Origin of the sequence: Streptomyces nogalater (assembly GCF_039532885.1) — a bacterium.
Classification (GTDB): Bacteria; Actinomycetota; Actinomycetes; order Streptomycetales; family Streptomycetaceae; genus Streptomyces; species Streptomyces nogalater.
Genome location: NZ_BAAASM010000003.1, coordinates 1 through 57,671, shown reverse-complemented (window position 1 = coordinate 57,671; position 57,671 = coordinate 1). Strand labels below are relative to the sequence as shown.

Below are 57,671 nucleotides of genomic sequence, written 5' to 3'. Positions count from 1 at the left end.
GCCGAACGGCGCCGCGAGTTCGCGCTGCTGCGCCTGGTCGGCGCGCACCGGTGGCAGCTGATGCGCATGCTGACCGCGGAGGCGGCGCTGACCACGGCGGTGGGCGTCCTGCTCGGCGCGGCGGTCGCGGGAGCCGCGTCGGCGGCGTTCAGCACGGCGACGACCGGCTCGGTGGTGCGTCCGTCCCGGTGGCCGCCTCCTGGTACATCGTCGCGGGCGCGACGGCGCTGACCGTCCTGGCCGTCCTGGCCACCGGCCTGCGAGCGGTTCGGGGTCCGGCGGCGGAACTGGTGAGCGGTGACCGTGACTGAACGCGGCGACGAGCCGGCCGCCGAGGGCACGTCCCGCCCGCGGGCGCGCACCCGCACGGTCCTCGGAGCCTGGCGGGCACGCCGCCCGTCGGCCCGGCGCAGTCACCCGACCGGGGCGGAGCGACCGAGATGCCCCGCGTCGGAGGTGGTCGAGCAGCGGCGATACCTGTCCGCCCGGGGCGGCGAATGGGCCTTCGCGATCGTCGGGCTGCCGTGCGCACTCCTCGGCGGCGGCTACGCACTGGCCGCCCTGTACGCGGGAGCGCTGCTCTCGCTCACCGTGGTCGGCCTGCCGTTCGTGGTCGTCGCGCTGCTGGGCGCGCGTCGTCTGGGCGCGCTGCACCGGTGGCTGGTCGGCCGGTTGCTCGGCGAGTACGTCGAGGCGCCGGCCAGGCTGCCCCGCCCGGCGGGCGTGTACGCCCGTGGCCGTGTCGTGCTGACCGATCCCGTCGCCTGGCGGGCGCTGCTCTATCTGGTGCTGCGCTTGCCGCTCGGCGTGCTCGGCTTCGCCATCGCCGTGGCGCTTCCCCTCGGCTGCGGCTGGCTGGCCAGCTTTCCGCTCTGGATCCGCCTGGGGGGCGGCGCGCGGCCGGCCACCTGGCTGGACGCGGTGTCCGTCGTGCTGGGCCTGGTGGTGCTGTCCGCGGTGCCCGGCGCGATCAGGGCGCTGAACGGAGCGAACCGCCGGCTCGCCCGGCTGCTGCTCGGCCCGGCCCGTGCCCAGCAGCGTGTCCGGGAGCTGGAGACGGCCCGCGCCACCCTGCTCGCGGACAACACCGACCAGCTCCGCCGCCTGGAGCGTGACCTGCACGACGGCACCCAGGCCCGGCTGGTCGCCCTGGCCATCACCCTCTCGCTGGCCGAAGACGCGCTCGCGCCCCCCTCCGGTCCGGACCTCGGGCGGCTGCGCACCCTGATGAACCGCGCCCGCGGCCAGACCGACGACGCGATCACCGAACTGCGGCGGCTGACCCGGGGGATCCACCCGGTGGCACTGGACGGCGGCCTCGGCGAGGCGTTGCCGGGCCTCACCGCCACCTCGCCGGTGCCGGTCACCATCCGCCTGGACCTGGCAGAACGCCCGCACCAAGTGGTCGAACGGGTCGTCTACTTCTGCGCCGCCGAGCTCCTCACCAACATCGCCAAGCACAGCGGTGCCCGCTCGGCCGAACTCACCGTGAGCGCGGCGGACGACCGGGTGCGCCTCAGCGTGCGCGACGACGGCCGCGGCGGTGCGGCGCTCGGCGCCGGTACCGGCCTGACAGGCCTGGCCGAACGGCTCGCGGCGGTGGACGGCGTCCTGCGGGTCGACAGCCCGCCCGGCGGACCCACCATGGTCGTCGCCGAGCTGCCCGCACGTCTGCGATGAGCGTCAACTTACCGTTTCGGCCAGGTAGTTGAGGACAGCCTTCACTCGACGGTTGTCGGCGTCGCTCGCCCGCAGGCCGAACTTGGTGAAGACGGCGGCGACGTGCTTCTCCACCGCCCGCTCCGACACCACCAGCAGTGCGGCGATGGAGCGGTTGGAGTGGCCTTGTGCCATCAGCTCCAGCACGTCGCGCTCGCGCGGGGTCAGGGTGTCCACCCGCCTGCGCCGGCCGCCCCGCATCAGCTGCGTGACCACTTCCGGATCGAGCACCGTGCCTCCGTCGGCGACACGGTGCAGAGCGTCGACGAACTCGCTGGTGCGGGCGACACGTTCCTTCAGCAGGTACCCGATGCCCGCCGCTCCGTCCGCCAGCAGCCGGGAGGCCCAGGCCGCCTCCACGTGCTGCGAGAAGACGAGGATGCCGACCCCGGCGGTCCTCGCACGGATCTCGACGGCGGCGCGAATGCCTTCGTCGGTGTGCGTGGGCGGCATGCGGATGTCCACCACCGCTACGTCGGGCCGGTGCTCGGCCACCGCGGCGAGCAGCTCCGGCGCCGTCCCGGCGGTGGCCACGACCTCGCATCCGCGGGCGCCGAGCAACTCGACCATCCCGTCCCGCAGAACGACGGAGTCCTCGGCCAGTACCACGCGCAGGTGCCCATTGATCACAACCACGATTATCGGGTGAGCCGATCCGATGTCCCGGGCGGCGACCGGGACGGCAGACCGTCCGCCTCCACTCGTCGGCGAGCGCCGGGCGGTCACGGCGCGCTTCTCCGGCGCGCGGACGGCGCCTGACCTGCTCCAGCCGAGACCCGGGAGGACTGCCGCGGGTCGGTCCGAGACCGGTGGGGAGCGCTTCGCGGGCACCCGGGGTACAGTGCCGGGACCAGCAGAACCCCACCGTGAGGCCCCGTAGTGTTGACCCAGACCACCACCCGGGTCCTGGAACCGAATGACCTGGACGCGGCGCTCGCCGTGCTCGACCGTGAGCCGGTTGCCAACGCCTTCGTGACGTCCAGGGTCCGGGTCGCCGGCCTGGACCCCTGGCGGCTCGGCGGCGAGATGTGGGGCTGGTACGAGGACGGCATGCTCACGTCCCTGTGCTACGCGGGCGCGAACCTCGTCCCCGTCTGCGCCACCCCGCGCGCCGTGCGCGCCTTCGCCGACCGCGCCCGCCGGGCCGGGCGCCGCTGCTCCTCCATCGTCGGGCCCGCCGACGCCACCGCCGGACTGTGGCGGCTGCTGGAGCCGCACTGGGGTCCGGCCCGGGAGGTCCGCGCCCACCAGCCGCTGATGGTCACCGACCGCATGCCCGACGACATCGCCCCCGATCCGTACGTCCGCCGCGTCCGCAAGGACGAGATGGAGACGATCATGCCGGCGTGCGTGGCGATGTTCACCGAGGAGGTCGGCGTCTCCCCGCTGTCCGGCGACGGCGGGCTGCTCTACCAGGCCCGGGTCGCCGAACTCGTCGGCTCCGGCCGCTCCTTCGCCCGCGTGGACGAGCAGGGCCGGGTGGTGTTCAAGGCGGAGATCGGCGCCGCCACCCCCCAGGCCTGCCAGATCCAGGGCGTGTGGGTGGCCCCCGAGTACCGGGGCAGGGGCCTGGCGGTCCCCGGCATGGCCGCCGTGCTGCGCTACGCCCTCGCGGACTTCGCCCCCGTGGCGAGCCTCTACGTCAACGACTTCAACACGGCGGCGAGAAGGACGTACCGGCGCGTGGGCTTCGAAGAGGTGGGCGCCTTCATGAGTGTGCTCTTCTGACGCCCCTGTACGCTCCCCGCATGGACCCAGTGATCGGCCCCCTGGACCTCACCGCCCACGTCGACGAGGCGTTGGCCGTCCAAGCCCTCGCCTTCGGTCTGGGACCGGAGGAGGTCGCCGTACGCCGGCAGATCGTCCAGCGCCACATGCAGTACCAGGGCGCGAGAGCCTACGGCGCGACCTCCCGCGGCCGGCTCGTCGGCTTCGTGTACGGCATGCCCAACAGCCGTACCCACTGGTGGTCCACCGTCGTGGAGCCCTATCTGCGCGCGGGCGGCAACGACTTCTGGCTGGACGACTCCTTCGTCATCACCGAACTGCACGTTCACCCCGACCACCAGAACCGGGGCATCGGCCGGAAGCTGATCACGACCATCACCGACACCGCCGACGAGCCCCGCTCGATCCTGTCCGCGATCGACATCGACAGCCCCGCCCGCGGCCTGTACCACTCCCTCGGCTACACCGACCTCGCCCGGCAGGTGCACTTCCCGAGCGCACCCCGTCCCTACGCCGTGATGGGCGCCCCGCTGCCGCTGCGCAGGCGCTAACCGATTTCCACCGGCACGGGCGGCCCGGATAACCTCCTTGCCACCACCTTTATCCGGCAGGAGTACGAGAACCATGGCCAAGGCACCGGTCCAGCGCATGTCCCAGTTGATGGCGAAGACGCTGCGCGACGACCCGGCGGACGCCGAGGTCCTCAGCCACAAGCTCCTCGTCCGCGCCGGCTACGTCCGCCGCACGGCGGCCGGCATCTGGAGCTGGCTGCCCCTGGGCAAGAAGGTCCTCGCGAACGTCGAACGCGTCGTCCGCGAGGAGATGGACGCCATCGGCGCCCAGGAGGTCACCCTGCCCGCCCTGCTGCCCCGCGAGCCCTACGAGGCGACCGGCCGCTGGGACGAGTACGGCCAGGAGCTGTTCCGGCTCAAGGACCGCAAGGGCGGCGACTACCTCCTCGGCCCCACCCACGAGGAGATCTTCACCCTCCTGGTCAAGGACCAGTGCACGTCCTACAAGGACCTGCCGGTGATCCTCTACCAGATCCAGACCAAGTTCCGCGACGAGGCCCGCCCCCGCGCCGGCATCCTGCGCGGCCGCGAGTTCCTGATGAAGGACTCGTACTCCTTCGACCTGGACGACGACGGCCTCGGCGCCTCCTACGCCCTGCACCGCGAGGCCTACCAGCGGATCTTCGCCCGCCTCGGCCTCGACTACCGCATCTGCGCGGCCACCGCCGGCGCCATGGGCGGCTCCAAGTCCGAGGAGTTCCTCGCCCCGGCGGAGGCCGGCGAGGACACCTTCGCGGACTGCCCGAACTGCGACTTCGCCGCCAACACCGAGGCGATCACCTACCAGCTCACGCCGGTGGACGGCTCCGCCGTACCCGCGCTGGAGGAGATCCCCACCCCCGACACCCCGACCATCGAGACGCTGGCCGCCTCGCTCGGCGTCCCCGCCTCCGCCACGCTGAAGAACCTGCTGGTCAAGGTGGACGGCGAGATCGTCGCCGTGGGCGTGCCCGGGGACCGCGAGGTGGACCTGGACAAGGTCGAGGCGCACTTCGCCCCGGCCGCCGTGGAGATGGTCACCGAGACCGACTTCGCCGCCCACCCCGAGCTGGTCCGCGGCTACGTCGGCCCGCAGGGCCTGGGCGAGAAGGTCAAGTACATCGCCGACCCGCGCGTGGCCCCCGGCACCGCCTGGATCACCGGCGCCAACAAGGAGCACACGCACGCGAAGAACGTCGTCGCCGGCCGTGACTTCGAGGTCGACGAGTACGTGGACGTCGTGGTGGTCCAGGACGGCGACCCCTGCCCGCAGTGCGGCACCGGCCTGAAGCTGGACCGCGCCATCGAGATCGGCCACATCTTCCAGCTGGGCCGCAAGTACACCGACGCCCTCAAGCTGGACGTCCTCGGTCAGAACGGCAAGCCGGTCCGCGTCACCATGGGCTCCTACGGCATCGGCGTCTCCCGCGCCGTCGCCGCGCTCGCCGAGCAGACCGCCGACGACAAGGGCCTGGTGTGGCCCAAGGAGATCGCCCCGGCCGACGTGCACGTGGTCGCCGCCGGCAAGGCGCTCCAGACCGAGCTGGCGCTGGATGTCGCCGGGAAGCTCGCCGACGCGGGCGTCCGCGTCCTGGTGGACGACCGGGCCGGGGTCTCCCCGGGCGTGAAGTTCACCGACTCCGAGCTGATCGGCGTGCCCCAGATCCTGGTGGCCGGCCGCCGCGCCGCCGAGGGCGTGCTGGAGCTGAAGGACCGCAAGACCGGCGAGCGCGAGGAACTGACGGTCGAGGAAGCGATCACCCGCCTGACGGCCTGACGGCCTGACGGCCTGACGGCCTGACGGCCTGACGGCCTGACGGCCTGACGGCCTGACGGCCTGACGGCCTGACGGCCTGACGGCCTGACGGCCTGACGGCCTGACGGCCTGACCCCTGGCCCACCGGATCGCCTGACCTGCCGACGCCGCCCCCGGGGACTTTCCCCCGGGGGCGGCGCCACAGCCGGCCGCCGATCCAGGCAGACGTCACCACAGCCCCCTCCTCCCCGGCCGGTCGTCGCAGCCGGCCGCCGCCACGGCGCGTCGCCACTCCGGGCAGCAAGCGCAGCGGCCAGTCGCCCCAGGGCCGGCCGTTTGACCAGGCAGCAGCTGCGGTCGGTGGTGGCCGCGGACAGTCATCGCCGGGCCGGTCGTCGTCGCGGTCGGTCGCCGCTCGGGTCGGCCGTCGTTGCGGTCGGTGGTGGTCGTGGCCGGTGGTCTCTCGGGACAGTCGTCACCGAGGTCGGCCGCCGCTGCGGCCGGCCGTTGCCACGGTCGGTCGTGGCTGCGGCCAGCCGTCGCCACCGCCAGTCGTGGCTACGGGCGGTCGGCCCTGGCTACAGCCAGCCCGCGAACTCCAGCAGCAGTTCCGCGTCCGTGGGTCGGCCCACGCGCAGCGCCCGCACGCCCGACTCGACCGCCCGGAACAGTGTCCAGCCGCGCAGCCGGTCCTGGTCCACCTCCAGCGACTCCGCGAGCCGTTTGATCCGGCGCCGGGTGGTGGCCGGGCCGGACGGCTGCGCGATCAGGTCCTCCACCCGGTCCCGCACCAGCCGCGCCAGATCGAAGGCGCTCTCGCCGACCACCGGGTCCGGACCCACCGCGAGCCACGGCATCCGCTCGCCCGAGAGCACCTTGCTCTGCCGGAACGTGCCGTGCAGCAGCCGGTCCTCCGGCGGTGTGGCCAGCAACTCCTCACGGGCGGCCAGCGCCGCCTCCACCAGCGGGGCCACCTCGGGCTCCGCCCCGGCGCTCGCCCGCATGGCCGCGGCCTGCCGCCCGGTGCGCTCGGCGACGGTCTCGAAGGCGTGCCCGGCCGGCGGCTCCACCCACAGCCTGCGCAGCGTCCCCGCCGCTTCCAGCAGCGCCTTCGCCTCCGGCAGCGAACGCACCGACACATCCGGATGCAGCCGCTCCAGCAGCAGCGCACCGTCCTGGGCGCCGTCCTCCAGCAGTTGTACGGCGCCCAGCCCGGCCCAGTGCGCCAGCGCGGCCCGCTCGCTCTCCGGGCGGGCCCGGGGCGGTGCCAGCTTCAGCACGGCCGGGGTGCCGTCCGGCCGCCGTACCAGCACCACCAGGCTGCTGCGTCCGCCCGGCACCTGCACCCGCTCGACGGTCAACCCGCGCCGGGCGACGGCCTCCTCGGCCACCGCGGGCAGCCGCGTCAGCCAGTCGTCCCCGGCCGGTGCCGTCTCACCGAGCGCCCGTACCAGGCGCGGCGGCGCTTCCCAAGCCATGCGCGAGTCGTTCCCTTCCTGTGGGTCCTTGTCGGCTCCCGGTCCGTCCTGCGATGGGCGTACGGGCCTCCTGCCGATGCCTCAGCGCCTCGCCGGAGCCGTGGCGGACGTGGCGGACGCGGAGCCCGACGGGGTCGTGCCGGCCGCGCCGCTCCGCTCGTCGGCCCGTTCACCGGACCGTTCGGCGAGCCCAGGGAAGGCTACGCTCTCCCCGCTCCAGCGCACCGCCCGCACCGCGGCCTCCCGCAGCGCCGCGGCCGCGTCGGCCCGCCGCGCGCCGGTCGCCGCGCGCACCACATCCGAGTAGACCCCGGCCAGCCGCTCCTCCAGCCGCGCGGCCAGCCGCAGCGCCGACGCCCCGTCCCCGACCGGGAACGGCAGCTCGTACGCGGCGCTCGCGGCGACCGGGGCGGCGCCCAGGTCCCGCACCGCGCGCACCAGCGCGTCCCGGCGCGCCCGGTGCGCGTCGTACGCCGTCCGCGCCTCGGCCCGGCGCCGCTCGCCGATCCGCCCGCCGACGACCCCGTAGCCGTACACCGCCGCGTGCTCCGCCGCCAGCGCCGCCTGGAGCGCGGTCACCTCGGCCTGCTGTGCCTCCTCGTTCACCGGGCTCCCTCCGTCAGCAGGTACGCGTGCGCCGCCCCGGCCGCCGCGACGGACGCCAGCAGCCGCGCCGGCTCGCCCGGCACCTCCAGCAGGTCCTTGGCCCGCCGGTCGGCCAGGGCGCGCTCGGCGGCGGCCAGCTGGGCCAGGGCGTCCTTCTCGGCGGCGGGCACGGGGGCGGGCGCGGCCGAGGACCGCGACGCCGCAGGCGTGGGCGTGGGCGTCGTACCGTCCTCGAACGCCGCCGCGTGCGCCGCGACCTGCGCCCGCAGCGGACGCAGCCGGTCCGCCAGGGCGGGATGCGCGGCGAGCACGGCGTCGTAGCGCGCCAGCAGCCCCCGGCTGTCCCGCGCCGCACGCGCGCGTGCCCGCGCGCCGGCCGACGGGCCGTCGTCGCCGGAGTCCGCACCGGCCGAACAGCCGGCCAGCAGGGTGGCGCCGGCGGCCGAGGCGAGCAGGGTTCTTCTGCGCGGCCCCGAGGGGATGCGCGACGGCGGGGGGTACGGCACGGCTGACGTCCTCGGGGGGCTCGTACGAACACACGGGCGGGAACGGCGCCCGCCGTTGATCACGGTACCCGCGCGAGCGCCCGCCGCATGTCACCGGCTCAGCGGACCCACCCGGACCCACCCGGACCCACCCGAGGGCACGCGGCCGTGTCGGCACGCGGCCCGGGGCTCCGCTGCGAAGCACCCCCCGCCGGAGGCAGTACCCTTTGACCAGACACGCGACCCATCCCACAACAGCACACGCGGCCGAGGAGTCACCCGGATGAGCACCACCCAGAGCGAGAGGCTGCGAGAGCTGCTGGAACCGCTCGTCACCTCCCATGGGCTGGATCTCGAAGAGATCGCCGTGGACTCCGTAGGACGCAAGCGGGTGCTGCGCGTCGTGGTCGACTCCGACACCGGAGCGGACCTGGACCGGATCGCCGATGTGAGCCGCGCGCTCTCGGCGAAGCTGGACGAGACGAACGCGATGGGCGAGGACGCGTACGACCTGGAGGTCGGCACCCCCGGCGCGGAGCGCCTCCTCACCGAGCACCGGCACTTCGTGCGCGCCACCGACCGGCTGGTGAAGTTCCAGCTCACGGAGGGCGGCGAGCTGGTCGCGCGGATCCTGGAGGTCGACGACGAGGGCATCGGCGTGGAGGTGCCCGGGGTGAAGGGCCGCAAGGCCACCACCCGCAGACTCGGCTTCCCGGAGATCGCCAAGGCGCGCGTGCAGGTCGAGTTCAACCGCAAGGACAGCAAGAAGGACATGAAGGAAGAGGAGGAGGCGTAGCCGTGGACATCGACATGAGCGCCCTGCGGGGTTTGGTCCGGGAGAAGGAGATCTCCTTCGACCTGCTGGTCGAGGCGATCGAGTCGGCCCTCCTCATCGCCTACCACCGCACCGAGGGAAGCCGCCGACACGCGCGCGTGGAGCTCAACCGGGAGACCGGGCATGTGACCGTGTGGGCGAAGGAGGACCCCGAGGACCTCGCCGAGGGCCAGGCGCCCCGCGAGTTCGACGACACCCCGTCCGGTTTCGGCCGTATCGCCGCCACCACCGCCAAGCAGGTGATCCTGCAGCGGCTGCGCGACGCCGAGGACGACGCGACGCTCGGCGAGTACGCCGGCCGCGAGGGCGACATCGTCACCGGCGTGGTCCAGCAGGGCCGCGACCCGAAGAACGTGCTCGTGGACATCGGCAAGCTGGAGGCCATCCTGCCGGTGCAGGAGCAGGTGCCCGGCGAGACCTACCCGCACGGCATGCGCCTGCGGTCGTACGTCGTCCGCGTGGCCAAGGGCGTGCGCGGCCCGTCGGTGACCCTCTCGCGCACCCACCCGAACCTGGTGAAGAAGCTCTTCGCCCTGGAGGTGCCGGAGATCGCCGACGGCTCGGTGGAGATCGCCGCGATCGCCCGTGAGGCCGGTCACCGCACCAAGATCGCCGTACGGTCCACCCGTTCGGGCCTGAACGCCAAGGGCGCCTGCATCGGTCCCATGGGCGGCCGGGTGCGCAACGTGATGGGCGAGCTGAACGGTGAGAAGATCGACATCGTCGACTGGTCGGACGATCCCGCGGAGATGGTCGCCAACGCCCTGTCACCCGCCCGGGTGAGCAAGGTGGAGGTCGTGGACCTGGCCGCCCGCTCCGCGCGGGTGACCGTGCCGGACTACCAGCTGTCGCTGGCGATCGGCAAGGAGGGCCAGAACGCCCGCCTCGCGGCCCGCCTCACCGGCTGGAGGATCGATATCCGGCCAGACACCGAGCAGGCCGAAGCGTAGCCACGCAGCCACCCGAGGGCGTCTGACCAGCCCCGGAGCCGCACGGCGGGCCCGGGGCCCGGGAATAGATCCCGGCCGCCCGACGCTGAGATCACGACAACAACCGTTCGATTCTTGCCCCAAAGGGGTGAGGTCGGTACGGGGAGGTAGACTTAACCGTGTCTGGCCGGACGCACACCCGAGCATGCCCTGAACGCACCTGTGTGGGGTGTCGGGAGCGGGCGGCCAAGAACGATCTCCTGCGGATCGTGAAGATGGAGGATGCATGCGTCCCCGATCCTCGCGGTACGCTGCCCGGCCGGGGTGCCTATGTACACCCCGCCCTGGTCTGTCTCGACCAGGCGGTACGCCGCCGGGCGTTCCCGCGGGCACTGCGCGTCCCGGGAGCGCTCGACACAAAGGCGTTGCGTCGATACGTCGAGCAGACAACAGTTGCCGAGCAGGCAACGCCGTAAGACGCGCCGTACGGAACCCCGTACGGCCTGGTACCTCGCGAGTCGAAAGCAGGTCGAGATTGCGATGAGCACTCGATGAGTACGCGATGAGTACGCCCATGAACTAGCGACGGTCCGGCTTCAACCCGGACCTCAAAGGAGCGAAGTGGCTAAGGTCCGGGTATACGAACTCGCCAAGGAGTTCGGTGTCGAGAGCAAGGTCGTCATGGCCAAGCTCCAGGAACTCGGTGAATTCGTCCGTTCGGCGTCTTCGACCATCGAAGCGCCGGTTGTACGTAAGCTGACCGACGCCTTCCAGGGCGGTGGCAGCGGCAAGTCCGCGAAGCCCGCCCCGCGCAAGGCCTCCCCCAAGCCCGCCGCGCCCTCCCCGGCGCAGGCGGCACGTCCCGCTGCCCCGGCACCGCGCCCGGCGGCGGCTCCCAAGCCCCCGACGGCGCCCGCTGCCCAGCAGCCCGCCGCACAGCAGCCGGCCGCCCCGTCGGGCCCCGCGGCGTCCGCGCCGGCCCCGGGTCCGCGCCCGGTGCCCGGCCCCAAGCCCGCGCCGCGCCCGGCCCCGGCCGCCCCGGAGTTCACCGCTCCGCCGGCCGCCCCGGCCGCGCAGACCCCGCAGGCTCCGGCCGCACAGGGTCCGCGTCCCGGCGGTGCCCGTCCCGGTGCCCCGAAGCCCGGCGGCTCCCGTCCGGCCTCGGGCCAGGGCCAGCAGTCCCGTCCGGGTCAGGGCGGTCAGCGTCCCGGCGGCCAGGCCCCGCGTCCGGGTGCCCGTCCGGCCGGTCCGCGTCCGGGCAACAACCCCTTCACGTCCGGCGGCAACGCCGGCATGGCCCGCCCGCAGGCCCCGCGCCCGCAGGGCGGCCCGCGTCCCGGCCCCGGCGGTCCCGGCGGCGCCCCGCGTCCGCAGGCGCCCGGCGCCCAGGGCGGCGGTCCCCGTCCGCAGGCTCCCGGCGGCCCCCGGCCGACCCCGGCCGGCATGCCCCGCCCGCAGGGCGGCCCGCGTCCCGGCCCGGCCGGTCCGCGTCCGAACCCCGGCATGATGCCGCAGCGTCCTGCCGCCGGTCCGCGTCCCGGCCCCGGTGGCGGCGGTCGCGGTCCCGGTGCCGGTGGTCGTCCCGGTGGCGGCGGCGGTCGTCCCGGCGGCGGTTTCGCCGGTCGTCCCGGTGGCGGTGGCGGTTTCGCCGGCCGTCCGGCCGGTCCCGGTGGCGGCGGCGGTGGCTTCGCCGGCCGTCCGGGTGGTCCCGGCGGTGGCGGCGGTGGCCGTCCCGGCTTCGGCGGCCGTCCCGGCGGTCCCGGTGGCCGCGGTGGCACGCAGGGCGCCTTCGGCCGTCCCGGCGGTCCGGCCCGTCGTGGCCGCAAGTCGAAGCGGCAGCGGCGCCAGGAGTACGAGGCCATGCAGGCCCCGAGCGTCGGCGGCGTGATGCTGCCGCGCGGCAACGGCGAGACCATCCGTCTCTCCCGCGGCGCGTCGCTCACCGACTTCGCGGAGAAGATCAACGCCAACCCGGCGTCCCTCGTCGCGGTCATGATGAACCTCGGCGAGATGGTCACCGCGACCCAGTCCGTCTCCGACGAGACCCTCCAGCTCCTCGCCGACGAGATGAACTACTCGGTTCAGATCGTCAGCCCGGAGGAGGAGGACCGCGAGCTGCTGGAGTCCTTCGACATCGAGTTCGGTGAGGACGAGGGCTCCGACGAGGACCTGGTCGTGCGTCCGCCGGTGGTGACCGTCATGGGTCACGTCGACCACGGTAAGACCCGACTGCTCGACGCGATCCGCAAGACGAACGTCATCGCGGGCGAGGCTGGCGGCATCACCCAGCACATCGGTGCCTACCAGGTCGCGACCGAGGTCAACGGCGAAGAGCGCAAGATCACCTTCATCGACACCCCGGGTCACGAGGCGTTCACCGCCATGCGTGCCCGCGGTGCGAAGTCGACCGACATCGCGATCCTGGTCGTCGCGGCCAACGACGGCGTCATGCCGCAGACGGTCGAGGCGCTCAACCACGCCAAGGCGGCCGACGTGCCGATCGTGGTCGCGGTCAACAAGATCGACGTCGAGGGTGCCGACCCGACCAAGGTGCGCGGTCAGCTGACCGAGTACGGCCTCGTGGCCGAGGAGTACGGCGGCGACACCATGTTCGTCGACATCTCCGCCAAGCAGGGTCTGCACATCGACTCGCTGCTGGAGGCCGTGGTCCTCACGGCCGACGCCTCGCTCGACCTGCGGGCCAACCCGAACCAGGACGCGCAGGGCATCTCGATCGAGTCCCGCCTCGACCGCGGCCGCGGTGCCGTGGCGACGGTCCTCGTCCAGCGAGGCACGCTGCGGGTCGGCGACACGATGGTGGTCGGCGACGCCTACGGCCGAGTCCGCGCCATGCTCGACGACAACGGCAACAACGTCGCCGAGGCCGGTCCGTCGACGCCGGTCCAGGTCCTGGGCCTGACCAACGTCCCGGGTGCGGGCGACAACTTCCTGGTGGTCGACGAGGACCGTACGGCCCGTCAGATCGCCGAGAAGCGCGCCGCCCGCGAGCGCAACGCGGCGTTCGCCAAGCGCACGCGCCGTGTGTCGCTGGAGGACCTGGACAAGGTGCTCAAGGCCGGCGAGGTCCAGCAGCTGAACCTGATCATCAAGGGTGACGCCTCTGGTTCCGTCGAGGCCCTGGAGTCCTCCCTGCTCCAGCTGGACGTCGGCGAAGAGGTCGACATCCGCGTGCTGCACCGCGGCGTCGGTGCGGTCACGGAGTCCGACATCGACCTGGCGATGGGCTCGGACGCCATCGTCATCGGCTTCAACGTCCGTGCGGCCGGCCGTGCCGCGCAGATGGCGGAGCGCGAGGGCGTGGACGTCCGGTACTACTCGGTCATCTACCAGGCGATCGAGGAGATCGAGGCGGCCCTCAAGGGCATGCTCAAGCCGGAGTACGAAGAGGTCGAGCTGGGCACGGCGGAGATCCGCGAGGTCTTCAAGTCGTCCAAGCTGGGCAACATCGCCGGTGTCCTCATCCGGTCCGGCGAGGTGCGCCGCAACACCAAGGCCCGCCTCATCCGCGACGGCAAGGTGGTCGCGGAGAACCTCACCATCGAGGGCCTGCGTCGCTTCAAGGACGACGTCACCGAGATCCGCGAAGGCTACGAGGGTGGTATCAACCTCGGAAACTTCAACGACATCAAGGTGGACGACGTCATCGCGACGTACGAGATGCGCGAGAAGCCGCGGGCGTAACGGCCGACGGCATCCGAAGCTGGCCGGCGGGATCTCGGTCCCGCCGGCCAGCGCGCCGTTTTCCGGGCGGCACGGCAGCACCGGAAAACCCGGTCGAGCCGCCGGCAGGCACGGGGTACCGTGGCTGCAGGCCATCGATCCCGTACCGGCGGGTAACCCGGCACGAACATGTACGTGGGGACCCTGTCCTTCGACCTCCTCCTCGGCGACGTCCACTCGCTGAAGGAGAAGCGCTCCGTCGTCCGCCCGATCGTCGCCGAGCTCCAGCGGAAGTACGCGGTGAGCGCGGCCGAGGTGGACCACATGAACCTCCATCGGCGGGCGATCATCGGCCTCGCCGTGGTCTCCGGCGACGCGGCGCACCTCACCGACGTACTGGACCGGTGCGAACGGCTGGTCGCCGCGCGCCCCGAGGTGGAGCTGCTGTCGGTCCGACGCCGCTTCCACGGCGAAGAAGACTGACGACGACCAGACCACAGAACGCAAGCAAGAAGAAAGAACGGGAGACGGACCAGTGGCCGACAACGCGCGGGCGAAAAGGCTGGCGGACCTCATCCGGGAGGTGGTGGCCCAGAAGCTGCAGCGCGGGATCAAGGACCCGCGGCTCGGCTCGCACGTCACCATCACGGACACCCGGGTCACGGGTGACCTGCGGGAGGCGACCGTCTTCTACACGGTCTACGGCGACGACGAGGAGCGGCAGGCCGCCGCGGCGGGCCTGGAGAGCGCCAAGGGCATCCTGCGCTCCGAGGTCGGCCGTGCGGCCGGGGTGAAGTTCACCCCCACCCTGACCTTCGTCGCGGACGCCCTGCCGGACACCGCCCGGACCATCGAGGACCTCCTCGACAAGGCCCGGCAGTCCGACCAGAAGGTGCGCGAGGCGGCCACCGGCGCGACGTACGCCGCCGGTGCCGACCCCTACCGCAAGCCGGCGGACGACGAGACCGACACGGACGGCGACGCCACCGAATGACCCAGAAGCACACCACGCCCGACGGCCTCGTCATCGTCGACAAGCCGTCGGGCTTCACTTCGCACGACGTGGTCGCCAAGATGCGCGGGATCGCCAGGACCCGCCGCGTCGGCCACGCCGGCACCCTCGACCCCATGGCGACCGGCGTCCTGGTCCTCGGGGTCGAGCGCGCCACCAAGCTCCTCGGGCACCTGGCGCTCACCGAGAAGGAGTACCTGGGCACCATCCGCCTGGGCCAGACCACCGTCACCGACGACGCCGAGGGCGAGATCACCTCGTCCACCGACGCCTCCAAGGTGACCAGGGACGCCATCGACGCCGGCATCGCGGGGCTCACCGGCGACATCATGCAGGTGCCGTCCAAGGTCAGCGCCATCAAGATCGACGGCGTACGGTCGTACAAGCGGGCCCGCGAGGGCGAGGAGTTCGAGATCCCCGCCCGGCCGGTGACCGTCTCCTCCTTCGCGGTCTACGACGTGCGGGACGCGGTCGCCGAGGACGGCACGCCGGTGCTCGACCTGGTGGTGTCGGTGGTCTGCTCCTCCGGCACCTACATCCGTGCCCTCGCCCGCGACCTGGGCGCCGGTCTCGGCGTCGGCGGCCATCTCACCGCGCTGCGCCGCACCCGGGTCGGCCCCTACAAGCTGGACGCGGCCAAGACGCTGGACCAGCTCCAGCAGGACCTGTCCGTGATGCCGATCGCCGAGGCGGCCGGCGCCGCGTTCCGGCGCTGGCAGGTCGACGCCAAGCGGGCCCGGCTGCTGCTGAACGGCGTCCGGCTGGAGATCCCCGAGGAGTACGCGGGCGCCGGTCCGGTGGCCGTGTTCGACCCCGAGGGCCGTTTCCTCGCGCTCGTCGAAGAGCACCGGGGCAAGGCCAAGAGCCTGGCCGTCTTCGGCTGACCCGGGCCGGGACGCCGTAGCGGCCGTGCCGATCGTCCCGTGGCGGCCGTAGGGCTTCTGCCGTGGAGCGGCGGCCGGTCGTGTGCCGGGCCCTGCCGCCGCTCCACGGTCCCCCCTCTTCCCCCTCCCCGGGGGTTCTCCGGCAACCCCCGCCTATTCACCCGACCGGCCGGGCGCTCGGAGCGAACCGGGGGAGCGGAAGGGGGCGCGTTCACCGCGAGAACTGTCCCGCCGTTCCCCGCGTGCCTACCGTCGGGTCAGGGCACGGGGACGGGCGGGGAGGTACGGCCATGGCGGAACGGGGCCCGCGCACCGAAGGCGGGCGCCGGGAGGGACACGGGTACGGGGAGGCCGTATCCGCGGTACCGGCCGTGCACGGCGGCTTCCCCGACGCCGCCCGGTCCACCGGCACCGTCCCCGCCCTCGTGCACATCCGGGACCTGGCCGGCCGCCCGCTGGGCCTCGGCTTCCTCGCCGACCACGAGGGCACCCTCCTCACCGGCCACGAGACCGTAGACGGCCGCTCCCGGCTGACGCTGCACGCCCCCGGGGAGCGCACCCGCACGGTCACCGCCGACGCGGTCACCCCGCTGCCCCGCCTGGGCCTCGCCCTGATCCGCACCGAGGGCCTCGGCATGGATCCGCTGCCGCTGACCGTACGGGACCGGATCGACGCGGGCAGCTATGTACGGGTCGCCGCCGGCTGCTGGCGGGAGGCACGGGTACTGGCCGCCACCCGGGCCACGTACACCGCCGCGGACGGCCCTCGTCTCCTTCACGAGGTGCTGGAGCTTGCCATCGGCACGGCCGGCCGGGACGCGCTCAGGCCCGGCGGCGGCGCGGCCGGGGGACCGGTGTGCGACGCCCGCACCGGCGCGGTCGTCGGCGTCCTCGGCACCGCCCTGCGCACCGCCGGGCGCGACGCGGGTTTCGCCGTCCCGCTGCGTCCCGCCGACGGCGCCCTCGCCGGACTCCTCGCCCGCAACGCGGCCACCGTGCCCGCCTACGGCGCCGACCTCAACCTCGCCGGCATCCTCCAGCTGACCACGACCTCGGTGGGCCAGGACGGCCCCCCGGGCGCCGCCGACCCGATCGAGCGCCCCGGCATCGCGCGGGAGCTGGCCGCCTTCACCGACGGCGACCGGCCCGTGCTCGGCCTGGTCGGCGCCCCGGGCAGCGGCCGTACGACACAACTCGCGGCCCTCGCCGCCCGCCGCGCCCGGGGCGAGCGGCCCGCGCCCACACTGTGGCTGCGCGGCGCCGACCTGGCGGCCGCCGACGGCTCGCTGGCCGACGCCGCGCGCCGCGCCCTGGCCCGCGCCGCCCGGATCATCGCCGCGTCCCGCGCCGTCCGCCCCGAGGACCTGGGCGACGTCACCCCGGAGCACCTGGCGCGCCTCGCCGCACGGGCCGGACGCCCGCTGCTGCTCCTCCTCGACGGCCCCGAGGAGATGCCCCCGGCCCTCGCCCACCGCCTGCCCGAGTGGATCCGTGGCACGACCGCCTGGCTCCACGAGACCGGGGCCCGCCTGGTGGTCGCCTGCCGGGAGGAACACTGGGAACGCGCCGGGCGGGCGTTTCCCGCGGAACCACGCCACGCCCCGGCGGGCGGGGGAGGCCCCGCGTCCGGCGGTGGTCCAGCGTTCGGGGGCGGTCCCGCGTCCGGAAACGCGGCTCCCTTGCCTCCCTGCCTCCCCATCGGCGACTTCACCGCCGGCGAAGCGCGCCGGGCCCGCGCCCGGTACGGCATTCCGGACGGTGTCCTCGCCGAGCGGGACGCCCGGCATCCGCTCACGCTCCGGCTGCTGTCCGAGGTCCGGGCCGCCGCCCCGGGCGCCCCGCTCGCCGGCCCCCTGGACCGGTACGACGTCTTCGGCGCCTACCTCGACCTGGTGTGCCTGCGCGTCGCGGACCGGCTCGCCGCCGGCGGGGCGCGCGGTGCGGCCGTACGGCGGCTCGCCGCACGGGTGGCCGGGCAGGTGCACGAGGCGGCCCGGCGCAGCCTCGGTCCGGGACAGGGCGAACTGGACCGGGAGTCGTTCGAGGCCGTGTTCCCGTGGGGGCCCGCCCCGGCCCGCCTCGGCGGGGGCACCGGCTGGGCCTCCGCCGTCCTCGCCGAGGGCCTCCTGGTGCCGGCCGGCGGCGGCTACCGCTTCGCCCACGAGGACCTGGCCGACTGGCTGCACGGCATGCACCTGGACCTCGACGAGGCCCTGCGCGCCCTGGTGCACCCGCGCGGCGAGCGGCCCGAGGCGGCCCGCCCGGCCCCGCTGCCGCACCACCGCATCGGACCCGTCGTCCAGGCCCTGCTGTTCCTCGCCCGCCAGCATAGTGCCGAGCAACTAGCCGTGCGTTTAAGGGAGTTGACCGAGGCCCTGGACCGCGACACCGGCTCCTGGTGGGCCGCCCGGCTGCTCGCCCGGACCCTGCTCCAGGTCCCGGACGCGACGCCGTACACCGAGGTGCTGCGGCTGCTCGCCGACCGGATCGCCGCCTGGCGCCACGACCGGCGGCCGGTACCGGCCGAGTTCGGCCCCGCCTTCTGGACCGCGCTGCCCGTCACCGGCGCCGAGCGCCTGGACCTGCTGCGCCGTCTCCTGCCGGCCGACCCGGCACCGTCCGCGTCGGCCGCCCGCTATCTGGACGCCGTCGCCGGACTGCTCGCCGCCGCACCGGAGGCCGTACAGCCCCTGCTGACCCACTGGTTCACCGACGAGCGTCCGCTGCCCGCGACCCCGCACGCCACCGTGGCCACGGCCGCGCAGGCGCTGCTGCACACCCACCGGCACCGCGCCCCCGACGACCTCACCGAGGTGCTGGTCGCCTGCCCCCACCCACGCGCGGAGGAACTGCTCGGCGATCTCGCCGAGGACGAGCCGTCCGCCGTCTGCCGGGCGGCCGACCGCTGGGCGCACGACGAGCGCCCCGCCCGCCGGGCCGCCGCGGTCGCGTCCGCGCTGCGCGCCGCCCCCCACGTCCGTACGGCGGCGGACCGCGCGCTGCTCCGCCGCGCCGCCCTCACCCTGCTCGCCCGCCCCGCCGACCGCACCCTGCACGGCGGCGCCCTCGCCGTCCTGGTCCACGACCCGCACACCCGCGACCGTCATCTGCCCGCGGCCCTGCGCCACTTCGCCGCCGGCGACCCGGGCATCCCGCCGGGCTCCCTCGTCCCCGCCCTGGCCACCCACCCCGAACCGGTCCTGGATGCCTTCCGCGCCCGGCTCCGCGCCCCCGAGGGCGCCGATCTGCGCACCCTCACCGAGATCACCACCCCGGCCCTCGCCCGGCCGGTCGCCGCGCTGCTCCAGGAGTCGGTGCGGCTGCGCCCGGAGACCGCCGGGCCCCTCGCCCGCCGCGTCGGCCGCCGGCTCGGCCCGGGCCCCGCCGCGCGCCCCGTCCTGCTCCCGCTGGTCACCGCCCTGCTCGACGGCGGCCCGGAACCCCTCCGGGCCTCCCTCGCCACCGTCCTGGCCGGCGCCGGCACGCCCGCCTCCCGTCCGCTCCGGCGCGAGCTGCTGGAGTTCCTGCTCGACCGGGAGCGGGACCCGGCCGTCCTGGACGCCGTCCTGCACGCGGCGGTGGCCCGGGACGACACCGGGGCGGGTCCCGGGGAGGAGGAAACCCGGGACCTGGTCCACCGCACCGGCCTGCTCCTCGTCCGCACGCCCGAGGGCGCCGCCCGCTGCGACCGGGGCCTGGCCGACCTCGTCCGGTACGTGCCCGGCTTCGCGGCCCGCCTGGCCCGCTGGCTGACCGACGCCCCGGACGACTGGGCCGCCCTGGTGGGCCCCGGCACCCGCCGCATGATCGAGAACCTGGCGGGCGTCCGCGTACCGGCCTGACCGGTACCGGAGCGCGCCCGCGTACGGGAGATACGGGGGCACGGGGGGTGGTACGCGCACCGGCGTGCCCGGGTACGCGGACCGGCCTGGGCGGATACGGGGCATACGCGCACCGGCCGGACGCCGCCTTGGACGTGCGCCCCGTCACAGCCCCCATGCCGATGCTGGCGCGGAGCACCCGGCATGGCACCCTTAGACCTGCACAACGAGGTCAAGACAGACACGGACAAGGGTTCGAGGAGCGGTCACAGTGCAGCGCTGGCGTGGCTTGGAGGACATCCCCGAGGACTGGGGGCGCAGCGTCGTCACCATCGGTTCCTACGACGGCGTCCACCGCGGCCACCAGCTGATCATCCAGCACGCCGTCGACCGCGCCCGCGAACTGGGCGTGCCGGCCGTCGTCGTCACCTTCGACCCGCACCCCAGCGAGGTGGTCCGCCCCGGCAGCCACCCCCCGCTGCTCGCCCCGCACCACCGCCGCGCCGAGCTGATGGCCGAGCTGGGCGTCGACGCGGTCCTCGTCCTGCCGTTCACCACCGAGTTCTCCAAGCTGTCGCCCGCCGACTTCGTGGTGAAGGTGCTGGTGGACAAGTTGCACGCCAAGGCGGTCGTGGAGGGCCCCAACTTCCGTTTCGGCCACAAGGCCGCCGGCAACGTCGAGTTCCTCACCGAGCAGGGCAAGACGTACGACTTCGAGGTGGACGTCGTCGACCTGTACGTCACCGGCGAGGCGGGCGGCGGCGAGCCGTTCTCCTCCACGCTGACCCGCCGCCTGGTCGCCGAGGGCGATGTCGCGGGCGCCCGCGAGATCCTGGGCCGCCCGCACCGGGTGGAGGGCGTCGTCGTCCGCGGCGCCCAGCGCGGCCGGGAACTGGGCTTCCCGACGGCCAACGTCGAGACGCTCCCGCACACCGCCATCCCCGCCGACGGCGTGTACGCGGGCTTCCTGCACGCCCAGGGCGAGGCCATGCCGGCCGCCGTCTCCGTCGGCACCAATCCGCAGTTCGACGGCACCGAGCGCACGGTGGAGGCGTACGCCATCGACCGCGTCGGCCTCGACCTGTACGGGCTGCACGTCGCCGTCGACTTCCTCGCCTATGTGCGCGGCCAGGCGAAGTTCGAGACGCTGGAGGCCCTGCTGGAGCAGATGGCCGAGGACGTGCAGCGCTGCCGGGAGATCGTGGCGGCGGAGCAGTAGCCCGACGGTTCCCGCGAGGGCCGTACAACGGCTCTACGATGCGAAAGGGCGGCCGGTGCGCATCGCACCGGCCGCCCTTTTCCCATGCCCGCTACTGCTGGGGCGGAGCCTGCGGCGGCTGCTGGCCCTGGCTCTGGTCCTGGCCCGGGTACGGCTGGGGGTGGGCATGCGGCTGTCCGGGCTGCGGGTATCCGGGCTGCGGGTATCCGCCCGGCTGGGGCTGGGCCGGGTACGGCTGCGGCTGGCCCTGCTGCGGCGGGTACGGCTGCTGCGCCGGTGCGTACGGCTGGCCGGGGGCCTGCGGGTACGGCTGCCCCGGCGCCTGGGGATACGGCTGCCCCGGTGCCTGGGGCGGCTGGCCGGCGCCGTACACCTGCTGCCCGGGCATGGCCTGGCCCGGCATCGGCGGCGCGGCCACCGGCGGCGGGTTGCCGTCGCTCGTCCACAGCCCCTGCGCCTGCTGGTGCCGGGTGAAGTCCTCGGCGACCAGCGCGGCCAGGTTGAAGTACGCCTCGCGGGTCTTCGGCCGCATCATGTCCAGGTCGACCTCGGCACCGGCGGCCAGGTGCTCGTCGAAGGGCACGACGACGACCCCGCGGGTGCGGGTCTCGAAGTGCGCCACGATGTCCTCGACCTTGATCATCTTGCCGGTCTCGCGGACCCCGGAGATCACGGTGAGGGACCGGGAGACCAGGCCGGAGTACCCGTGCGCGGACAGCCAGTCCAGTGTCGTACTGGCACTGCTCGCACCGTCCACCGACGGCGTGGAGATGATGATCAGCTGGTCGGCGAGGTCCAGCACCCCGCGCATGGCGCTGTACAGCAGACCGGTGCCCGAGTCGGTCAGGATGACCGGGTACTGCCGGCCGAGGACGTCGATCGCCCGCCGGTAGTCCTCGTCGTTGAACGTGGTCGAGACGGCCGGGTCCACGTCGTTGGCGATGATCTCCAGACCCGAGGGCGCCTGGGAGGTGAAGCGCCGGATGTCCATGTACGAGTTCAGATACGGGATGGCCTGGACGAGGTCACGGATGGTGGCCCCGGTCTCCCGGCGCACCCGGCGCCCGAGCGTGCCCGCGTCCGGGTTGGCGTCGATGGCCAGGATCTTGTCCTGCCGCTCGGTGGCGAGGGTGGAGCCGAGCGCGGTCGTCGTGGTCGTCTTGCCCACGCCGCCCTTGAGGCTGATGACCGCGATCCGGTAGCAGGACAGCACCGGCGTACGGATCAGCTCCAGCTTCCGCTGCCGCTCGGCCTCCTCCTTCTTCCCGCCCAGCTTGAACCGGCCGCCGGCCGCGGCGGGCCGGCCGCTCTTCGCCTTCTGCTTCTTGTTGTTGAGCAGGCGGTCCGAGGACAGCTCCACGGCGGCGGTGTAACCGAGCGGCGCGGCACCGGGGTTGGTCGGCTGCCGCTGGTCGTGCTGCACGGGCTGCGGCCAGGCCGCACCGGAACGCGGATCGAGCGGAGCCTGCGGCGCGCCGGGCTCCGGGCTGTGCGGAGCCTGGGGCGCCTGGGGTGCTTGGGGGAAGCCGTAACCGCCGGGCTGCGCCGGTGCATTGGGCGTGCCGGGCTGCGGGAAGCCGTACCCGCTCGGCGGGGTGGGGGCCTGGGGGTTCGGCTGGGGTGCCGGCGCCTGGGGGAAGCCGTAACCGCCGGGCTGGGCCGGGGGGGTGGGCATGCCCGGCTGCGGGAAGCCGTAGCCGCTCGGCGGAGTGGGGCCGCCTGGCACCGGCTGCGGACCGGCCGCGGGCGCGGTGGGCGGGCCCGGCTGGTCGGGCTGGCCGGGGTTGCCGGGCTGAACAGGGTTGTTCGGCTGCTGCCACGCGGCGGGCGCGGGCTGCGGGGCCTGCGGCTGGAACGGCGGCTGCGGACCGGGCGCGCCGGCCGGGCCCTGGCCGTCCACCGGCTGCGGCTGCTGACCCGGCATCGGCCCGGGCTGCTGCGGCCACTGGGCGGCGGGCGCGGGAGCGGCGGGCTGGTACGCGGGCGGCAGCGGAGGCATCCCGTTCTGCGGCGCGGGCGGCGTCCAGCCGGGCTGGGCCCCCTGCGGAGCCGGGGGAGCGGGCGGCGCGGCGGCGTACGGGGCACCGGAGGCGGGCTGGGCGCCGCCGGGCTGCGGGGCCGCCGGGGGCGGCGGGAAGCCGTAGCCGCCGGGCTGGGGCATGCCGGGCTGCGGCATACCGGGCTGCTGGGCGGTGGGCTGCTGGGCGTCCGTGGGGGGCGTGGTGGCCTGCTGGGCGTCGGTGGGCTGCCGAGCGGAGTCGTCCGGGGCGTTGTCGCCCGAGGCAGCGTCACTCGCGGTGCCAACGTGCGCGGCACCGTCACCCGGGGTGCTGCCGCCCGGGGCGCTGTCCTCCGGAGTGTCGTCCTCCGGCGCGCTCTGCTGTGCGGTGGTGTCCTGGACGGTGGTGTCCTGGGCCGTGCCGACCGCCGGTACGGCGTCCGAGGGTTCGGAGGCGTCGGTCCGCGCGGAGTCGGCGGCACCCTCTGCGGCGCCCCCCTCCTCGGCGGTCTCCTCGGCAGGCTTCTCGCCCGTGCCCTCCGCCGCCACGGAACCGTCAGCCGCGGCGGTCTCCGCGCCCCCCTGAGCGGCTTCGCCTTCCTCGGCCGGGGAGTCACCCGAGGCAACGGCGTCCGGGGCAACAGCGTCCGCCGCAACGGCGTCCGAGGCAACGGTCTCCGAGCCGGTGGCCTCGGCCACCGCGCCCTCGCCGTCCTTGTCACCCTCGGAACCCTCGGAACCCTCGGAACCCCCGGAACCCCCGGAACCCCCCGAATCCCCGGCACCGGCCTTCTCCGCCGAACCGTCCGCCCCCTCGGCCGGCTTGGTCTCGGCCGCCACGCGCTCGGCGAACTCGGCCATCTCGCGCTTCAGGGCGACGGCGGAGAACCGCATGGTCGCCCCGCTCTCCAGGTCCCCGTTGTCCGTCTCCGGCCCGACCGCGGCGGAGGCGGCCGGCGCCTCCTGCCCGGCCGCCGACTGCTGCGTCTGCTGAGTCTGCTGCGGCTCGAAGCCCTCGGGCAGCCGCGGCATCGGAACAGGACCGCCGACCGGCGGCGCGGGCTGCGCGGCAGGGGCGTACGGCGCGCCCTCCGAGGCGTACGGCACCCCCTGCGGAGGCGTGCCCGAAGGCTGCACGGGAACGTGCGGCGGATACGCGGCCCCCTGCGGCGGGGTGAACGGAGCCCCCGGCGGCGGTGCGAACGGAGTGCCCTGCGCGGGGGTGCCCGTCGGCGGGGCGGCGGCCGGCGGAGTGGGAGCCGGGGCCGGGGCCGGAGTCGGCGGGCTCGCCGGGAACGACGGCACCGCGGAGCCGGCCGGAGCACCAGGCTCTGCGGAACCGGTGAAACCGCTCGCACCTCCCGACGTACCGGAGGCGTTCTGCGTGTACCAGGCGGGGGGAGCGTAGTCGATGGTGAACTCGCCGGTGGTCTCGACGGCCTCCGCGTCGGGCTGGTCATCGCCGGGTGTGTCCCAGCCCCCGCGCATCCCGTCCCGATCGCTGCTCACAATTCCTCCTGGTGTGGTCGAGCACCCTCATGCCGTGCGGGGGCGACCATGTCGTGTCGTACCGAGTCGTCCGTAGTCGTTCGGGGCGGTCCGACGCGCCGAACCTCCCCCGGGGACACCGACGCCCGGCCCACGGGTCCTGCCATCGCGCCCGCTCCCAGCCTAATCACCGGAAGCCACACCTCGGCAGGCCCGCCCGCCTCTCCGCGCCCGCCAGGCGGGCCGGCGCCCGCCCGGAGACGCCTCATCCGTCCCACCGGACCACCAGGACACCCGAACAAAAGGGACGGGCAAGGGCAGTTCAGTCCATCCGGCGCGGTGTGCCCAACAATCCGGTCTCGGCGTCCGTGGGTTGCGTCAGCACGTACTGCCGGTCACGGTCGGTGCACCACAGGGTGACGCCGTCGGGCAGCGCGGGCAGCGACTCCACCTCGGTCCGCGACAGCCCCATGGTGCGCCCGAGTTCGGCCGCCTCGTCCGGCGAGACCCGCTGGATGCCGGCGAGCCGCGCCTGCCGCAGCAGCCGGGGCGCGACCGGGCTGAGATACGGCAGCAGCGTCAGCACCGACTGCCAGGGACCGGAGACCACCCGACCGCGCGGAGGCCGCATACCGCAGTCCCGCACCACCAGCACCGGCGTACCGGCGGAGGCGCCCTGCGGCGGGACCCGCCCGACGTCGTACACGGACAGGCCGTTCTGCCCGCCGCCCATCGCGTGCACCATCTGCATCCAGGCCTGCGGCCGGCCGGTCTCCACGGCGACCCGGGCGCCGGTGGCGGCCGAGCGCAGCGCAAGTACCTGCGCGGTCCACAGGCCGCCGATCAGGACGACGTCGTAGGGCGTGGGCCGGTTGATGCCCAGCACGGCCGGCTGCCCCTCGGCGTCGACACCGGCCACCACCCCGTCGTCCCCGATGGGCAGGGCGAGCGCGTCCAGGTGCCGCGCGGGCAGCCCGTGCCGGCCGTGCCGGGGCCCGATCAGGCCCAGCCCGTGCCGCAGCCGGTCCACCGTCCGCCGCGGCCCGGACGGCTCGCGCGTGCCGGGCGCCGCCTGACCCGCCGCCGGGGAAGTCGTCGGAATCGTCGTCACCGCGCACCTCCGAGGGGCAGAGTGGCCAGCATGCCGGGCAGCTGCTCGCGGTCCAGCCGGGTCAGGCCCGCCCCGGACTGCCGGGCCGCGTCCTCCAGCGCGCGCCGCGCCGCCACGAGTTCGTCGTCACTGCGCCCGGTCACCCGCAGGTGCCCGCACAGCGACACTTCCTGCCGCTCCCCGGGCGCGAGCGTCAGACTGAAGGTGGTGGCCAGGGCCGGTATCGCCGTGACCCGGGCGACGAACTGGGGCAGGGACTCGGCCCGGCCGCCGCCCAGCGGGGGCCAGCGCCGCACCCAGTACGTGGTGTGCCGCCGGTTGTCACAGCGCCAGCTGCGCCCCGACTCCTCCGTGCGCCGCTCCCGGCTCTCGCTGCGCCCCGCCTCCGCGGTGACCAGCGGGTTGGCGCAGGCCGAGGTGGCGAGGGCAGCGACCAGCTCCTCCTCGTCCAGCGCCCGGGCGCGGAACCCGGCACCGGTGAGCCGGCTCGCCAGATGGTCCGCGGCCCGTACGAGACACTTCTGCGCGCCCTCCAGCCCGCCACCGCGCGCGGCCACGGCCTCCGCACAGAGCTCGGGATCCAGCTTCAGCGCGATCCAGGTGATGCGCACGGCCGGGGCGCCGGTCTGCTCCTGCAACGGGATGTAGTTGGCGACGGCCACCGACTGCTGGGGCAGGTGCAGCGCGGGCGCCGGCTGCGTGTGCAGCACGATCTGCGCGGACTCCAGGCGGATGCCGTCCACCTCCAGCGCGTCCCGCACCAGGCCCAGCGGCAGCGGCTGGCGGCTCCGCTCGGCGCGCAGCGCGGTCGCGTCGGCCTCCACCTGGAGTACGGCCGTGACGAACGTGCCGTCCCCGACCATGCCGACCGGCCGCCGGTCACGCGCGCCGCAGGAGTACGTGCGCAGCGCCGGCTCGCACTCCACCGCCGGGACCAGTCCGGGTTCCGTCCCCGGCGGTATCGGGGTGTTCGCGGCCCGCTTCTGCCGCGCCCGCAGCTCCCGCGCGGTGGCGAGCCACTCCGGCAGGGACCGGCCCCGCCGCCGTACGAAGGCGAGCAGGACCAGCACCAGCGCGACCACCGCCGCCGGCACCAGGGCCGCCATGCCGACGACCCAGCCGACGAGCAGCACGGCCGCCGCCAGCTCCACCAGCACGAGCCGTTGCAAACGGAACGACCCGGCCTGGCCCGGGCGTTGCCGGAGTCCGGGCGTGACCTGCTGGCGGTCCGTGCCGCGCCGGGCGGACGCGGCGCGCGGCGCGGACCCGGACCCGGCCGCACGGCCTCGTGCCGCCGACCGGCCGCGCGCTCGCGTCCGCGTTCCGGAAGCCATCACTGCATCCCCCCGATTTGCTCACAACTCGCTGGAACCAGGCCACTGAACAAGGCCCTTGAGGGCCCAGGTACCCTACCCGCTCCATGAGACCCGCTCCGTACCAGGCATAGTAGGGGCCGGGTCCGACAACGGAGGGCGGGGGAGCGTGGTCCCCGGGCGCGCTCCGCGTGAGTGACGGGGAGAAACAGGCACAGATGGCATCTCGGCGGGACCAACTCAACGCCTACACCTTCGCGAAGCGCCGCATGCTCGCGTCGTTCGTGCAGTCGTCACCGGATGCCTCCGACGAGGGAGCGCCCCGGCCGCTGCGCGCGATCCTGCCCGGCGCGATCGTCGGCGTGGTCGTGCTCGCGGCCTTCGGTGCCTGGGGAATGTTCAAGCCGACGGCCCCGCAGGGCTGGGACGATCCCGGGCAGAAGGTGATTATCGCCAGCAAGTCCACCACCCGGTACGTCGTCCTGAAGACCAAGGACAAGGTCCAGCTCCACCCGGTCCTCAACATGGCCTCGGCCAAGCTCGTCCTCGACACCCAGAGCAACGTCGACGTGGTCACCGTCGACGAGTCGGTCCTCGACAACGGCAAGATCCCGCACGGCGTCACCATCGGCATCCCCTACGCCCCCGACCGGCTGCCCTCCGGCAAGGAGGCCGGCGCGGCCAAGGAGTGGGCCGTGTGCGAGCGCCCCAGCGGCAGCGGCGGCTCCGTCCAGAAGGCCGCGTTCGTCCTCGCCGAACGGGACCGGGACAAGCTCCGGGACGGCCGGCGGAAGCTGCGCGGCGGCGAACTCCTCTACGTCGCCACCCCGGACAAGAAGCGGTACGTGGTCGACGCGCACGGCCGGGCCTACCCCGTGGACGCCGGCGACAGCCTGCTGCTCCAGACCATCGTGGGCGCCGACCGCACTCCGCAGCGGGTGACCAAGGAGTGGATCGATACCCTGCACCCGGGCGACCCGATCAGCTTCCCGTCGGTCACCGGGGTGCCCGGCGCCGCCGCGAACGCCCCCGGCCAGCTGGACGCCCAGGCCAACCGGGTCGGCATGGTGCTGCGGGCGCCCGTCAACGGCCAGGAGCAGTACTTCGTCGTCCTGCCCGGCCGGGTCGCGCCCGTCTCCGACTTCGTCGCCCAGCTCCTGCTGGCCAGCACCGACCTGGTGAAGCTCGGCCAGGCCGGGCACGCCCAGGAGGTCAGCGCGGGCGCCATCACCCGGGGCGAGCCGTTCGCCGCCGAGCACACCTGGCCCACCGACAAGCCCAGCGCCGTCAACAACCCGGCCACGGCCGACGGCAGCCGCAACACCGTCTGCACCATCCTCAACCACGTCGACCCCGAGACCGGCGCCACCACCCTGAGCACCTGGGCCGGCACCGACTTCCCCGCGGTGCTGCCCACCGGCTCCTCCAGCGCCTACGTCACCGCCGGCTCCGGCCAGCTCTACCGCCAGTTCCAGGGCCGGGAGACCAAGGCCGGTCCGGTCTTCCTGGTCACCGACACCGGCCTGCGCTACGCGCTCCAGTCCAACGACGACAGCGCCGGCGAGGACAAGGGCATCGGCGTCTCCGCCAAGCAGCGCAAGCAGCTCCAGCAGGAGGCCAAACTCGCCCAGACCCGCCTCGGCTACGCCGACGTGAGCCCCGCCCCCATCCCAGCGCCCTGGTCGAAGTTCCTGCCGACCGGCCCCCGCCTGTCCACCGCGGCGGCCCGCCAGCCGCAGGGCTCCTGAGGGGTACGCCGATGACGTCCACGTCCCACACCCGTACGACCCCGACCCGTACGACCCTGAGACGTACGACTCTCGTGGTGGCGACCGCGGCCGTGGCCGCCACCCTCCTGACGGCACCCGCGGCCACGGCGGACTCCGCCTCCGACCAGTGCACGTTCGACAAGACCAACCACAAGTACGCCGGCACGCCGTGGTCCCTGCAGCGTGTCAACCTGGACGCGCTGTGGGCCCAGTCCAAGGGCGAGAACGTCAGGGTCGCCGTCATCGACACCGGCGTGGACACGGCCAACCCCCAGCTCACGCACGCCGTCGACGCGTCCCGGGGCGCCAACTTCCTTCCCCCCAAGGACAAGGAGGGCCGGCCCCTCGACCGCGGCAACAGCAAGGGCACGACCGACACCGTCGGGCACGGCACGCGGGTGGCGGGCATCATCGCGGCCCGCCCCATGAAGGGCACGGGTTTCGTCGGCCTCGCCCCGGAGGCCACCATCATCCCGATCAAGCAGAACGACGCGGACGGGAACGGTACGGCCGCCACTCTGGCCCGGGCGATCCGGCACGCGATCCAGGCCAAGGCCGACGTCATCAACATCTCCCAGGACACGGCCAACGCCGCCGCCCCGGACCCCGACCTCCGGCGCTCGGTGAACGAGGCCCTGGCGGCCGGCATCGTCGTGGTCGCCTCGGCCGGCAACGACGGGCTGGGCGGCAACCGGAAGAAGACGTACCCGGCGTCGTACGACGGGGTCCTCGCGGTGGCGGCGTCGGACCGCAACAACGAACGCGCGGCGTTCTCCCAGTCCGGCGACTTCGTCGGCGTCGCGGCCCCGGGCGTCGACATGATCTCCACCGTCCCTAAGGGCGGCCACTGCCCGGACAACGGTACGAGTTTCTCCGCGCCCTATGTGGCCGGGGTGGCCGCGCTGATCAAGGCCAAGCACCAGGACTGGACGCCCCGGCAGATCGTGGCCCAGATCGAGCAGACCGCCGAACGCTCCATCGCCGGCCACGACCCGCTGGTCGGCTGGGGCGTGGTGGACCCCGTCCGCGCCCTCACCGAGGACGACCACCCCATAGAGTCCCCGCACCCCGACGCGGGCCTCACCCACGCGGAGGCACCCACCCCCGCCAAGCTGACCCTCGGCGAGACCCCACGCGAACGCACGGCCCGCATCGCGACCTACGTGGCCGTGGCCGTGGCGGTCCTGGTGGCGGGCCTGAGCGGCGGAGCGGTGGCGGTGCGCGACGCCCGCCGCAGGCGCCGCGGCCTCCGGCAAGGCAGCGCATGGACGCGCTGAACGAACTGAACGTGCTGGGCCTCGCCCTGTCCGCGGTGCTGGTGGCCATGGCCTGCGTCAAGGCGGACCGGGTCCGCTCCTGGCGCGCGAGCATCAACCCGTCGGCGCCAAACCTGCCCGGCTCCGCCTTCGTCGCGGCCCGGACCCTCTTCCTGGGCCTCGCGGCCGTCGGCGTCTACACGGCCGTCCAGGGCTTCGGCGTCTTTGACGACAGCTCCTGAAGCGACGGCGAGCTGACCAGCGCGGTCCGGCAGGCCACCGACGACCTCGACGGTTACACCTTCCAGGCCGACGACGAGGGCACCCCGCTCGCCTTCACCGACTACGCGTCGCTGATCGAGGACCGGGTCCTCCAGTACGGCGGCGGAGACGCACCCGGGTACGGGGTGTCGGTGGACCCGGCCGAGACCAACACGAAGTCGAAGGCATCCTTCACCATCACCATCACCGCCGACGGCGCGGACAGCGCCTACTGCACCCACGTCACCCGCACCCGCTCCCCGCAGGACGACTACACCCCACCGGGCATCGCGGGCGGCGAGGGAACCTTGACGTACCAGGGCTACCGACTCACCACGTCCCTGAAAAAGGGCGAGTGCTGACGGCACTCTCCCCGCCCCGCTGCCACGTTCCACCCGAAAGAGTGATGGCACGGACGGGAGCCGCGTGCGAGGGCACCGGCGGGAACGGACCCTCTTCGCGCGGCCTTCGGAAACTTCCGCCGGCGGACTCGGGCCGGTCGTTCCCGGGGCGACGCCCCTGACCGTGAGTTCCCCCTAGCGCGACGCGACCGCCGTCAAACGATTACGCATGGCCCTGGGTGGCCAGGGCACGGCAGGCGTCACCTTCGCCCATGGCCGTTGCGTAGCCCTTGACGAAATCGCGCACCGACGACGCCTTCACGTCATGCGAGGTTCGCACAGTGGCCCAGACAGTGCTCTGCGCCGAGGCGGAGCCCGGACACTCGACGAGACGGACGGCACCGGTCTTCGAGTAGATGGTGTGGCCCCCGTCTGCCCGGGTGTCGGTCGGTTCGACGCCGTAAGCGGACGAAGCTACGTCACCGGCGCTGGTGTTCGCAGCGTGCTTCTCGACGCTGGTGGACAAGACGACCTTCCCGTCCACCAGAATCCGGCAGCGCTTGACGCCGACCGACGATGTCGGCTGGGCGCTCACCTTCTCTCCGGGGGGCAGCAGCGGCTCCAGCAGAGAACGGGCCACACGGGTGCCGCAGACATCGCTCGGCACGGCGTACTCACGCGTGGGCGACGAAGACGAGCAGGAGGTCGTCAGCCCGACCAGCAGCCCTGCCCCCAGAAGAGCGACCACGGAGCGGATTCCGCGCCCGGAGATGGTGTGCATATCGCCTTCCAACGCAGTGAGTGAGAGCACGTTCAGCCGGCCCCGGCTCAGTCCGGGATCTCGGTATCCATGTCCTTGGCCATCGCGTGAATGTCGGTGGTGGCGTCGTTGAAGCCGGTGGCTGTCCCTTCGCTGACCCAGGTGTCGATCTGGTCGGTGTAGTCGGCGTGGTGAGCCTTGGCCGCTTCGTGAGCCGCTTTGTAGTTGATGTTGGTGGTCGAGTCCTTGATGGTTTCCCACCGGGTGGCGATGTCCTCGCCGGCCTCGGCACGGTACTGGCCGGATTCGTCCTTGTAAAAGGCCTCCAGGACAGTGGACGTCACGGTACCCGCCGCGCCGCCCACGCCCGCGCCGACCGCGGGGCTGGCGATGAAGCTCGTTCCCACGCCGACGCCCGTCCCGACGAGCCCCGAGATGAGGTTCTTCTTCTGACTGACGGCGTAGTCGTAGTCGCTGTCCTTCTCGCCGGCGGGACCGAGAACGGCCTCCTGCCGCCCCTGGGCGAGCAGACCGTTGAACTCACCCGCCTTACGGGAAATGCTCGTGATGGTCTCCTGCGCATCGTGGGGGTAGCGCTGGTCCGCGGGCAGGTCCGGGTTCAGGTGGTAGTCCATCAGGCTCGCCGTGTACGCCTTCTCACCGACGTTGAGCGCGGCATAGCCCTCGGGGTTCTGGCTGACCGTGACCAGGAACCGGGTCACGGCGCTGTGGTCGAGCTCGGCGTCCGTACCGGCGAGCGGATACAGCAGGTCCCAGCCGGACTTGCCGTCCTTGACCGTGGGACCGTCGGCCATGGCCCGGTGGATGTCGGGCAGGTACTCGGCACCGATCTGGCCGAGGCTGTCCGACATATACGAGTGATCCTTCACTCGACCGGGGTCGTCCGAGACCGAATCGACGATCGCCCGCATCAGTTGTGCCTGATCGGCCGAGTGAGGAGGCGTGTCGTCGGTGGGAATCTCACCCGCCGGATGCCCCGTGGTGGCGGCTTCCAGGGCCAGGGCGAGGTTGTTCCGGCCGGTGTGGAGGTCGTCCCCGTGGGAGTCCGTCTCCTCGGGCCAGTTGCGCTCCTCGAACAGGTACTGGAAGTTGGACAAGGACACCTTGCCCTTCTTGCCGTTGCCGTCGGTGTCCCGTTCGAAGGGGTTGTCCGGGTCGTCCTTGGAGATGTACGGCTGGTTGAAGAAGTCGGTGGCCGCGTCCGGGCTGTTGGACAGGCCCTTGAGGTAGCCGGTGAGCGGGTCGTTGCCGCTGTCGTCGCCGATCCGGTTCAGCCACGAACTCGCACCCGAGAGCCGCCACATCAGGTTCTCGTGGTCGCCGTTGCCGGTGAGCTTCCGCTCCGTGGCCATCAGCTTGGTGCCGTAGTCCTTCAGGAACCGGTCGTCGTAGTCACCGGTTCGCATGAGGTTGCTCATGACCTGGAAGCCCATGGGGCCGCCGCCCCGCTCGCCGTGCAGCGGCTTGTCGCCGATGTCGATCATCTGGCGCTTCCATTCGGCCATGGCCGTGGAATCACTCTGCGTCGCGTGGGCCAGGGTCAGGCCCAGGTTCCGCTGGAGGTCGTCGAACTGATCGAGACGCTTCCGCCCCAGCTCGTAGTTGCCACTGTGCGGATCGCTGATCCCCTTCCAGAACTCCAGGGTCTTCTGCGGCCCGAGACCGGTGGCGAAGCGCTCGGCGAACAGCGGATCGTTCGCGTACTCCTTCAGACCGTCGTTGATCTTGTCGAAGTCCTCGACCGACAGCTTGGACGGGTCCTTCTTCGCGAGCTTCGCCAGCTCGTCGGCCTTCTTGACGGCTTGCGCCGCCGTGTCCCGGTCCTTGTAGCCGACGCCGGAGAAACCCATCGAGCTCTGGTCGGCGATGGCCATCAGCACCGTCTTGGCCGAGGTGTCGCTCTCGGTGGCCTTGCTGAGGATGCCCTGGATCTCGTCGCGGAGGTCGTCGACGTCCTTCTGGTTGGTCGCGCTCTTGTTGCCGCTCGGGTCGGAGCCATAGTCGGGCCGTGTGTTGCCCATGACCGTGAACGTGCCGCCGCCCGCGTCGACGACGGTCAGGTTCTTCTTCTGCCCGCGGGAAACGGCGTCCGTCAGCTGCTGGTGGAACGTCTTCAGCTCGTCCCGGGTGTCGAGCAGGATCTTGTGAATGGTGGTGGCCTGGGTATGGGCGTCGCCGAACTCACCGGCCGTCTTGCCCACGAACTCCCGGGAGACCTGGGCGTTCACACCGGCCCAGTGGGCCTTGACGGCAGCCTTGTGCAGATCGTCCTCGGCGTCCTTCTTCAGGTCCGCGAGATGCTTCACGAGCGTCGACCAGTCGCCGACGGCGTCGTCGAGCAGCTTGAAGTTGGCGTGGTACAGAGCGTTGAAGTCCATGCGGTGTCGTCTCCCTCGCGAGTAGCGGTGCCGGCCGGTGCAGAGGGAGGCGGCCGCGCGACCCCCTCCCGGGGCCGCTACTCCTTCTTCTCGCCCTTGCTCTTCTCGCCGTAGACGGAGTTCTTCCTGCCCGGCGCCCCCACCCTTTCGTCGAACCCGTCGTCCAGGGCGTCGATGCTGCTCATCTGGCGCTGGATGTAGTGCTCGTCGTTCGCGTGCACGGCCTTGGTGGTCTGCATGTGGTTGGAGATCTGGGCGCAGGCGTCCATGAGGGACTTCAGCTGCTCTTCCCAGCGGTTCGACACGTGCTGGAGGCCGGCGCCGAGGGCGAAGCCCTGCTTGGTGAGGTCGCCGGCCGCGGAGTCGCTGCTCGGGGTCGCCACCCGGGCCTTGTCCCACAGCTGGTCGTACAGGTGGTGCGCGGCGCTGCCGATCTTCTCCAGGTCCTTGTGACCGACCTTGAGGTCACCGGTCTTGCTGGGGAGGACATAGGGGCCGTAGGTGCCGCCTCCCCCGTCGACGTGGTTGAGCCGCATCTGTGCCGACTGCCCCTGGGCCGCCTGCGTCTTGAGCTGCTCCCATTCGTCCCATGCCATGCAAGGGCCCCTTCCCCCGTGGTAAGTCCGGTGGCGGCACAACCTAGCAACCAACGCAATGGAAAATTTGTGCCATGTCCGCCATGTGTGACCTGTCGGACGTGAAAATTCGGCGGAGAGTGATGGCCGCGGGACCGGTTTCGGGATGGCGAAGTTCCGGACCGGGTCACTCGGTCAGGCCACTCGGTCGACGTCGCCCGCCGCGCGCATGTGAAGCTTCTGCGTAGAAAACGAAAGCCTTCTGTCGTTATTGACCGCCTTGTCGGTATCTGACGGCTCATGAGTCGGTCACTTCGGGACAGCTTCGCAACTGAACCGTCGCATAGTTCAGTTGGCCGCCAATTACGCAGTGACTACAGTGGTCCGCGACGGATCGGTGTCACGGCCGGGTGCCGCCCGGTCCGTCCAGCTCTACCAACGGGGAAACGGGGAAGGGGTCGCGGTGGGCGACGGTGGCGGCTCGGGCATGAGGCGTGGCATCGATGCGCTGCAGGAGTTCAAGGACAAGCTCGACGGCGCGCTGACGGAGTTCGAGGGCGGGCAAGGGGGGCCGTCCCAGATCGCACAGCAGACGCTGAGCCGGTCGTCGTTCGGCGGCACGAACGCCCCGTTCGACGAGGCGACCGACCTGCACACGGCGTACGAGACCGTGCACTCGCGCCTCACCCACCTCTCGAAGACGCTGGGAATGCACATCGAGGCCCTCAAGCTCGCCTCCCATGCTGCGGATGCCACCTACGACGGCACCGAGGCCGACGTCCACCGCCGGTTCTGGCGGATTCGCACGGAACTCGACGCGCAGTACCAGGAGGAAGTGAAGAAGGGCACTGCCGCCGGCAAGCAGGGGGCGGAAGGCAAGTCGACGGGGAAGACGGACCTCAAGTGAGCGACGACTGGAAGCAGAAGCCCGAGTACAAGTCCGCTGCGCAGCAGGTCGACAAGGAGGTCGGCCAGCAGGTCCGGCCCATCACGACCGCGCAGAACGTACTGGCGAACATGCCGCTCTTCGGCGGTGTCCGGGTCAACCTCGTCGGATCGACGAACTTCGAGGGCCACAAGCTCAACGACATGATCGACCTGGTCGAACACGCCAACCCCGAGCACCTCGAACTGACCGGCAAGTCCCTGTTCGACGCCGGCAAGGACATCCGCAAGGCCGCGTCGGACCTGGAGCAGCACCTCAGGGTCGACTGGGAGGGCGAGGGCGCCGAGGCCTTCCACGCGTACACGCAGAAGCTCATCCACTACACCAACAGCCTCGCGAAATACGCTGAGGCCGCCGGCACCCACATCTCCGTGGCGGCCACCGGGCTCGCCTCCGCCCGCAGCTCCATGCCGCCCCGGGACACCCGCCCGGCGGCCGAGCAGAAGCTGCCCACCGAGCTGCCCAAGGCCAAGCAGGTCGACAGCAACCCGGACTACGTGGCCGCGCTGAAGGTCGAGAAGAACCGGCAAGAGGCCATCAACCAGATGAACCGGCTGGCCTCGTACTACAAGGTCGCGGCGATAGACCTCAGCAAGGAGAAGGAACCGGAGCCGATCGAGCCCATTCCGGGCGTCGGAGTACCCAAACCTTTCGTTGACGAGCGTAGGGAAAGGTACGGTTCGGGGTCGACGTCGTCCGCATCGACACCGGCGGCTGCGGTCCGGGGCGATGCCGGTGAAGGCTACGTCGGTGCGGCCACGCCGAACGGGACAACGGGCCACGGGCACGTGCACGTTCCGCCGCTCAGGGAAGTCCACGAGCCCGGCGGACCCTCCGGCCACGAGGTCGGCACGGAGATCAACACCACGACCACCCTGCCCCCGCAGGTGCCCACCACTCCGTCGCCCAGCACTCCGACGCCCACTCTGCCGACGACCAGCGGCGGCGGGCCGATGCCGCCCCTGCCCACCGGGCCGATGGCGCCTCCCGTCACGCCGACCGGTCGTACCCCCGGCTACGGGCCGGGCCGCCGGCCCCCGGTGACCGCGCAGGGGCGTACCGGCCCCGTGGGCACCGGAACCGGCCGAGTGCCGCAGGGGCCGACGGGCCAGCCGGGGCGCCCCGTCTCCACCGGACGTGTCCCGCAGGGGCCGGTGGGTCAGGCCGGGCGTTCCGTCCCGGGCGCCCGCGTGCCGCAGGGCCCTGTGGGCCAGCCCGCCCGCGCCATGGGACACGCGACGCCGACGGGGCAGCCGGGTGCACGCGGACCCGTTCAGTCCGGGCGTACCCCGACAGGACGTCCCGTCACCGGAGGAACGCAGAGGACGACCGGAACCCCCGGGGGGCGTCCGGGAGTAACCGGACCCACGGGTCCGGCGCGCAACGGCGTCATGGGCGGCAAGCCCGTCACGGGCCGTACGTCGGGATCCACGCCCAACCCCCGTGTCCCGCGCGGTATGGTCGTCGGCGCCGAGGAACCGGTCTCCTCCGCGCCGCAGAAGGGCGCCATCGGTCAGCGAGGCGTCGTCGGCGCCCCCACGGCGAAGCCGGAAACCGGTGCGGGCCAGGCGGTCCTGCGTTCGGCGGGCAGCCCCGAGGGTGCCATCGGGGCGCCCCGCAGTTCTTCGTCGAAGGGCTCCGGATCCAGTGGCTCCGGGCTGGGGCGCGGTGCCGTCGGCGGCCGCCAGGGCGCGGACGGCGAGACCGGTCGTACCGGCGGGACCGCCGAGAGGGAACAGCGCCGCCCGTCGCAGCAGCGGCGCGATGTGCCGAACACGAGCGACTGAACACGAGCGAGGACATACACAGGCATGAAGCCAGGGACCGGCCGACGCGGCCCGAAGACGGCGCTCCTGACGAGGCGCAACGTACGGCGTCTGTCCGCCGTCTGTTCGGCACTCGGCGCGCTCGTCGTCACGTCGGCGACGCTCGCTCCGGAAGCTGCCGCCGTCGATATTCAGTCCAAGCAGTGGTACCTGGACTTCATGGGTGCTGACGACATCTGGAAGATCAGCACGGGCAAGGGGGTGAAGGTCGCCGTGATCGACAGTGGGGTCAATCCGGCGACTCCCACCCTCAAGGGCCAGGTGCTGGTGGACGAAGTACCCAAGTCCGTGTCCTATCACGTCACCCATGACAAGGACGGGCACGGCACCTCCATGGCCGAGATCATCGCGGGCACGGGCGCCGGCGGCGGCATCAAGGGCCTCGCCCCGGACGCCAAGATCATCCCCTTCCGCATTGATGGTGGAAGACTGGTGGGCGAGGAAATCAGCAGGACACCCAGCGTGCCCAAGGCGATTCGTGCAGCCGCCGACAGTGATGCGAAAATCATCAACATGTCTTTCGGTGGCGGGGATATCCACGATGGCACGGACACCGCTATTCAATATGCGGTTTCCAAAGGGAAATTGGTTTTCGCCTCCGTCGGAAACGACGGCGACAAGGGAAACATGCCCTCCTACCCGGCCAACTTCCCCGGCGTCATCGGCGTATCCGCCCTCGACAAAACCGGAACCGTCGCCAAGTTCTCCACGTTCGGAAACTACGTGGACCTGTCGGCCCCAGGCCTGCACGTTCCCTCCTGGTGTGACGGCACGTTCACCGAGTACTGCGACACCGACGGCACCAGCCCCGCCTCCGCCATCGCTTCCGCGTCCGCGGCCCTGATCTGGTCCGCGCACCCTGACTGGACGGCCAACCAGGTCCTGCGGTCTCTTGTCGACACGGCCGCCCGCGACTGGCCGAAGGACACACCCAGCAGATACCTCGGCTACGGCGGCGTCCGCCCTCGCCGGGTGCTCATCAACAAGGACATCGACCCGGGTCCGCCCGACGTCGATCCTCTCGCCGCCCAGAACGGCACGCTGTCGGCGTCCCCGAGTCCCTCGGCCAAGACCCCGTCCGGGAAGCCCGGCAAGGAGGCCGGTTCCGCCAACGGTCCCACCTCCGCCGCCGCCGCGAAGGACAGTGATTCCGGCGGCGGCACCCAGACCTGGGTGATCATCGGCGCCGTAGCCGCCGTACTGGTCATCGGAGGCGCCGGTTTCGCCGTGCTGCGCGCACGCCGTAACGCCTGAGCGGTCTCCCGCATACCTGCTCATTCGCCGAGTGAGCAGAGACCCGCTTGCCATCAGTGCTGACGCCCGACACATGACTCAGCGCCCGGCAAGGTCAGTTCACACAGAAAGGCATGGAAATGGCGACGCAGCGCCAGAAGGTAAGTGACAAGGACATCATCGTCCTCGAAAAGGAGCTTCTGCACCGTTTCGAGGGCATCAAGGGCCAGCTGAAGGAACTGCAGGCCCTCATCGACAGCCTCGAAGGCAACTGGAAGGGCATCGGCGCCGGCGCGTTCAACACCAAGCAGACCGAGATCAACGAGCGCATGGTCCGCATCGGCAACATCCTCGCCAAGTTCATCGAGGCCATGAGCACGACCCGGAAGATCAAGGACGGCACGGAGGACGAGGTCCGCGCGCAGGTCCAGAGCATCGACGTCAGCGTCGGCGGCTCGACTTCGGCCCTGTCCAGCTACTGATCCCCGCCAGGTCACCACTTCTCAGCAACGGAGCAATCATGGGCGTCAACAACAGCGGCGAGCTCGAAGTTTCCTACGGCAGCCTCGACGAGACCGCCACCCAGCTGGCCAACCACGCGCGCCGGCTCGAAGAGGGCCTCGAAGCCATCAAGCAGAAGGTCGCCGGCGTCGCCAGCATGTGGGAGGGCGAGGCCCACAACGCGTACACCGAGCAGCAGGCCGCCTGGGACCGCGAGGCCAAGGGCATCCACGAGGCCCTGGTCCAGATCGGCAAGGTCGTGCACGCGGCCGGCGGTGACTACCAGGGCGGCGACCGGAAGGCCGCCAGCTACTTCATGTAAGCCGGACCGGCGGAGTACCGGCCGGCGCGGTACGGCAACGGGGTGGGCACGCACGGGAGGTGCCCACCCTCTGTCGTGCCGGACACCGGACGGACGAGCGCTACGAAGGGCACCGGGACAGGGAATGAGTGCCACGCAGGACGTCGGGGAGGGCGCGGGCAGAGCCGCCGCGGTACGGCGGCGGGTGGGCCCGTACGCGCTGATCACCGCCCTGGACGACCCTCGTACGAAGGTGCCGGTCCCCGAGCGGCGGTACGTCGCCCGCAGCGCCGACGGCTCGCACACCGTCCTGCTGTCCCTCCCGCATCCCGGCGGCGACGCCCGGCGCTTCCTCGCCGAAGCCGAGGGCTCCCGCTATCTCCTCGGCCCCTGCGCCGCTCCCGCCACGGCCTTCGCCGCGCCCGGCGAGGCGCCTTGGTACGCCCGCCCGTACCTGCCCGCCCTCCCGCTGCCGACCGCCCTCGCCGTACACGGCGGTCCGCTGCCCGAGCGCACCGTACGCGCTCTCGGCGTGGCCCTCGCCGAGACCCTGGCCGTCGTGCACGGGCAGGGCCTGGCCTTCGCGGGCGTGTCACCCGCGGCCGTCCTGCTCGCCGCCGACGGCCCGCGCCTCACCTGCTTCGGCGCCGTACGCGCCGCCGCCCCGGACGGCACGCCCCGCTCCGGGCTGCCGGGCCTGGAGGCGGGCAGCCGCCTGCCGCCGGAGCAGGCGTCCGGCGGGCGCCCGCGCCCCCTGGGGGACGTGTACGCCCTCGGCGCGACGCTCGCGTACGCCGCCACGGGCTACACGAGCCCGGAACGCGGCGAACTCCCGGCCGCCCTCCGCGCGGTCGTCGGCCGGTGCCTGGCCCGCGACCCCGGCGCCCGCCCCCGGCCGGCCGAACTCGTCCACGCCTTGGCCGGCGACCCCGCCGCCGACTCCACCACGCTCCTCACCCCCGGCTGGCTCCCCGGCCGTGTGATCGCCGCCCTCGCACACCAGTCGGCGACCTTGCTCACGGCCGAGGCCGCGCCCGCACCCCCTCCGGACTGAAGACGGCCATGCCTTCCCCTCTCACCCACGACGACCCCCGCGCGATCGGCCCCTACCAGCCCGTCGTCCGCCTCGGCAGCGGCGGTATGGGCACCGTCTACCTGGCCCGCGGCGCGGGCGGCCGTACCGTCGCGCTGAAGACGATGCACGCCCGCATCGCCTCCGACCCGGCCTTCCGCACCCGGTTCCGGCTGGAGACCGACGCGGCACGGGTCGTGGGGGAGCGGTACGGCGCCGGGGTCGTGGACGCGGACGTGCGGGCCGAGACGCCCTGGCTGGCCACGGAGTACGTGCTCGGGCCGCCCCTCGGCGAGGCGGTGGAGCTGCGGCCCGCTGCCCGAGAGGACGGTACGTGCGCTCGGCGCGGCGCTGTGCGGTGCGCTGAGTACAGGCCTTCCCGCACGGATACGGCCTCCCCGAGGGCAGGGAGCAGTGGGTCGCCGACATGGCCATGGGCAGCAACGACCACCCCGTCCTCGTGCAGGGCCACGGCGTCTGGCTGCTGTCCGGCACCACCGTGCGGACCGTGAGCGAGGAAACCTCCGACGAGATCTGGACCTATGAGGTGGAGGGCGGCAAGGACGACGTGGCCTTCGCGGCCCACGGCAACCGGGTCTTCGTGAAGACCGCCGTCGCCCTGTATGCCCTCCCGGTCTTCTGAGGCCTCAGTACTCCACTTCCACCAACCCCGTCTGAACCAGCGGCTTGCCCCGCTTGCGGGAGACGAAGACACCGCGGCCCGGCGGCATCGGGCGGTGCCGGACGCCGCCGAGGACGTCGCCCTCGGCCGGGTCGCCGGCCAGGACCAGGCCCTGGGCGCCGAGTTCCTTCATGCGCTGCATGAACGGCTCGTACGAGGCCCGGCCCGCGCCCGCGGAGGAGCGGGCGATGATGAAGCGCACGCCGACGTCGCGGGCGAACGGCAGCATCTCCGTCAGCCCGCTGAGCGGGTTGCCGCTGGACGTGGAGACCAGGTCGTAGTCGTCGATGACGACGAACACCTGCGGCCCCCGCCACCAGCTGCGGTCCCGCAGCTGCTGCGGCGTGACGTCCGCCGTCGGCGTGCGGCGCTGCATCAGATCGGCCAGCGCCGCCATGTGGTGGTCCATCTGGCTGGACATCGGGATGTACTCCGCCAGGTGGGACGCCGGCGTCACGTCCAGCAGGGCGCGGCGGTTGTCGACGACGAAGAACTTCGCCTCGTCGCCGCCGTACCGCAGCGACAGCTGCCGGATCAGCAGCCGCAGCAGGTTGGACTTGCCGGACTCGCTCTCGCCGAAGATCAGGAAGAACGGGTCCTGGTCGAAGTCCACGAACACCGGCTCCAGGTTCTCCTCGTCCAGCGCGAACGCGACGCCCCGCCGCGGGAACCGGTCGCCCGGAGGCAGCTCGGCCGCGTCCAGCCGGCGAGGCAGCAGCCGTACCTTGGGGGCGCCCGGCGCCTGCCAGTGCCGCCCGACCTCGGTGGTCAGCGCGGCCGTGGCCTCCGCCAGGTCCGTGTCGGAGGTGAGGCCGTCGATCCGCGGCACCGCCGCCATGAAGTGCAGCTTCTGCGGGGACAGACCACGGCCGGGGACCCCGGCGGGCACGTTGACCGCCACCTTGCGGTCGATCTCCGAGTCCATGACGTCACCCAGGCGCAGCTCCAGGCGGTTCATCAGATGGTCCTTGAGGTTCGCGCGGACCTCCATCGAGCGGGACGCGGTGATGACGAGGTGGATGCCGTAGCCGAGGCCGCGCGCGGCGATGTCCAGGACCGCCGGCTCCAGACCCTCGTAGTCCGTACGGAAGTTGCCCCAGCCGTCGATGACCAGGAAGACGTCACCCCAGGGCTGGTCGGTGACCGAAATGTCGCCCCGGGCGCGCCGTGCGCGGTAGTCGGCGATCGAGGCGATGCCGGCCGTGCGGAAGTACTCCTCGCGGCGGGTCAGCACGCCGTACACCTCGGAGACCGTACGGCGCACCCGCTCCGGATCCAGGCGGGAGGCGATGCCGCCGACGTGCGGCAGGCCGTCCACCGCGGCCATGCCGCCGCCACCGAAGTCGAGGCCGTAGAACTGCACCTCGTGCGGGGTGTGGGTGAGCGCGAAGGAGCAGATCAGGGTGCGCAGCAGGGTGGACTTGCCCGACTGCGGGCCGCCGATGATCTGCATGTGGCCGGCCGCGCCCGAGAAGTCCAGCATGAGGCGGTCGCGGCGCTGCTCGTACGGCTTGTCGACCAGGCCGGCCGGGACCACCAGGCGGCCCGCGCCCTCGTAGTTCGGCTGGGTCAGGCCGCGGCCCGGCACCGCCGTCAGCCCCGGCAGCAGCGCGTCCAGCGCGGGCGGGCTCTCCAGCGGCGGCAGCCACACCTGGTGGGCCGCCGGGCCCTGCGCCTCCAGCCGGCGCACGATCACGTCGAGGACGGTGTCGGCCAGCGCCTCGTCCACCTCGGGCTCGGACGGGGTGCGCTGCTGCGGGATCGCCGTGTACTGCACCGGCACCTCGGTGGCCGTGAACAGCACCGGGCGGCGGTCGACCGGGAGTCGTCCGCCGGACAGGGCCGTGCGCGGGCCGCCGGAGCGGTACACGCCCGAGACGTAGGCGGCCTTGAACCGGACCATCTCGTCCGTGCCGTACTTCAGGAAGCCGGAGCCGGGGACGTTCGGCAGTTCGTAGGCGTCGGGGACGCCGAGCGCGGCGCGGGACTCGGCCGCGGAGAAGGTGCGCAGACCGATCCGGTACGAGAGGTAGGTCTCCAGGCCGCGCAGCCGGCCCTCCTCCAGGCGCTGCGAGGCCAGCAGCAGGTGCACGCCCAGCGAACGGCCGATACGGCCGATCTGCACGAACATCTCGATGAAGTCCGGCTTGGCGGTCAGCAGCTCGCTGAACTCGTCGATCACCAGCACCAGGGACGGGATCGGCTGGAGCGGGGCGCCGGCCGCGCGGGCCTTCTCGTAGTCGTGGATGTTGGCGTAGTTGCCCGCGTCGCGCAGCAGCTCCTGGCGGCGGTTCAGCTCGCCGCGGATGGAGTCGCCCATGCGGTCGACCAGGGTCAGGTCGTCCGCGAGGTTGGTGATGACCGCCGCCACGTGCGGCATCTGCGCCATGCCGGCGAAGGTCGCGCCGCCCTTGAAGTCGGCGAGGACGAAGTTCAGCGTCTCCGAGGAGTGGGTGACCGCCAGGCCCAGCACCAGGGTGCGCAGCAGCTCGGACTTGCCGGAACCGGTCGCGCCGACGCACAGGCCGTGCGGGCCCATGCCCTCCTGCGCGGCCTCCTTCAGGTCCAGCATCACGGGCCGGCCGTCCTCGCCGACACCGATCGGCACCCGCAGGCGCTCGGCGAGCGCGCGCGGGCGCCAGGTCCGCTTGGTGTCGACGGAGGCCGCGTCGCCGAGGCCCAGCAGGTCGGTGAACTCCAGGTTGGCCAGCAGCGGCTCGTCGTCGTCACCGCCGGAGGCCATGCGCAGCGGCGCCAGCTGCCGGGCCAGCGCCTCGGCGGACTCGTAGGACAGCGCGTCCGGGCTGCCCTCGTACACCTCGCCGTGCCCGGACTCCAGGCGCAGCAGGCCGGGCTGGACGACGATGGACAGGTCGCCGCCCGCCGTCGTCAGCTCGCCCGGCACCACTTCCAGGACCGTGACGCCCTGCAGCCCCTCCGGGTTGGCGAGCACCGAGTCCGGCAGCAGGGACAGGTCGTCCAGGACGAGCACGATGTGCGGCTCGTCCAGCAGCGGCGCGGCGGCGGGGTGGAAGCGCGGCCGGCCGGTCAGCCGCGTGGCCAGCAGCTCCTCCAGCTCGCGCGGGTCGGAGCCGATCAGCCGGCGGGAGCCCGCGCCGTCCACCGCGCCGGGCGCCTGGGCGTGCGGCAGCCACTTCACCCAGTCCCAGTGCGCCAGTGCCTCCCGGCCCGCGGCCACCGCGATGAGCAGGTCCTGCGGGGAGTGCAGCGAGGCCAGCGAGCCGACCAGGGCGCGGGCCGAGGCCCGCACGGACTGCGGTTCGCCGCTGACCGTGACGTGGTAGAAGGCGCGCAGTGACACGGCCATCGGCAGGTCGCCGACGGTGCCGTGCGCGGCGAGGAAGCGCTGCATCGCGCCCGCGGTCAGCGGCTCCAGCTGCTCGACCGGCCCCGTCTCCGGGGCGAGGAGCGGGGTGGCCAGGGGCTGCGTGCCCAGCCCGATGCGGACGTGCGCGAAGTCCTCGTCGCCGGGCCGCCGCTCCCACACCCGGCTGCCCTCGGCGACCAGCGCCCAGAGCTGCTCGGGGGAGGGGTGCAGGTAGTACTGCGCGTCCCGCTGCTTTCGGGCCGTGGCCACGGCGGACCTGCGGGTCTGCGACAGATAGCCGAGGTAGTCGCGGCGCATGTCGGCCAGCTGGCCCTGCGAGCCGCGACGGAAGCGGACCACCATCGCGATGGACATCGCCACCGTCGAGGCGATCATGATCATGCCCATGATCTTCATGAACGGCTGGCCGTTCGTGAAGAAGAAGACCACCGAGCCGCCCATGCCCAGCGTGGGCAGGAGCTGCATCAGCACGCTCTCCTGGTGCCCCCGCGGCAATTCGGGCGGTGGCTGGACAACGACCTCTTCCGTGGGTACTTCGGACGGAAGCGCCCTAGGGGGGCGCTTGACGACAATCTGGCTCACCGCTCACCAATTCCCTTGCCCGACCCAGGCTTTCCGCCCGCCGCCCCGTGTCCGGCGAGCGCAGGCCGCCGCGTGATCCTACTGAGTTCACGCCGGGCGGGTGGGCGGTAGGGTGCCGGATGTTCGCGTGAGCACACGCCGAACAGGCCGGACATACCGGGGCGAGCTCCTCAAGGAAGAGGCGGAACGGCCCCGGAATCCCGGCCTGCGGCACCCGGGTCGCCGCGCACCGGGCAAACCGGCACGGGACCTTCACGACACGGCCGCACCACCACCACCGAGCACGACACCGCACCACCAGCACCACACAGCACCAGCACCGAGCACCACACAGACGCACCACCACCACTGAGGGGGAGCAGCAGGTGAGCATGACGGCCGCCGCCACCGGCGGACCCGGGACGGGAGCCCCTTCCGGGTCCGGCACCGGACTCGGCTTCTGCCGGGTCACCATCGTCGCGCCGGACAGCCGTATCGACGTGGCCCTGCCCGACGACGTCCCGGTCGCCGACCTCTACCCGGAGATCCTCCGGCTGTCCCGGCAGAGCCCCGCGGCCGGCGCCCCGGTCGGCTACCACCTCGTCCGCACCGACGGCACCGTGCTGGACAGCGCCCGGTCCTTCGCCGCCCAGCGCATCCTCGACGGCGAACTGCTCACCCTGCGCCCGTTCGCCGAGTCCCTGCCGCCGGCCGTCTTCGACGACGTCGCCGAGGCGGTGGCCTCCTCCGTCACCAAGCAGCACAAGCTGTGGAGCGGCGACCTGACCCGGGCCGCCGGCCTCGTCGGCGGCGGTGTCCTGCCCGCGCTGCTCGCGTTCGTCGCCTGGACCGCCGACCCGCGCCACGACATGCACGGCCTGGCCGGCATCCTCGCCGCCGTCACCGGCGTCCTCCTCGTCGTGCTCTCCGCCGTCCGCGCCCGCGTCTACGACGACCGCGGCTCCGCCGTCGCCCTCGGCCTCGGCGCGCTGCCCAACATCGGCGTCGCCGGCAGCGGACTGCTGCCGCTGAGCGCCGGCGAGGGGATCGGCCGGCTCCAGTTCCTGCTGGCGTGCGCGGCCGTCCTCGTCGCCGCCCTGATCCTCGCGCTGTGCTCACCCCACGGCGACGGCCCCTTCGTCGCCTTCGTGTTCGCCTCCGCGGTCGCCCTCGTCGCCGTCTTCATCGCGACCCTCACCGACTGGGCCCCCCAGGAGACCGCCGCCCTGTGCGCCCCGGTCGCCGTCTGCGCCCTCGCGTTCCTGCCCGGCATGTCCATGCGGTTCGCCCGGCTGCCCATCGGCTTCGAGAACCCCAGCAGCGGCGGCGCCCCCCGCCCCGCCTACGGCAACGAGCCCGCAGCCCAGGAACCGGTGGACACCGAGCGCATCGAGGCACAGGCGCGGCGCGGCCACGAACTCCTCGTCGGCATGGTCGGCGGCTGCGCGCTGCTCGCCGTCGGCGCCGCGGCCGTACTCGGCTTCTCCGACGACGTCTGGGCCCAGCTGCTCGCCCTCGCCACCGGCATCGCCATGCTCATGCGCGCCGGCCTGTTCCGCTACACCGCCCAGGTCGCCCCCGTGCTCGCCGCCGGCCTCACCTGCCTGGTCCTGCTCGGCCTCGGCCTCGCCCTCAACCCGCCGGAGCACGTCATGCGCGCCGCGCTGGCCGGCGACCGCACCGACCTCGACATCCGCACCATCTGGCTGATCGCGGCCATCGCCCTGGCCACGGCCCTGGTGACGGCGCTCGGCCTGATCCTGCCGCGCGGCGGCCCGACCCCCTTCTGGGGCCGCTTCCTGGAGATCAGCGAGGGCTTCGTCCTGCTCACCCTGATCCCGCTCGCCCTGGCCGTCTTCGACGTGTACGCCAAGGCACGCGCCATGACCAGCTGACCAGCTGACCGGATCGGCCGACCGGACCAGAACGCGAAAAGGGGGCGGCACGCGCGCGTGCCGCCCCCTTTTCCACACGGTGCGGCTTTCCCACCATGCCGCTTTCACACCGTGCCGCTCACTGCACGTCCAGGCCCCCGTTGTGCGCCATCGGCTTCAGATCGAACTCCCCGTCGCGCGCCCCGAGCACGAACGCGGTCCACTCCGCCTCCGTGTAGCGCAGCACGGTGTCCGGGTCGAGGGAGGACCGCATCGCCACCGCGCCACCGGGCAGGTACGCGATCTCCACCCGCTCCTCGTGCTCCTCCGTACCCGGCGCGCAGTGCCACTCCACGCCCGAGATGTCGAGCGCGTACAGCTCGTCCCGCTCGCGCTCCTTGCGCGCCTTCATCTCCGCTTCCGTTTCCGCCATCTGCGGCGACCCCTTCCCGAGGTAGGTACGATCCCGGGGCTCACCCTAGTGGCGCACGCCACCGCGCCGGGGGCGTTCGCCGACCGGGCGCAAGGTGCCCGTCATCGCCTGGTACCCTGAGTGACGGCCGTTTGTGTACGCACCCCCGGAACCATGCGCTGTTCTGGAGGCCGCGCCCAGCGGATCCCCGCCTCCCGAGTAACGGAAGCTCCCCCGAGACGCAGACCGGGGGCACTCGGTGGCCACTCACACACCATGAGGAGTACGCGTGTCGCTCGACGCCGCTACGAAGAAGCAGATCATCGCCGAGTTCGGTACCAAGGAGGGTGACACCGGCTCCCCCGAGGTCCAGGTCGCTCTGCTCTCCCGTCGGATCTCCGACCTGACGGAGCACCTCAAGACCCACAAGCACGACCACCACTCCCGCCGTGGCCTGCTGATCCTGGTCGGTCAGCGCCGCCGGCTGCTGCAGTACCTGGCGAAGAAGGACATCCAGCGCTTCCGTGCGCTGGTCGACCGCCTCGGCATCCGCCGCGGTGCGGCGGGCGCCAAGTAAGACGCCACGAGGGGAGCGGTTCCCGACGACTCGGGGACCGCTCCCTTTGCCGTATGCGGGGCTGAGCCACGCACACGGTGACCACTGTCGTACAAGTGGAAACGTGCGGAGTGTCACTCACGCTTTGTAGTGTGGTAGCACAACGCACCGCGTAGAAGACAGAACGAGGAGAAGCGCACCCAGTCGCCGCCGGTCCTCGGTAGTGGCCCCCGGGGAAGAAGCCCCGGGTGCTTCGATCGAAGACCGGCCCGCACCGCACGGAGCGCCTCTCCACACGCCGTCCCCCTGCCACACGGGCAGGCACAGGACGAAGACGAGGAGAAAACGCTAGTGGAGAACGAGACCCACTACGCCGAAGCCGTTATCGACAACGGCCCCTTCGGCACCCGCACCATCCGCTTCGAGACGGGCCGCCTGGCCAAGCAGGCCGCCGGCTCCGCCGTGGCGTACCTGGACGACGACACCATGGTGCTGTCGGCCACCACCGCTTCGAAGAACCCCAAGGACCAGCTCGACTTCTTCCCCCTGACGGTGGACGTCGAGGAGCGGATGTACGCCGCCGGCAAGATCCCCGGCAGCTTCTTCCGCCGTGAGGGCCGGCCGTCCGAGGACGCCATCCTCACCTGCCGCCTCATCGACCGTCCGCTGCGCCCGTCCTTCAAGAAGGGCCTGCGCAACGAGATCCAGGTCGTCGCCACGATCATGGCCCTCAACCCCGACCACCTGTACGACGTCGTGGCGATCAACGCCGCGTCCGCGTCCACGCAGCTGGCCGGCCTGCCCTTCTCCGGCCCGATCGGCGGCGTCCGCGTCGCGCTGATCAGCGGCCAGTGGGTCGCCTTCCCGACCCACACCGAGCTGGAGGACGCCGTCTTCGACATGGTCGTCGCCGGCCGTGTCCTGGAGGACGGCGACGTCGCGATCATGATGGTCGAGGCCGAGGCCACCGAGAAGACGATCAAGCTGGTCGAGGGCGGCGCCGAGGCGCCGACCGAGGAGGTCGTCGCCGCCGGTCTGGAGGCCGCCAAGCCCTTCATCAAGGTGCTGTGCCGCGCCCAGGCCGACCTCGCCGCCAAGGCCGCCAAGCCGACCGCCGAGTTCCCGATCTTCCTGGACTACCAGGACGACGTGTTCGAGGCCCTGTCCGCGGCCGTCCGCCCCGAGCTGGCCCAGGCGCTCACCATCGCCGGCAAGCAGGAGCGCGAGGCCGAGCTGGACCGCGTCAAGGCGCTGGCCGCCGAGAAGCTCCTGCCGGAGTTCGAGGGCCGCGAGAAGGAGATCTCCGCCGCGTACCGCTCGCTCACCAAGCAGCTGGTCCGCGAGCGCGTGATCAAGGAGAAGAAGCGCATCGACGGCCGTGGGCTGACGGACATCCGCACCCTGGCCGCCGAGGTCGAGGCCATCCCGCGGGTCCACGGCTCCGCGGTGTTCGAGCGTGGCGAGACCCAGATCCTGGGCGTCACCACCCTGAACATGCTCCGCATGGAGCAGCAGCTGGACACCCTCTCCCCGGTGACCCGCAAGCGCTACATGCACAACTACAACTTCCCGCCGTACTCCACCGGCGAGACCGGCCGCGTCGGCTCCCCGAAGCGCCGCGAGATCGGCCACGGCGCCCTCGCCGAGCGCGCCCTGGTGCCGGTCCTGCCGGCGCGCGAGGAGTTCCCCTACGCGATCCGCCAGGTGTCCGAGGCGCTCAGCTCGAACGGCTCGACGTCCATGGGCTCGGTCTGCGCCTCCACCATGTCGCTGCTGAACGCCGGTGTGCCGCTGAAGGCCCCCGTCGCCGGTATCGCCATGGGCCTGATCTCCCAGGAGATCGACGGCGAGACGCACTACGTCACCCTCACCGACATCCTCGGTGCGGAGGACGCCTTCGGCGACATGGACTTCAAGGTCGCCGGCACCAAGGAGTTCGTGACCGCCCTCCAGCTCGACACCAAGCTGGACGGCATCCCGGCCTCCGTCCTGGGCGCTGCCCTCAAGCAGGCCCGCGACGCGCGTCTCCACATCCTCGACGTGATGATGGAGGCCATCGACCGGCCCGACGAGATGTCCCCGAACGCTCCGCGGATCATCACCGTGAAGATCCCGGTGGACAAGATCGGTGAGGTCATCGGCCCCAAGGGCAAGATGATCAACCAGATCCAGGAGGACACGGGCGCCGAGATCACCATCGAGGACGACGGCACGATCTACATCGGTGCCGCCGACGGTCCCTCGGCGGAGGCCGCCCGCGCCACGATCAACGGCATCGCCAACCCGACGATGCCCGAGGTCGGCGAGCGGTACCTGGGCACGGTCGTCAAGACGACCACCTTCGGTGCGTTCGTCTCCCTGCTGCCCGGCAAGGACGGTCTGCTGCACATCTCGCAGATCCGCAAGCTCGCCGGCGGCAAGCGCGTGGAGAACGTCGAGGACGTCCTCGGCGTGGGCCAGAAGGTCCAGGTCGAGATCGCCGAGATCGACTCCCGCGGCAAGCTCTCCCTGATCCCCGTGGTCGAGGGCGAGGAAGGCTCTGACGAGTCGAAGGACGACGCCGAGCAGTGACGTCCCGTAGCTCCAAGGCGACGGGCCGCCCCTCTTCGGAGGCGCGGGCCGTCGCCCGTACCCAAACCCTCATCCAGGGCACAGGCGGCATCGGCACGGTCCGCAAGACCACCCTCCCGGGCGGCCTGCGCATCGTCACCGAGACGCTGCCCTCGGTCCGCTCCGCGACCTTCGGCATCTGGGCCCACGTCGGCTCCCGCGACGAGACCCGGGCCCTGAACGGCGCCACGCACTACCTGGAGCACCTGCTCTTCAAGGGCACGGCCCGCCGCAGCGCTCTCGACATCTCCGCCGCGCTCGACGCGGTCGGCGGCGAGATGAACGCGTTCACGGCCAAGGAGTACACGTGCTACTACGCACGCGTGCTCGACACCGACCTGCCGCTGGCCATCGACGTGGTCTGCGACATGCTGACCGGCTCGCTGATCCTCGAAGAGGACGTCGACGTCGAACGCGGCGCGATCCTCGAAGAGATCGCCATGACCGAGGACGACCCCGGCGACTGCGTGCACGACCTGTTCGCGCACACCATGTTCGGCGACAACGCCCTCGGCCGCCCGGTCCTCGGCACGGTCGACACGGTCAACGCCCTCACCGCCGACCGCATCCGCCGCTTCTACAAGAAGCACTACGACCCGACCCACCTCGTGGTCGCCTGCGCCGGCAACGTCGACCACGCCAAGGTCGTCCGCCAGGTCCGCGCGGCCTTCGAGAAGGCCGGCGCCCTGAAGGACCCGGCGGCCAGGCCCATCGCCCCGCGCGACGGCCGTCGTACGATCCGCGCCTCCGGAAAGGTCGAACTGCTCGGCCGCAAGACCGAGCAGGCACACGTCGTCCTCGGCATGCCCGGCCTCGCCCGCTCCGACGACCGCCGCTGGGCCATGGGCGTGCTCAACACCGCCCTCGGCGGCGGCATGTCCTCCCGCCTCTTCCAGGAGGTCCGGGAGAAGCGCGGCCTCGCCTACAGCGTGTACTCGTACACCTCCGGCTTCGCCGACTGCGGTCTGTTCGGCGTCTACGCCGGCTGCCGGCCCAGCCAGGTCCACGACGTGCTGCGCATCTGCCGCGACGAACTCGACCACGTCGCGCGGAACGGCCTCTCGGACGACGAGATCGCCCGCGCCATCGGCCAGCTGAGGGGCTCCACCGTCCTCGGCCTGGAGGACACCGGCGCGCTGATGAACCGTATCGGCAAGAGCGAGCTGTGCTGGGGCGAGCAGATGTCCGTGGACGACATGCTGGCGAAGATCGCCGCGGTCACCCCGGACGAGGTCCGTTCGGTCGCCCGCGACATCCTGGGGCAGCGTCCGTCGCTGTCGGTCATCGGCCCGCTCAAGGACAAGCAGGCCGCCCGGCTGCACGACGCGGTCGCCTGAAACACCACCGGTTAGGAAGCAGGAACATGAGCAAGCTGCGCGTGGCGGTCCTCGGTGCCAAGGGCCGGATCGGATCCGAGGCGGTCAAGGCGGTCGAGGCCGCCGAGGACATGGAACTGGTCGCCGCCCTCGGCCGGGGCGACAAGCTGGAGACCCTGGCCGAGACCGGCGCCCAGGTCGCGGTCGAGCTGACCACCCCGGCGTCGGTCATGGGCAACCTCGACTTCTGCGTGCGCCACGGCATCCACGCGGTCGTCGGGACGACCGGCTGGACCGACGAGCGCCTCGCGCAGCTGAAGGGCTGGCTCGGCCGGTCCCCGGAGACCGGCGTGCTCATCGCGCCGAACTTCTCCATCGGGGCCGTGCTGACGATGAGGTTCGCGCAGCTCGCCGCGCCGTACTTCGAGTCGGTGGAGGTCGTCGAACTCCACCACCCCAACAAGGTGGACGCCCCCTCCGGCACCGCCACGCGCACCGCCCAGCTCATCGCCGAGGCCCGCCGGGCGGCCGGCACGGCACCGGCGCCGGACGCCACCACCACGGCCCTCGACGGCGCCCGGGGCGCCAGCGTCGACGGCATCCCGGTGCACGCCGTCCGGCTGCGCGGCCTGCTCGCCCACCAGGAGGTGCTGCTCGGCGGCGAGGGGGAGACCCTGACCGTCCGGCACGACTCCCTGCACCACAGCAGCTTCATGCCGGGCATCCTGCTCGGCGCCCGCCGCGTGGTGACCACTCCGGGCCTCACCTTCGGCCTGGAACACTTCCTGGACCTGAGCTGAGCCCGGACACCCCACACACCTCATGCGCGCGAAGATCACCTACCTCGTCACGGCCGCCGTCCTGGTCTTCTACTTCGTCCTGGTCGGCAGCCGTGGCGTGATGCTCCTCCAGTCCGGCACGCTCCTCACCGTCACCTTCGGCGTGGCGGTGCTGATCCTGCCGGTCATCGGCCTGTGGTTCCTGTGGAAGAACACCCAGTTCGTCCGCAAGGCCAACCAGCTGGCCGCCGAACTGGAGGCCGAGGGCGGCCTGCCGGTGGACGAGCTGAAACGCCTGCCCAGCGGCCGGATCGACCGTGACTCGGCCGACGAGGTCTTCGCCAGGCGCAAGGCCGAGACGGAGGCGTCCCCCGGCGACTGGCGCTGCTGGTTCCGCCTCGCCGTCGCCTACCACGACGCCCGCGACACCCCGCGGGCCCGCAAGGCGATGCAAAGGGCCATCGCCCTGCACGACGGAAAGCCCGTACGGGCCTGACAGCAGGCCTACCGCACCCTGACAGCAGGCCTACGGCACCCGGCCGCACCCGCGCGCCGGCGCCGCCCCGCCCCGGGCCCCACGCGCGTGCGGATGCGTCCGGCCGGTCGCGGTCGCGCCCAACGCGCCGGAGCGCACTCCGACGCGGAGCGCCTGCCGGTACGGCTCCGCGCTCCGGTGAGCCTCCGGGGCGGTCAGCCGCGCCCGCACTCCGCCGCCCACGCCTCCACCGCGTCCGCCGCCCGGTCGAAGGCCATCGGCCGGCCCAGGAAGTCCAGGGTGTGCGTGGTCAGCAGCGGCGGGGTGTCGTCGGGCGGCAGATCCGTGCGTACGAGGGCCAGCGCCTGCCCCTGCACCGCCCGCGGCAGCCCCAGCCAGCGCACCGGCCGCTGCACGGTCCGCACCGACACCACCCGCTCCCACGGCAGCGTCCGCGTCCGCAGGAAGCCGGTCCGGCGCAGCCCGCGCCGGCTCACCCACACCCCCATGCGCAGCAGCCGCAGCGCGCCCGCGATGATCAGCAGCCCCGCGACGAGCACCGTCGCCGCGCTGGGCACCGAGCCGGTCAGCGCGGTGAGCACCGCGCCGAACAGCGTGAACGAGGCGAGCAACAGCCACAGCGCGGCAACCCCCACCCGCCAGGGCCCGGGCCGGTAGGGGCGCCGCCAGCGGTCCGGGTCGTCATGGGGCAGGGCGCTCTCGGCTGCCGTCTCGAAGGGGCGGTCGGCCGTCAGAAAGGGCAGGGGCACGGCTGGTCCTCACTCGGTCCTCGCGGGGGCTGTGCCCGGTGAGGCTATCCGGCCGGGTGTGCGCCCACCAGCCGTGCGCGTCCGGAAGGGTCAGCGCCCGCGCTCAGCGCCCCTGGGACGCCTGGGACTGCTGGGCCGGTGCGTCGGCCGGCGTGGAGAGCGCCGGCGTGCCGGCTATCAGGGCCCCCACGAGCCCGGCGACCAGGGTGAGGCCCAGCAGCCAGCGCCCGGCCAGCTCGCCGAAGGACGCCCGCTGCCGGGGCGGGGGAGTCACATTGCTGCGGAACCTGTCCGCCTCGGCCAGGAAGGCGAAGGGTACGGGCTCGCGCCGTCGGAACATTACGGCTGCCGCTCCTTTCGGGGTCGGAGATCGAATGGGCACGCTTCACCGGTAAAGACGTTCGGGTGCCGCAAAAGGTGCCTCATGTCCGGAAAAAATCGCGGGCAAGGTCACTTTCGTCCGCGGCCGAGTCCCCCCGTACAGTGGGCGCGAACCTCAAGCAGCAGTGGGAAGGACCCGTCCAACCGTGACCCGCACCCCGGATGAACTGAAGATCGACCTGCGCAGTGATGTCACCGTCGAACTGGTCAAGCACAGCGCGGCGGACTCCGACGTGCTCTTCGCTGCCCGTGTGTCGACCATCGGGGAGCAGTCCCTGGACGAGCTGAACAAGGACCCCGAGCGCTCCAAGGGCCTGATCAACTACCTGATGCGCGACCGGCACGGCAGCCCGTTCGAGCACAACTCGATGACGTTCTTCATCAGCGCCCCGATCTTCGTCTTCCGCGAGTTCATGCGGCACCGCGTCGGCTGGTCGTACAACGAGGAGTCCGGCCGCTACCGCGAGCTCCAGCCGGTCTTCTACGTCCCCGACGCCGGCCGCAAGCTGGTCCAGGAGGGCCGGCCCGGCAAGTACGTCTTCGTCGAGGGGACCGAGGAGCAGCACGCCCTGGCCGGACGCGCCATGGAGGAGTCGTACCGCCAGGCCTACGCCACCTACCAGGAGATGCTCGCCCAGGGCATCGCCCGCGAGGTCGCCCGCTCGGTGCTCCCCGTCGGCCTGTACTCCTCGATGTACGCCACCTGCAACGCGCGCTCCCTGATGCACTTCCTCGGCCTGCGCACCCAGCACGAGCTGGCCAAGGTGCCCTCCTTCCCGCAGCGGGAGATCGAGATGGTCGGCGAGAAGATGGAGGCGGAGTGGGCGAAGCTCATGCCGTTGACGTACGCCGCCTTCAATGCGAACGGGCGTGTGGCCCCGTAACGAAGCCTTGTTCCCGCACCGGGAACGGGCGTACGGATCAGCCTGGCGAAGTGTCCGTATTGCGGCATTTGGAGAAGTTCATCTAGCCTGATCAAACGGACCCGGCACTGCTTGAACCCCCGAGCAGGCAGTGCCGGGCTCCATTTTTGTCCTGACTTTTCCGTCACCCCGAGAGCAGACCCCGCATCGCGCACCGAGTAGCGTGTTACCCATGGCTCCGACCTCGACTCCGCAGACCCCCTTCGGGCGGGTCCTCACCGCCATGGTCACGCCCTTCACGGCGGACGGCGCACTCGACCTCGACGGCGCGCAGCGGCTCGCCGCCCACCTGGTGGACGCAGGCAACGACGGCCTGATCGTCAACGGCACCACCGGCGAGTCCCCCACCACCAGCGACGCGGAGAAATCGGACCTGGTACGAGCCGTCCTGGAGGCCGTCGGCGACCGCGCCCACGTCGTCGCCGGCGTCGGAACCAACGACACCCGCCACAGCGTCGAGCTGGCCCGCGAGGCCGAACGCATCGGCGCCCACGGACTGCTGGTCGTCACGCCGTACTACAACAAGCCCCCGCAGGAGGGCCTGTACCGGCACTTCACCACCGTCGCCGACGCCACCGGCCTGCCGGTCATGCTCTACGACATCCCCGGCCGCAGCGGTGTCCCGATCAACACCGAGACCCTGGTCCGGCTCGCGGAGCACCCCCGGATCGTCGCCAACAAGGACGCCAAGGGCGACCTCGGCCGCGCGAGCTGGGCCATCGCGCGCTCCGGCCTCGCCTGGTACTCCGGCGACGACATGCTGAACCTCCCGCTGCTCTCGGTCGGCGCGGTCGGCTTCGTCTCGGTCGTCGGCCACCTGGTCACCCCCGACCTGCGCGCCCTGGTGGACGCGTTCGTCTCCGGTGACGTCGTCAAGGCCACCGAGATCCACCAGAAGCTGCTCCCGGTCTACACCGGCATGTTCCGCACCCAGGGCGTCATGACGACCAAGGCCGCCCTCGCGCTCCAGGGCCTGCCCGCCGGACCGCTGCGCTCGCCCATGGTCGAGTGCGGCGCCGAGGAGATCGCCCAGCTCAAGATCGATCTTGCTGCCGGCGGGGTACAGCTCTGATTAAAGACTTGGCACCACAGCACGGGCTTCACAACTGAATCGACAACCGCAGACGCGGGCCGCCGGTGCCCGCACCCCACACAACAACTGCTTCTGCACGAACGTCATGCGCGCCACGTGCCCGACCGGTACGTGGCGCGCGTGGTTGAGGAGAGTCTTTTGAGTCATCCGCATCCTGAACTCGGCCCGCCCCCGCCGCTCCCCGAAGGCGGCCTGCGGGTCACCCCGCTCGGCGGCCTCGGCGAAATCGGCCGGAACATGACCGTTTTCGAGTACGGCGGCCGCCTGCTGATCGTCGACTGCGGGGTGCTCTTCCCCGAGGAGGAGCAGCCCGGTATCGACCTGATCCTGCCGGACTTCTCGTCCATCCGGGACCGCCTCGACGACATCGAGGGCATCGTCCTCACCCACGGTCACGAGGACCACATCGGCGGTGTCCCCTTCCTGCTCCGCGAGAAGCCGGACATCCCGCTGATCGGCTCCAAGCTCACGCTCGCCCTCATCGAGGCCAAGCTCCAGGAGCACCGGATCCGTCCGTACACCCTGGAGGTGGCGGAGGGGGACCGCGAGCGCGTCGGCCCCTTCGACTGCGAGTTCGTCGCCGTCAACCACTCCATCCCGGACGCCCTGGCCGTCGCCATCCGCACCCCCGCCGGCATGGTGGTGCACACCGGCGACTTCAAGATGGACCAGCTCCCGCTGGACAACCGCCTCACCGACCTGCACGCCTTCGCGCGGCTGAGCGAAGAGGGCATCGACCTCCTCCTCAGCGACTCCACGAACGCGGAGGTCCCGGGTTTCACCCCGCACGAGCGGGACATCTCCAACGTCCTGCGGCAGGTCTTCGCCGGCGCCCGCAAGCGGATCATCGTGGCGAGCTTCGCCAGCCACGTCCACCGCATCCAGCAGATTCTGGACGCGGCGCACGAGTACGGCCGCCGGGTCGCCTTCGTCGGCCGCTCCATGGTCCGCAACATGGGCATCGCCCGCGACCTCGGCTATCTGAAGGTCCCGGCGGGCCTGGTGGTCGACGTCCGGGCGCTGGACGACCTGCCCGACGAAGAGGTGGTCCTGGTCTGCACGGGCTCCCAGGGCGAGCCGATGGCGGCGCTGTCCCGCATGGCCAACCGCGACCACCAGATCCGCATCGTGGACGGTGACACGGTCATCCTGGCCTCCTCGCTGATCCCGGGCAACGAGAACGCGGTCTACCGCGTGATCAACGGCCTGACCCGCTGGGGAGCCAACGTCGTCCACAAGGGCAACGCCAAGGTGCACGTCTCCGGCCACGCGTCCGCGGGCGAGCTGCTGTACTTCTACAACATCTGCCGCCCCAGAAACCTGATGCCGGTCCACGGCGAATGGCGCCACCTGCGGGCCAACGCCGAGCTGGGCGCCCTGACCGGCGTCCCGCACGACCGGATCGTCATCGCCGAGGACGGCGTGGCGGTCGACCTGGTCGAGGGCAAGGCCAAGATCTCCGGCAAGGTCCAGGCCGGTTACGTCTACGTCGACGGCCTGTCGGTCGGCGATGTCGGCGAGCCGGCGCTGAAGGACCGCAAGATCCTCGGGGACGAGGGCATCATCTCGGTCTTCGTCGTCATGGACGCCTCCACCGGAAAGATCACCGGGGGCCCGCACATCCAGGCCCGCGGCTCCGGCATCGAGGACTCGGCGTTCGCCGATGTCCTCCCGAAGATCACGGATGTCCTGGAGCGGTCGGCCCAGGACGGTGTGGTGGAGCCCCACCAGCTCCAGCAGCTGATCCGCCGGACCCTGGGCAAGTGGGTCTCGGACACCTACCGCCGCAGGCCCATGATCCTCCCGGTGGTCGTGGAGGTCTGACGGCCCGTCGGTACCTGACCTGGAGCGGGGCGCCTCGATTTGCATCGGGGCGCCCCGCTCCAGTACGTTTACGGCTCCGCCCACCCGGGAACCCCAGCACTTCACGTGCCGGACATGGTCGCCCGGAGCGGGTGGGAAAACCGGCTCAGAACTTCTGATAAAGTCGGAACCGCCGGAAAGGGAAACGCGAGAGCGGGAACCTGGAAAGCAC

At 72.3% G+C, this 57,671-nt stretch carries 48 protein-coding genes (1 of these 48 running past the window's edge); 34 read left to right on the top strand and 14 right to left on the bottom strand.

Annotated features, from left to right (window positions below; translation table 11 throughout):
• Positions 1 to 231 carry the 3' end of an FtsX-like permease family protein gene (locus tag ABD350_RS04870; RefSeq protein ID WP_344346471.1) on the top strand. The gene continues 1,059 nt to the left of window position 1, outside the view, so the window shows 231 of its 1,290 coding nt (coding positions 1,060-1,290); its start codon lies off the left edge, out of view; the stop codon is at positions 229 to 231.
• A gap of 225 nt (positions 232 to 456) precedes the next feature.
• Positions 457 to 1,680: a sensor histidine kinase gene (locus tag ABD350_RS04865; protein ID WP_344346477.1), complete on the top strand. Its 1,224-nt coding sequence runs from the start codon at positions 457 to 459 to the stop codon at positions 1,678 to 1,680.
• A 3-nt stretch (positions 1,681 to 1,683) separates the two neighbouring features.
• Here the strand turns inward: ABD350_RS04865 and ABD350_RS04860 are convergent, their stop codons facing one another.
• Positions 1,684 to 2,349 (bottom strand): response regulator, encoded by a 666-nt coding sequence (locus ABD350_RS04860; RefSeq protein ID WP_344346469.1) that lies wholly within the window; start codon positions 2,347 to 2,349, stop codon positions 1,684 to 1,686.
• A gap of 249 nt (positions 2,350 to 2,598) precedes the next feature.
• On the opposite strand from ABD350_RS04860, the gene ABD350_RS04855 reads away from it, so the two are divergent.
• The 3 genes from ABD350_RS04855 (at position 2,599) to ABD350_RS04840 (ending at position 5,775) form a co-directional block, all read left to right on the top strand.
• On the top strand, positions 2,599 to 3,447 hold the full coding sequence (locus ABD350_RS04855; protein WP_344346468.1) for a GNAT family N-acetyltransferase: 849 nt from the start codon (positions 2,599 to 2,601) through the stop codon (positions 3,445 to 3,447).
• Positions 3,448 to 3,467: 20 nt separating this feature from the next.
• Positions 3,468 to 3,998 (top strand): GNAT family N-acetyltransferase, encoded by a 531-nt coding sequence (locus ABD350_RS04850; protein WP_382467070.1) that lies wholly within the window; start codon positions 3,468 to 3,470, stop codon positions 3,996 to 3,998.
• Between the two features lie 73 nt (positions 3,999 to 4,071).
• On the top strand, positions 4,072 to 5,775 hold the full coding sequence (locus tag ABD350_RS04840; RefSeq protein WP_344346467.1) for a proline--tRNA ligase: 1,704 nt from the start codon (positions 4,072 to 4,074) through the stop codon (positions 5,773 to 5,775).
• A gap of 557 nt (positions 5,776 to 6,332) precedes the next feature.
• On the opposite strand, the gene ABD350_RS04835 is transcribed toward ABD350_RS04840, so the two are convergent.
• The 3 genes from ABD350_RS04835 to ABD350_RS04825 form a co-directional block, all read right to left on the bottom strand.
• The gene (locus tag ABD350_RS04835) at positions 6,333 to 7,232 is read right to left on the bottom strand and encodes an aminoglycoside phosphotransferase family protein (protein ID WP_344346466.1); all 900 of its coding nucleotides are present in this window, start codon (positions 7,230 to 7,232) and stop codon (positions 6,333 to 6,335) included.
• Between the two features lie 81 nt (positions 7,233 to 7,313).
• Complete coding sequence (locus ABD350_RS04830; RefSeq protein ID WP_344346465.1) at positions 7,314 to 7,838, bottom strand: ferritin-like domain-containing protein; 525 nt, start codon at positions 7,836 to 7,838, stop codon at positions 7,314 to 7,316.
• Entirely contained in the window at positions 7,835 to 8,344 is a 510-nt protein-coding gene (locus ABD350_RS04825; protein WP_344346464.1) for a hypothetical protein, read from the bottom strand. The genes ABD350_RS04830 and ABD350_RS04825 overlap by 4 nt, the downstream gene beginning before the upstream one ends.
• A 262-nt stretch (positions 8,345 to 8,606) precedes the next feature.
• Here ABD350_RS04825 and rimP point away from each other — a divergent pair, with 262 nt between their 5' ends.
• From rimP to ABD350_RS04780, 9 genes are all read left to right on the top strand, one after another.
• Positions 8,607 to 9,119 (top strand): ribosome maturation factor RimP, encoded by a 513-nt coding sequence (gene rimP / locus ABD350_RS04820; protein ID WP_344346463.1) that lies wholly within the window; start codon positions 8,607 to 8,609, stop codon positions 9,117 to 9,119.
• 2 nt (positions 9,120 to 9,121) lie between these two features.
• A complete protein-coding gene (nusA, locus tag ABD350_RS04815) occupies positions 9,122 to 10,108 on the top strand; it encodes a transcription termination factor NusA (protein WP_344346462.1) in 987 nt (328 codons plus the stop codon).
• Positions 10,109 to 10,266: 158 nt separating this feature from the next.
• The gene (locus tag ABD350_RS04810; protein WP_344346461.1) at positions 10,267 to 10,563 is read left to right on the top strand and encodes a YlxR family protein; all 297 of its coding nucleotides are present in this window, start codon (positions 10,267 to 10,269) and stop codon (positions 10,561 to 10,563) included.
• 145 nt (positions 10,564 to 10,708) lie between these two features.
• Complete coding sequence (gene infB / locus ABD350_RS04805) at positions 10,709 to 13,789, top strand: translation initiation factor IF-2 (protein WP_344346460.1); 3,081 nt, start codon at positions 10,709 to 10,711, stop codon at positions 13,787 to 13,789.
• Positions 13,790 to 13,957: 168 nt separating this feature from the next.
• Positions 13,958 to 14,251, top strand: a complete 294-nt coding sequence (locus ABD350_RS04800) for a DUF503 domain-containing protein (protein WP_344346459.1) — start codon at positions 13,958 to 13,960, stop codon at positions 14,249 to 14,251.
• 52 nt (positions 14,252 to 14,303) lie between these two features.
• Positions 14,304 to 14,762: a 30S ribosome-binding factor RbfA gene (gene rbfA / locus ABD350_RS04795; RefSeq protein ID WP_344346458.1), complete on the top strand. Its 459-nt coding sequence runs from the start codon at positions 14,304 to 14,306 to the stop codon at positions 14,760 to 14,762.
• Positions 14,759 to 15,664, top strand: coding sequence for a tRNA pseudouridine(55) synthase TruB (truB, locus tag ABD350_RS04790; RefSeq protein ID WP_344346457.1), 906 nt, complete (start codon positions 14,759 to 14,761; stop codon positions 15,662 to 15,664). The genes rbfA and truB overlap by 4 nt, the downstream gene beginning before the upstream one ends.
• A gap of 290 nt (positions 15,665 to 15,954) precedes the next feature.
• Complete coding sequence (locus ABD350_RS04785) at positions 15,955 to 19,506, top strand: trypsin-like peptidase domain-containing protein (RefSeq protein WP_344346456.1); 3,552 nt, start codon at positions 15,955 to 15,957, stop codon at positions 19,504 to 19,506.
• A 250-nt stretch (positions 19,507 to 19,756) separates the two neighbouring features.
• A complete protein-coding gene (locus ABD350_RS04780) occupies positions 19,757 to 20,704 on the top strand; it encodes a bifunctional riboflavin kinase/FAD synthetase (protein WP_344346455.1) in 948 nt (315 codons plus the stop codon).
• 91 nt (positions 20,705 to 20,795) lie between these two features.
• Here ABD350_RS04780 and ABD350_RS04775 read toward each other — a convergent pair whose 3' ends face one another.
• From ABD350_RS04775 to eccE, 3 genes are all read right to left on the bottom strand, one after another.
• Entirely contained in the window at positions 20,796 to 24,212 is a 3,417-nt protein-coding gene (locus tag ABD350_RS04775) for an SCO5717 family growth-regulating ATPase (RefSeq protein ID WP_344346454.1), read from the bottom strand.
• A 301-nt stretch (positions 24,213 to 24,513) separates the two neighbouring features.
• Positions 24,514 to 25,302, bottom strand: coding sequence for a hypothetical protein (locus ABD350_RS04770; protein WP_382466931.1), 789 nt, complete (start codon positions 25,300 to 25,302; stop codon positions 24,514 to 24,516).
• Entirely contained in the window at positions 25,299 to 26,636 is a 1,338-nt protein-coding gene (eccE, locus tag ABD350_RS04765) for a type VII secretion protein EccE (protein ID WP_344346453.1), read from the bottom strand. Before eccE ends, ABD350_RS04770 begins: the two co-directional genes overlap by 4 nt.
• A gap of 197 nt (positions 26,637 to 26,833) precedes the next feature.
• Between eccE and eccB the strand changes: the two genes are divergently transcribed.
• From eccB to ABD350_RS04745, 4 genes are all read left to right on the top strand, one after another.
• Positions 26,834 to 28,363: a type VII secretion protein EccB gene (eccB, locus tag ABD350_RS04760; protein WP_344346452.1), complete on the top strand. Its 1,530-nt coding sequence runs from the start codon at positions 26,834 to 26,836 to the stop codon at positions 28,361 to 28,363.
• Between the two features lie 11 nt (positions 28,364 to 28,374).
• On the top strand, positions 28,375 to 29,661 hold the full coding sequence (gene mycP / locus ABD350_RS04755) for a type VII secretion-associated serine protease mycosin (protein WP_344346451.1): 1,287 nt from the start codon (positions 28,375 to 28,377) through the stop codon (positions 29,659 to 29,661).
• The gene (locus ABD350_RS04750; RefSeq protein ID WP_344346450.1) at positions 29,649 to 29,882 is read left to right on the top strand and encodes a hypothetical protein; all 234 of its coding nucleotides are present in this window, start codon (positions 29,649 to 29,651) and stop codon (positions 29,880 to 29,882) included. Before mycP ends, ABD350_RS04750 begins: the two co-directional genes overlap by 13 nt.
• A gap of 171 nt (positions 29,883 to 30,053) precedes the next feature.
• Positions 30,054 to 30,263, top strand: a complete 210-nt coding sequence (locus tag ABD350_RS04745) for a hypothetical protein (RefSeq protein ID WP_344346449.1) — start codon at positions 30,054 to 30,056, stop codon at positions 30,261 to 30,263.
• 202 nt (positions 30,264 to 30,465) lie between these two features.
• Here ABD350_RS04745 and ABD350_RS04740 read toward each other — a convergent pair whose 3' ends face one another.
• The 3 genes from ABD350_RS04740 to ABD350_RS04730 all read right to left on the bottom strand — a co-directional run bounded on the left by ABD350_RS04740 (position 30,466) and on the right by ABD350_RS04730 (position 33,997).
• Positions 30,466 to 31,023, bottom strand: coding sequence for a hypothetical protein (locus ABD350_RS04740; RefSeq protein WP_344346448.1), 558 nt, complete (start codon positions 31,021 to 31,023; stop codon positions 30,466 to 30,468).
• 47 nt (positions 31,024 to 31,070) lie between these two features.
• Positions 31,071 to 33,401: a hypothetical protein gene (locus ABD350_RS04735; RefSeq protein WP_344346447.1), complete on the bottom strand. Its 2,331-nt coding sequence runs from the start codon at positions 33,399 to 33,401 to the stop codon at positions 31,071 to 31,073.
• Positions 33,402 to 33,478: 77 nt separating this feature from the next.
• Positions 33,479 to 33,997, bottom strand: a complete 519-nt coding sequence (locus ABD350_RS04730; protein ID WP_344346446.1) for a hypothetical protein — start codon at positions 33,995 to 33,997, stop codon at positions 33,479 to 33,481.
• 442 nt (positions 33,998 to 34,439) lie between these two features.
• Here ABD350_RS04730 and ABD350_RS04725 point away from each other — a divergent pair, with 442 nt between their 5' ends.
• From ABD350_RS04725 to ABD350_RS04695, 7 genes are all read left to right on the top strand, one after another.
• Positions 34,440 to 34,883 (top strand): hypothetical protein, encoded by a 444-nt coding sequence (locus tag ABD350_RS04725; protein WP_344346445.1) that lies wholly within the window; start codon positions 34,440 to 34,442, stop codon positions 34,881 to 34,883.
• Positions 34,880 to 36,709, top strand: coding sequence for a WXG100 family type VII secretion target (locus ABD350_RS04720; RefSeq protein ID WP_344346444.1), 1,830 nt, complete (start codon positions 34,880 to 34,882; stop codon positions 36,707 to 36,709). The genes ABD350_RS04725 and ABD350_RS04720 overlap by 4 nt, the downstream gene beginning before the upstream one ends.
• A 24-nt stretch (positions 36,710 to 36,733) precedes the next feature.
• Entirely contained in the window at positions 36,734 to 38,002 is a 1,269-nt protein-coding gene (locus ABD350_RS04715) for a S8 family serine peptidase (RefSeq protein ID WP_344346443.1), read from the top strand.
• 119 nt (positions 38,003 to 38,121) lie between these two features.
• The gene (locus ABD350_RS04710) at positions 38,122 to 38,463 is read left to right on the top strand and encodes a WXG100 family type VII secretion target (RefSeq protein ID WP_344346475.1); all 342 of its coding nucleotides are present in this window, start codon (positions 38,122 to 38,124) and stop codon (positions 38,461 to 38,463) included.
• Positions 38,464 to 38,501: 38 nt separating this feature from the next.
• Positions 38,502 to 38,804, top strand: coding sequence for a WXG100 family type VII secretion target (locus tag ABD350_RS04705; RefSeq protein WP_344346442.1), 303 nt, complete (start codon positions 38,502 to 38,504; stop codon positions 38,802 to 38,804).
• Positions 38,805 to 38,928: 124 nt separating this feature from the next.
• Positions 38,929 to 39,837, top strand: coding sequence for a protein kinase family protein (locus ABD350_RS04700; RefSeq protein ID WP_344346441.1), 909 nt, complete (start codon positions 38,929 to 38,931; stop codon positions 39,835 to 39,837).
• Positions 39,838 to 40,282: 445 nt separating this feature from the next.
• Positions 40,283 to 40,498, top strand: a complete 216-nt coding sequence (locus ABD350_RS04695) for a hypothetical protein (protein ID WP_344346440.1) — start codon at positions 40,283 to 40,285, stop codon at positions 40,496 to 40,498.
• 4 nt (positions 40,499 to 40,502) lie between these two features.
• Here the strand turns inward: ABD350_RS04695 and eccCa are convergent, their stop codons facing one another.
• Complete coding sequence (gene eccCa, locus ABD350_RS04690) at positions 40,503 to 44,468, bottom strand: type VII secretion protein EccCa (protein WP_344346439.1); 3,966 nt, start codon at positions 44,466 to 44,468, stop codon at positions 40,503 to 40,505.
• 371 nt (positions 44,469 to 44,839) lie between these two features.
• Here eccCa and eccD point away from each other — a divergent pair, with 371 nt between their 5' ends.
• Positions 44,840 to 46,342 (top strand): type VII secretion integral membrane protein EccD, encoded by a 1,503-nt coding sequence (gene eccD, locus ABD350_RS04685; RefSeq protein WP_344346474.1) that lies wholly within the window; start codon positions 44,840 to 44,842, stop codon positions 46,340 to 46,342.
• 118 nt (positions 46,343 to 46,460) lie between these two features.
• On the opposite strand, the gene ABD350_RS04680 is transcribed toward eccD, so the two are convergent.
• Complete coding sequence (locus ABD350_RS04680) at positions 46,461 to 46,754, bottom strand: DUF397 domain-containing protein (protein ID WP_030619136.1); 294 nt, start codon at positions 46,752 to 46,754, stop codon at positions 46,461 to 46,463.
• Between the two features lie 268 nt (positions 46,755 to 47,022).
• Between ABD350_RS04680 and rpsO the strand changes: the two genes are divergently transcribed.
• From rpsO to ABD350_RS04655, 5 genes are all read left to right on the top strand, one after another.
• Positions 47,023 to 47,310 carry a 30S ribosomal protein S15 gene (rpsO, locus tag ABD350_RS04675; RefSeq protein ID WP_003997419.1) on the top strand — a complete coding sequence of 96 codons (288 nt, stop codon included), beginning with the start codon at positions 47,023 to 47,025 and terminating at the stop codon, positions 47,308 to 47,310.
• 330 nt (positions 47,311 to 47,640) lie between these two features.
• Entirely contained in the window at positions 47,641 to 49,860 is a 2,220-nt protein-coding gene (locus ABD350_RS04670) for a polyribonucleotide nucleotidyltransferase (RefSeq protein WP_344346437.1), read from the top strand.
• Positions 49,857 to 51,236, top strand: a complete 1,380-nt coding sequence (locus ABD350_RS04665; RefSeq protein WP_344346436.1) for a M16 family metallopeptidase — start codon at positions 49,857 to 49,859, stop codon at positions 51,234 to 51,236. Before ABD350_RS04670 ends, ABD350_RS04665 begins: the two co-directional genes overlap by 4 nt.
• A 26-nt stretch (positions 51,237 to 51,262) precedes the next feature.
• Positions 51,263 to 52,015: a 4-hydroxy-tetrahydrodipicolinate reductase gene (gene dapB / locus ABD350_RS04660; protein ID WP_344346435.1), complete on the top strand. Its 753-nt coding sequence runs from the start codon at positions 51,263 to 51,265 to the stop codon at positions 52,013 to 52,015.
• A gap of 22 nt (positions 52,016 to 52,037) precedes the next feature.
• The gene (locus tag ABD350_RS04655; protein ID WP_344346434.1) at positions 52,038 to 52,490 is read left to right on the top strand and encodes a tetratricopeptide repeat protein; all 453 of its coding nucleotides are present in this window, start codon (positions 52,038 to 52,040) and stop codon (positions 52,488 to 52,490) included.
• 194 nt (positions 52,491 to 52,684) lie between these two features.
• Here the strand turns inward: ABD350_RS04655 and ABD350_RS04650 are convergent, their stop codons facing one another.
• Both ABD350_RS04650 and ABD350_RS04645 read right to left on the bottom strand, forming a co-directional pair.
• A complete protein-coding gene (locus ABD350_RS04650; RefSeq protein ID WP_344346433.1) occupies positions 52,685 to 53,239 on the bottom strand; it encodes a YdbT family protein in 555 nt (184 codons plus the stop codon).
• Positions 53,240 to 53,342: 103 nt separating this feature from the next.
• Positions 53,343 to 53,579 (bottom strand): hypothetical protein, encoded by a 237-nt coding sequence (locus ABD350_RS04645; RefSeq protein ID WP_344346432.1) that lies wholly within the window; start codon positions 53,577 to 53,579, stop codon positions 53,343 to 53,345.
• 187 nt (positions 53,580 to 53,766) lie between these two features.
• Here ABD350_RS04645 and thyX point away from each other — a divergent pair, with 187 nt between their 5' ends.
• The 3 genes from thyX (at position 53,767) to ABD350_RS04630 (ending at position 57,460) form a co-directional block, all read left to right on the top strand.
• Positions 53,767 to 54,504, top strand: coding sequence for an FAD-dependent thymidylate synthase (gene thyX / locus ABD350_RS04640; RefSeq protein WP_344346431.1), 738 nt, complete (start codon positions 53,767 to 53,769; stop codon positions 54,502 to 54,504).
• Positions 54,505 to 54,715: 211 nt separating this feature from the next.
• A complete protein-coding gene (dapA, locus tag ABD350_RS04635) occupies positions 54,716 to 55,615 on the top strand; it encodes a 4-hydroxy-tetrahydrodipicolinate synthase (protein WP_344346430.1) in 900 nt (299 codons plus the stop codon).
• Positions 55,616 to 55,774: 159 nt separating this feature from the next.
• Positions 55,775 to 57,460, top strand: a complete 1,686-nt coding sequence (locus ABD350_RS04630; protein ID WP_344346429.1) for a ribonuclease J — start codon at positions 55,775 to 55,777, stop codon at positions 57,458 to 57,460.
• Positions 57,461 to 57,671: the final 211 nt, after the last annotated feature.

Bases quoted from the DNA above. Each gene is read 5' to 3' on its own strand.
- ABD350_RS04850 (WP_382467070.1), top strand. From the start codon at position 3,468: ATGGACCCAGTGATCGGCCCCCTGGACCTCACCGCCCACGTCGACGAG.
- ABD350_RS04840 (WP_344346467.1), top strand. From the start codon at position 4,072: ATGGCCAAGGCACCGGTCCAGCGCATGTCCCAGTTGATGGCGAAGACG.
- ABD350_RS04835 (WP_344346466.1), bottom strand. From the start codon at position 7,232: ATGGCTTGGGAAGCGCCGCCGCGCCTGGTACGGGCGCTCGGTGAGACG.
- rimP (WP_344346463.1), top strand. From the start codon at position 8,607: ATGAGCACCACCCAGAGCGAGAGGCTGCGAGAGCTGCTGGAACCGCTC.
- ABD350_RS04800 (WP_344346459.1), top strand. From the start codon at position 13,958: ATGTACGTGGGGACCCTGTCCTTCGACCTCCTCCTCGGCGACGTCCAC.
- truB (WP_344346457.1), top strand. From the start codon at position 14,759: ATGACCCAGAAGCACACCACGCCCGACGGCCTCGTCATCGTCGACAAG.
- ABD350_RS04785 (WP_344346456.1), top strand. From the start codon at position 15,955: ATGGCGGAACGGGGCCCGCGCACCGAAGGCGGGCGCCGGGAGGGACAC.
- eccE (WP_344346453.1), bottom strand. From the start codon at position 26,636: ATGGCTTCCGGAACGCGGACGCGAGCGCGCGGCCGGTCGGCGGCACGA.
- eccB (WP_344346452.1), top strand. From the start codon at position 26,834: ATGGCATCTCGGCGGGACCAACTCAACGCCTACACCTTCGCGAAGCGC.
- mycP (WP_344346451.1), top strand. From the start codon at position 28,375: ATGACGTCCACGTCCCACACCCGTACGACCCCGACCCGTACGACCCTG.
- ABD350_RS04750 (WP_344346450.1), top strand. From the start codon at position 29,649: ATGGACGCGCTGAACGAACTGAACGTGCTGGGCCTCGCCCTGTCCGCG.
- ABD350_RS04740 (WP_344346448.1), bottom strand. From the start codon at position 31,023: ATGCACACCATCTCCGGGCGCGGAATCCGCTCCGTGGTCGCTCTTCTG.
- ABD350_RS04735 (WP_344346447.1), bottom strand. From the start codon at position 33,401: ATGGACTTCAACGCTCTGTACCACGCCAACTTCAAGCTGCTCGACGAC.
- ABD350_RS04730 (WP_344346446.1), bottom strand. From the start codon at position 33,997: ATGGCATGGGACGAATGGGAGCAGCTCAAGACGCAGGCGGCCCAGGGG.
- ABD350_RS04715 (WP_344346443.1), top strand. From the start codon at position 36,734: ATGAAGCCAGGGACCGGCCGACGCGGCCCGAAGACGGCGCTCCTGACG.
- ABD350_RS04710 (WP_344346475.1), top strand. From the start codon at position 38,122: ATGGCGACGCAGCGCCAGAAGGTAAGTGACAAGGACATCATCGTCCTC.
- ABD350_RS04705 (WP_344346442.1), top strand. From the start codon at position 38,502: ATGGGCGTCAACAACAGCGGCGAGCTCGAAGTTTCCTACGGCAGCCTC.
- ABD350_RS04700 (WP_344346441.1), top strand. From the start codon at position 38,929: ATGAGTGCCACGCAGGACGTCGGGGAGGGCGCGGGCAGAGCCGCCGCG.
- ABD350_RS04695 (WP_344346440.1), top strand. From the start codon at position 40,283: ATGGCCATGGGCAGCAACGACCACCCCGTCCTCGTGCAGGGCCACGGC.
- eccD (WP_344346474.1), top strand. From the start codon at position 44,840: ATGACGGCCGCCGCCACCGGCGGACCCGGGACGGGAGCCCCTTCCGGG.
- ABD350_RS04680 (WP_030619136.1), bottom strand. From the start codon at position 46,754: ATGGCGGAAACGGAAGCGGAGATGAAGGCGCGCAAGGAGCGCGAGCGG.
- dapB (WP_344346435.1), top strand. From the start codon at position 51,263: ATGAGCAAGCTGCGCGTGGCGGTCCTCGGTGCCAAGGGCCGGATCGGA.
- ABD350_RS04655 (WP_344346434.1), top strand. From the start codon at position 52,038: ATGCGCGCGAAGATCACCTACCTCGTCACGGCCGCCGTCCTGGTCTTC.
- ABD350_RS04645 (WP_344346432.1), bottom strand. From the start codon at position 53,579: ATGTTCCGACGGCGCGAGCCCGTACCCTTCGCCTTCCTGGCCGAGGCG.
- dapA (WP_344346430.1), top strand. From the start codon at position 54,716: ATGGCTCCGACCTCGACTCCGCAGACCCCCTTCGGGCGGGTCCTCACC.